Origin of the sequence: Thermopolyspora sp. NPDC052614 (genome assembly GCF_040678635.1) — a bacterium.
GTDB lineage: Bacteria > Actinomycetota > Actinomycetes > Streptosporangiales > Streptosporangiaceae > Thermopolyspora.
The window spans coordinates 1-57,671 of sequence record NZ_JBFATZ010000022.1 but is presented as its reverse complement, the minus strand read 5'-3'; the positions used below and the strand labels follow the sequence as shown (position 1 = coordinate 57,671).

Annotated in this window: 48 protein-coding genes and 1 pseudogene (1 of these 49 running past the window's edge); 10 read left to right on the top strand and 39 right to left on the bottom strand. The window is 71.2% G+C overall.

Features of this window, described 5'->3' with window-relative positions; all coding sequences use genetic code 11:
* The 12 genes from AB0K60_RS32085 to AB0K60_RS32030 all read right to left on the bottom strand — a co-directional run.
* Window positions 1-5, bottom strand: partial view of an RNA methyltransferase gene (locus AB0K60_RS32085; protein ID WP_364063709.1) — the 5' portion only. 865 nt of this gene lie to the left of the window's left edge; 5 of the gene's 870 nt are visible here — the first part of the coding sequence; the start codon lies at window positions 3-5; the stop codon falls past the left edge of the window.
* A gap of 722 nt (window positions 6-727) precedes the next feature.
* Window positions 728-1,111 (bottom strand): 50S ribosomal protein L20, encoded by a 384-nt coding sequence (gene rplT / locus AB0K60_RS32080; RefSeq protein ID WP_364063706.1) that lies wholly within the window; start codon window positions 1,109-1,111, stop codon window positions 728-730.
* A 24-nt stretch (window positions 1,112-1,135) separates the two neighbouring features.
* Window positions 1,136-1,330, bottom strand: coding sequence for a 50S ribosomal protein L35 (rpmI, locus tag AB0K60_RS32075; RefSeq protein WP_364063703.1), 195 nt, complete (start codon window positions 1,328-1,330; stop codon window positions 1,136-1,138).
* A 178-nt stretch (window positions 1,331-1,508) separates the two neighbouring features.
* Window positions 1,509-2,105: a translation initiation factor IF-3 gene (gene infC, locus AB0K60_RS32070; protein ID WP_364063828.1), complete on the bottom strand. Its 597-nt coding sequence runs from the start codon at window positions 2,103-2,105 to the stop codon at window positions 1,509-1,511.
* A gap of 599 nt (window positions 2,106-2,704) precedes the next feature.
* Window positions 2,705-3,535, bottom strand: a complete 831-nt coding sequence (locus AB0K60_RS32065; protein ID WP_364063701.1) for a shikimate dehydrogenase — start codon at window positions 3,533-3,535, stop codon at window positions 2,705-2,707.
* On the bottom strand, window positions 3,532-4,698 hold the full coding sequence (gene mltG, locus AB0K60_RS32060) for an endolytic transglycosylase MltG (RefSeq protein ID WP_364063699.1): 1,167 nt from the start codon (window positions 4,696-4,698) through the stop codon (window positions 3,532-3,534). Before mltG ends, AB0K60_RS32065 begins: the two co-directional genes overlap by 4 nt.
* Before the next feature lie 339 nt (window positions 4,699-5,037).
* Entirely contained in the window at window positions 5,038-5,508 is a 471-nt protein-coding gene (gene ruvX / locus AB0K60_RS32055) for a Holliday junction resolvase RuvX (RefSeq protein ID WP_364063825.1), read from the bottom strand.
* An 18-nt stretch (window positions 5,509-5,526) separates the two neighbouring features.
* Entirely contained in the window at window positions 5,527-8,199 is a 2,673-nt protein-coding gene (alaS, locus tag AB0K60_RS32050) for an alanine--tRNA ligase (RefSeq protein WP_364063696.1), read from the bottom strand.
* A 1-nt stretch (window position 8,200) separates the two neighbouring features.
* A complete protein-coding gene (locus AB0K60_RS32045; RefSeq protein ID WP_364063693.1) occupies window positions 8,201-8,569 on the bottom strand; it encodes a hypothetical protein in 369 nt (122 codons plus the stop codon).
* The gene (locus AB0K60_RS32040) at window positions 8,566-9,090 is read right to left on the bottom strand and encodes a DUF948 domain-containing protein (RefSeq protein ID WP_364063690.1); all 525 of its coding nucleotides are present in this window, start codon (window positions 9,088-9,090) and stop codon (window positions 8,566-8,568) included. The genes AB0K60_RS32045 and AB0K60_RS32040 overlap by 4 nt, the downstream gene beginning before the upstream one ends.
* 4 nt (window positions 9,091-9,094) lie before the next feature.
* Window positions 9,095-10,429 (bottom strand): replication-associated recombination protein A, encoded by a 1,335-nt coding sequence (locus AB0K60_RS32035; protein ID WP_364063687.1) that lies wholly within the window; start codon window positions 10,427-10,429, stop codon window positions 9,095-9,097.
* Window positions 10,430-10,544: 115 nt separating this feature from the next.
* A complete protein-coding gene (locus AB0K60_RS32030; RefSeq protein WP_364063685.1) occupies window positions 10,545-11,072 on the bottom strand; it encodes a DUF2231 domain-containing protein in 528 nt (175 codons plus the stop codon).
* A 353-nt stretch (window positions 11,073-11,425) separates the two neighbouring features.
* Here AB0K60_RS32030 and AB0K60_RS32025 point away from each other — a divergent pair, with 353 nt between their 5' ends.
* Complete coding sequence (locus AB0K60_RS32025; RefSeq protein ID WP_364063682.1) at window positions 11,426-12,343, top strand: peptidylprolyl isomerase; 918 nt, start codon at window positions 11,426-11,428, stop codon at window positions 12,341-12,343.
* A gap of 132 nt (window positions 12,344-12,475) precedes the next feature.
* Here the strand turns inward: AB0K60_RS32025 and aspS are convergent, their stop codons facing one another.
* Genes aspS through AB0K60_RS32010 form a run of 3 tightly spaced genes read right to left on the bottom strand, consistent with a single transcriptional unit; the run spans window position 12,476 to window position 16,193 of the window.
* A complete protein-coding gene (gene aspS, locus AB0K60_RS32020; protein ID WP_364063679.1) occupies window positions 12,476-14,233 on the bottom strand; it encodes an aspartate--tRNA ligase in 1,758 nt (585 codons plus the stop codon).
* Complete coding sequence (gene hisS, locus AB0K60_RS32015) at window positions 14,230-15,489, bottom strand: histidine--tRNA ligase (RefSeq protein ID WP_364063677.1); 1,260 nt, start codon at window positions 15,487-15,489, stop codon at window positions 14,230-14,232. Before hisS ends, aspS begins: the two co-directional genes overlap by 4 nt.
* The gene (locus AB0K60_RS32010; protein ID WP_364063674.1) at window positions 15,489-16,193 is read right to left on the bottom strand and encodes an MBL fold metallo-hydrolase; all 705 of its coding nucleotides are present in this window, start codon (window positions 16,191-16,193) and stop codon (window positions 15,489-15,491) included. Before AB0K60_RS32010 ends, hisS begins: the two co-directional genes overlap by 1 nt.
* A gap of 156 nt (window positions 16,194-16,349) precedes the next feature.
* Between AB0K60_RS32010 and AB0K60_RS32005 the strand changes: the two genes are divergently transcribed.
* Both AB0K60_RS32005 and AB0K60_RS32000 read left to right on the top strand, forming a co-directional pair.
* Window positions 16,350-17,189, top strand: coding sequence for a peptidylprolyl isomerase (locus tag AB0K60_RS32005; protein WP_364063671.1), 840 nt, complete (start codon window positions 16,350-16,352; stop codon window positions 17,187-17,189).
* Between the two features lie 60 nt (window positions 17,190-17,249).
* Entirely contained in the window at window positions 17,250-18,479 is a 1,230-nt protein-coding gene (locus tag AB0K60_RS32000; RefSeq protein WP_364063669.1) for a DUF349 domain-containing protein, read from the top strand.
* Window positions 18,480-18,614: 135 nt separating this feature from the next.
* Here AB0K60_RS32000 and AB0K60_RS31995 read toward each other — a convergent pair whose 3' ends face one another.
* The 16 genes from AB0K60_RS31995 to pgsA all read right to left on the bottom strand — a co-directional run bounded on the left by AB0K60_RS31995 (window position 18,615) and on the right by pgsA (window position 35,117).
* Window positions 18,615-20,858, bottom strand: a complete 2,244-nt coding sequence (locus AB0K60_RS31995) for a bifunctional (p)ppGpp synthetase/guanosine-3',5'-bis(diphosphate) 3'-pyrophosphohydrolase (RefSeq protein ID WP_364063822.1) — start codon at window positions 20,856-20,858, stop codon at window positions 18,615-18,617.
* 198 nt (window positions 20,859-21,056) lie between these two features.
* Complete coding sequence (locus AB0K60_RS31990; protein WP_364063665.1) at window positions 21,057-21,581, bottom strand: adenine phosphoribosyltransferase; 525 nt, start codon at window positions 21,579-21,581, stop codon at window positions 21,057-21,059.
* Between the two features lie 103 nt (window positions 21,582-21,684).
* The gene (secF, locus tag AB0K60_RS31985) at window positions 21,685-22,764 is read right to left on the bottom strand and encodes a protein translocase subunit SecF (RefSeq protein ID WP_364063663.1); all 1,080 of its coding nucleotides are present in this window, start codon (window positions 22,762-22,764) and stop codon (window positions 21,685-21,687) included.
* Complete coding sequence (gene secD / locus AB0K60_RS31980; RefSeq protein ID WP_364063660.1) at window positions 22,764-24,560, bottom strand: protein translocase subunit SecD; 1,797 nt, start codon at window positions 24,558-24,560, stop codon at window positions 22,764-22,766. The genes secF and secD overlap by 1 nt, the downstream gene beginning before the upstream one ends.
* A 115-nt stretch (window positions 24,561-24,675) precedes the next feature.
* A complete protein-coding gene (gene yajC, locus AB0K60_RS31975) occupies window positions 24,676-25,068 on the bottom strand; it encodes a preprotein translocase subunit YajC (RefSeq protein WP_364063657.1) in 393 nt (130 codons plus the stop codon).
* A gap of 338 nt (window positions 25,069-25,406) precedes the next feature.
* Entirely contained in the window at window positions 25,407-26,468 is a 1,062-nt protein-coding gene (gene ruvB / locus AB0K60_RS31970) for a Holliday junction branch migration DNA helicase RuvB (protein WP_364063654.1), read from the bottom strand.
* 75 nt (window positions 26,469-26,543) lie between these two features.
* Window positions 26,544-27,167 (bottom strand): Holliday junction branch migration protein RuvA, encoded by a 624-nt coding sequence (ruvA, locus tag AB0K60_RS31965; protein WP_364063651.1) that lies wholly within the window; start codon window positions 27,165-27,167, stop codon window positions 26,544-26,546.
* Window positions 27,164-27,760 carry a crossover junction endodeoxyribonuclease RuvC gene (gene ruvC, locus AB0K60_RS31960; protein WP_364063649.1) on the bottom strand — a complete coding sequence of 199 codons (597 nt, stop codon included), beginning with the start codon at window positions 27,758-27,760 and terminating at the stop codon, window positions 27,164-27,166. The genes ruvA and ruvC overlap by 4 nt, the downstream gene beginning before the upstream one ends.
* A 118-nt stretch (window positions 27,761-27,878) precedes the next feature.
* The gene (locus tag AB0K60_RS31955) at window positions 27,879-28,634 is read right to left on the bottom strand and encodes a YebC/PmpR family DNA-binding transcriptional regulator (protein WP_364063647.1); all 756 of its coding nucleotides are present in this window, start codon (window positions 28,632-28,634) and stop codon (window positions 27,879-27,881) included.
* A gap of 3 nt (window positions 28,635-28,637) precedes the next feature.
* A complete protein-coding gene (pdxT, locus tag AB0K60_RS31950) occupies window positions 28,638-29,342 on the bottom strand; it encodes a pyridoxal 5'-phosphate synthase glutaminase subunit PdxT (protein ID WP_364063645.1) in 705 nt (234 codons plus the stop codon).
* Window positions 29,343-29,538: 196 nt separating this feature from the next.
* Window positions 29,539-30,468: a pyridoxal 5'-phosphate synthase lyase subunit PdxS gene (pdxS, locus tag AB0K60_RS31945; RefSeq protein ID WP_364063642.1), complete on the bottom strand. Its 930-nt coding sequence runs from the start codon at window positions 30,466-30,468 to the stop codon at window positions 29,539-29,541.
* Window positions 30,469-30,630: 162 nt separating this feature from the next.
* Complete coding sequence (locus AB0K60_RS31940) at window positions 30,631-31,641, bottom strand: DUF3048 domain-containing protein (protein ID WP_364063639.1); 1,011 nt, start codon at window positions 31,639-31,641, stop codon at window positions 30,631-30,633.
* A 52-nt stretch (window positions 31,642-31,693) separates the two neighbouring features.
* Complete coding sequence (locus AB0K60_RS31935) at window positions 31,694-32,236, bottom strand: hypothetical protein (protein WP_364063636.1); 543 nt, start codon at window positions 32,234-32,236, stop codon at window positions 31,694-31,696.
* Between the two features lie 130 nt (window positions 32,237-32,366).
* Entirely contained in the window at window positions 32,367-33,512 is a 1,146-nt protein-coding gene (locus AB0K60_RS31930; RefSeq protein WP_364063633.1) for a glycosyltransferase family 4 protein, read from the bottom strand.
* Between the two features lie 10 nt (window positions 33,513-33,522).
* A complete protein-coding gene (locus AB0K60_RS31925; RefSeq protein WP_364063819.1) occupies window positions 33,523-34,437 on the bottom strand; it encodes a phosphatidylinositol mannoside acyltransferase in 915 nt (304 codons plus the stop codon).
* A gap of 77 nt (window positions 34,438-34,514) precedes the next feature.
* Window positions 34,515-35,117 carry a phosphatidylinositol phosphate synthase gene (gene pgsA, locus AB0K60_RS31920; RefSeq protein WP_364063630.1) on the bottom strand — a complete coding sequence of 201 codons (603 nt, stop codon included), beginning with the start codon at window positions 35,115-35,117 and terminating at the stop codon, window positions 34,515-34,517.
* A gap of 341 nt (window positions 35,118-35,458) precedes the next feature.
* Between pgsA and AB0K60_RS31915 the strand changes: the two genes are divergently transcribed.
* The 3 genes from AB0K60_RS31915 (at window position 35,459) to AB0K60_RS31905 (ending at window position 42,423) form a co-directional block, all read left to right on the top strand.
* Window positions 35,459-37,621, top strand: a complete 2,163-nt coding sequence (locus tag AB0K60_RS31915; RefSeq protein WP_364063628.1) for an elongation factor G-like protein EF-G2 — start codon at window positions 35,459-35,461, stop codon at window positions 37,619-37,621.
* A gap of 157 nt (window positions 37,622-37,778) precedes the next feature.
* On the top strand, window positions 37,779-39,371 hold the full coding sequence (locus AB0K60_RS31910) for a family 10 glycosylhydrolase (RefSeq protein WP_364063625.1): 1,593 nt from the start codon (window positions 37,779-37,781) through the stop codon (window positions 39,369-39,371).
* Between the two features lie 649 nt (window positions 39,372-40,020).
* The gene (locus AB0K60_RS31905) at window positions 40,021-42,423 is read left to right on the top strand and encodes a hypothetical protein (RefSeq protein WP_364063622.1); all 2,403 of its coding nucleotides are present in this window, start codon (window positions 40,021-40,023) and stop codon (window positions 42,421-42,423) included.
* Window positions 42,424-42,969: 546 nt separating this feature from the next.
* Here AB0K60_RS31905 and AB0K60_RS31900 read toward each other — a convergent pair.
* The 3 genes from AB0K60_RS31900 to AB0K60_RS31890 all read right to left on the bottom strand — a co-directional run bounded on the left by AB0K60_RS31900 (window position 42,970) and on the right by AB0K60_RS31890 (window position 44,971).
* Entirely contained in the window at window positions 42,970-43,524 is a 555-nt protein-coding gene (locus AB0K60_RS31900) for an HIT domain-containing protein (RefSeq protein WP_364063619.1), read from the bottom strand.
* A 418-nt stretch (window positions 43,525-43,942) separates the two neighbouring features.
* The gene (locus AB0K60_RS31895; protein ID WP_364063616.1) at window positions 43,943-44,095 is read right to left on the bottom strand and encodes a hypothetical protein; all 153 of its coding nucleotides are present in this window, start codon (window positions 44,093-44,095) and stop codon (window positions 43,943-43,945) included.
* A gap of 360 nt (window positions 44,096-44,455) precedes the next feature.
* A complete protein-coding gene (locus tag AB0K60_RS31890) occupies window positions 44,456-44,971 on the bottom strand; it encodes a hypothetical protein (protein WP_364063614.1) in 516 nt (171 codons plus the stop codon).
* A 70-nt stretch (window positions 44,972-45,041) separates the two neighbouring features.
* On the opposite strand from AB0K60_RS31890, the gene AB0K60_RS31885 reads away from it, so the two are divergent.
* The gene (locus AB0K60_RS31885) at window positions 45,042-45,404 is read left to right on the top strand and encodes an Asp23/Gls24 family envelope stress response protein (protein WP_364063611.1); all 363 of its coding nucleotides are present in this window, start codon (window positions 45,042-45,044) and stop codon (window positions 45,402-45,404) included.
* Between the two features lie 840 nt (window positions 45,405-46,244).
* Here the strand turns inward: AB0K60_RS31885 and thrS are convergent.
* From thrS to AB0K60_RS31870, 3 genes are all read right to left on the bottom strand, one after another.
* Entirely contained in the window at window positions 46,245-48,212 is a 1,968-nt protein-coding gene (gene thrS, locus AB0K60_RS31880) for a threonine--tRNA ligase (protein WP_364063608.1), read from the bottom strand.
* 523 nt (window positions 48,213-48,735) lie between these two features.
* Window positions 48,736-49,434 (bottom strand): glycoside hydrolase family 25 protein, encoded by a 699-nt coding sequence (locus tag AB0K60_RS31875; protein WP_364063605.1) that lies wholly within the window; start codon window positions 49,432-49,434, stop codon window positions 48,736-48,738.
* A 269-nt stretch (window positions 49,435-49,703) separates the two neighbouring features.
* Complete coding sequence (locus AB0K60_RS31870) at window positions 49,704-51,041, bottom strand: glycosyltransferase family 4 protein (protein ID WP_364063602.1); 1,338 nt, start codon at window positions 51,039-51,041, stop codon at window positions 49,704-49,706.
* 124 nt (window positions 51,042-51,165) lie between these two features.
* Here AB0K60_RS31870 and AB0K60_RS31865 point away from each other — a divergent pair, with 124 nt between their 5' ends.
* A complete protein-coding gene (locus AB0K60_RS31865; protein WP_364063599.1) occupies window positions 51,166-52,659 on the top strand; it encodes an MFS transporter in 1,494 nt (497 codons plus the stop codon).
* Entirely contained in the window at window positions 52,656-53,162 is a 507-nt protein-coding gene (locus AB0K60_RS31860) for a MarR family transcriptional regulator (protein WP_364063596.1), read from the top strand. Before AB0K60_RS31865 ends, AB0K60_RS31860 begins: the two co-directional genes overlap by 4 nt.
* 120 nt (window positions 53,163-53,282) lie before the next feature.
* Here AB0K60_RS31860 and AB0K60_RS31855 read toward each other — a convergent pair whose 3' ends face one another.
* Both AB0K60_RS31855 and AB0K60_RS31850 read right to left on the bottom strand, forming a co-directional pair.
* Window positions 53,283-53,693, bottom strand: a complete 411-nt coding sequence (locus AB0K60_RS31855) for a DUF742 domain-containing protein (protein ID WP_364063593.1) — start codon at window positions 53,691-53,693, stop codon at window positions 53,283-53,285.
* A gap of 57 nt (window positions 53,694-53,750) precedes the next feature.
* Complete coding sequence (locus AB0K60_RS31850) at window positions 53,751-56,762, bottom strand: sensor histidine kinase (protein ID WP_364063590.1); 3,012 nt, start codon at window positions 56,760-56,762, stop codon at window positions 53,751-53,753.
* 711 nt (window positions 56,763-57,473) lie between these two features.
* On the opposite strand from AB0K60_RS31850, the pseudogene AB0K60_RS31845 reads away from it, so the two are divergent.
* A pseudogene (locus AB0K60_RS31845) lies at window positions 57,474-57,671 on the top strand (glycine/betaine ABC transporter substrate-binding protein); the annotation flags it as partial.

The window sequence follows — 57,671 nt, the reverse complement described above, 5'->3', positions numbered from 1 at the left end:
GCCATTCGACCCCCCCGTCACGTTCATACCGAAAAGTACCGGGTCGGCATCCCGTCCGTGGCACCAAACGCGCGAATCGCCTTTGCATCGCCCCCGAATGACGCCGAACCGCGGTCGGGTGGCGGCCGAGTGCTGGGTACGCCGCCGCCGGAGGGCCGCCCGCCGGTGAAGCGCCCGGCTCCCGCGCTGAAAATCTCATGCCGCGGGCACACGGATCGGCGCGTGTGACCACCCCTCGTCCTTCGCCCCGGAACCGGCTCCCCTGGGGGATCGGGCATCCGGGCCGAACGCAAACCGTCCACCTCGATGCGGGCGGGCCGCCAAGGTGGACGGTCGGACGCGTGACTCCTCCGCTTCCCGGGGGAAACGGGTTCTCGCCTTCCTCCGCTGAGGGAGGCGACGGACAAGCCCTGCCCGTTCGGAACACAAGACCTGGTGACTCCCTCCCCACGCCCGAAGGCGGGGGACTCCCGTGGCCGATCTGCGGCCGGCGCGACCGTGACGGCTGGTTGGCGCTTCGCGGACCGCCGCCCATCGGGGAGGTCTCCACGCCCTGTCACCGCAAGCCCTGCGGGTGTCTTAGGTCTGATGACCGGAAGTTTGGAGGGATGGGCTGACCCCACGGCCAAAGCCGGGGGTCTGCGCCCAAGAATCTAGATCGGGTAGGCGATTCCCCGCGGGGCGGACCCGCGGTCCCTCGCCGGGGCCGATGGGCCCGTGGGACCGGTCAGCCGGCCACCGGGGCGTTCACGTCGGCGGGCAGCGCCTTGCGCGCGGCCTCGACCAGTACGGCGAAGGCCGGGGCGTCCGTCACCGCCAGGTCGGCGAGGATCTTGCGGTCGACCTCGATGCCCGCGAGCCGCAGACCCTGGATGAAACGGTTGTAGGTGATGCCGTTCTGCCTGGCCGCGGCGTTGATTCGCTGGATCCACAGACGCCGGAAGGCGCCCTTCTTGTCCTTGCGGTCGCGGTAGGCGTACGTCATCGAGTGGAGCATCTGCTCCTTGGCCTTGCGGTAGAGCCGTGACCGCTGGCCCCGGTAGCCCTTCGCCCGCTCGAGAACGACCCTGCGCTTCTTCTTGGCGTTGAGCGCCCTCTTCACGCGTGCCATGTCTATCAGTCTCCCCGGGGTTGGTTACTTCGCGAGCAGCTTCTTGACGCGCTTGACGTCGGCGTCGGCGATCACGACTTCGGACTTGAGACGACGCGTCACCGTCGACGACTTGTGCTCGTTGTAGTGGGCGCGGTTGGCGCGGCGGCGCACGATCTTGCCGGAACCGGTCAGCCGGAACCTCTTCTTCGTGCCGCTGTGCGTCTTCATCTTCGGCATTAGCCGTCTCTCCCTCGTTCGTCGTGCCGATGACCGGGCAGATGCCACCCGGTCGAAGGCGGCACACATCCATCGCCCGCGCCCGCGAAGGGGCGGGGCCTCTGCCCGGTCCCGGCTCTGTCCTATCGGGCCGCCCGGCGGACGCTCCGCTCAGGCGGCCCGCTCCACCTCGGCGCGGCTACTCGTGCGGCGCCGGCTCCGGCTCCGCCACGTTGTCGCCGCGTCGCGCGCGTGCCGCCGCCCGCTCGGCCTTGGCCTCGGCCTTCTTCTTGTGCGGCCCGATCACCATGATCATGTTACGCCCGTCCTGCTTCGGCTGGGACTCCACGAAGCCCAGATCCGTGACGTCCTCGGCGAGCCGCTGCAGGAGCCGGAATCCCAGCTCCGGACGGGACTGCTCGCGCCCGCGGAACATGATGGTGACCTTGACCTTATCCCCCGCCTTCAGGAAGCGCACGACGTGACCCTTTTTGGTCTCGTAGTCGTGCGGGTCGATCTTCGGTCGGAGTTTGATCTCCTTGATGATCGTATGTGCCTGGTTTCGACGCGCCTCGCGTGCCTTCATGGCCGACTCGTACTTGTACTTGCCGTAGTCCATGAGCTTGCATACGGGCGGCCGGGCGGTGGCCGCGACCTCCACGAGGTCGAGGTCGGCCTCCTGGGCCAGCTTCAACGCATCGCCGATGGAGACGATGCCGACCTGCTCGCCGTTGGGGCCGACGAGGCGTACCTCCGGCACACGGATGCGGTCGTTGATGCGGAGCTCGGCGCTGATGGGACCTCCTAGGTTGCGCTTGTCGGCCGCCCCCTCGGACGGCCGCCACCTGCATGATCGTGCCGGGAACCTCCCGCGGAAGCGAAAAGCCCCGCACGTCGCGCATGCGGGGCCACCGAGCTCACGGACCGGAGCTCTCCCGATCGGCCTTGCCCTCGTCGCCTTCGGGCCGGCCGGTTCGGTGTGATCCTTGACCCGCCCGCCTTTCAGCGGGCCAGGTGGGAGGAGGACCTCCGCTTGCGCATCCGGCAGGCATGCCGGACCGATCAAGCAGTCACACTACCACAACAACGCGCGACCGCCGAATCATCCGTGTTCGCGCACCGGTCACGATTCGGGCTCGCGACCAGGGCACTCGCCCGGGGCCTCGGCGGGCCCCCGACGCAACCCCTCGCAGGTCTCAGGCGACCTGTGCGAGGTCCTCGCGAACCTCGGTGATCGTGCCTCCTCCGCTTCCCGAGGGAAGCGGCGTCTCTCCTGCCGTCCGCCGATGCGGGCTGCGGACGAATCATACCGTTTCGACCGAAAAGGCCATATCAGGAAAGCGATTCCCCCGCAGGGTGAACCCGGCAATTTCCCACAGATTCAGTGGGACTCGCTCAGTGGGACTCGGCGCGGCGGGCGAGCTCGGCCTCCCCGGCGGCGCGCATCGCCTCCACCGGCACGTCCGCGCGGCCGGTCATGAGCTCGACCTGCCGGACGGCCTGGTGCAGGAGCATCGCCAGGCCGCCGACGACCACGCCCCCGCCCTCGGCCACCCTACGGCCCAGCACCGTCGGCCAGGGCGCGTAGACGACGTCGAGCAGGGCCGGGACCCCGGCCAGCCTGGGCGCGAGCGGATCGGCCGCGCCCGAGGGCAGCGTGCAGATCACCAGGTCGGCGTCCGGGACGTACCGGTCGAGCGTCCGCACCGCCAGCCCCACGCCGAACCGCCGCGCGGCCTCCCGCACGTCGCCGGCCCGCGCCGGGTCGCGTACCACCAGATCCGCCTTGTCCAGGCCCAGCTCGGGCAGCGCGGCGACGGCCGAGGCCGCGGTGGCGCCGCCGCCGATGATCGCCGCCGAGGCCGGCGTGCGCACCCCGGCCTCGCGCAGCGCCGCCACGATGCCGTACACGTCGGTGTTGTCGCCGTGCCGCGCGCCGTCCCGCAGCACGACCGTGTTCGCCCCGCCGACCCGGGCGGCGAGCGGGGAGACGGTGTCGAGCAGCGGCAGGACGGCCTTCTTCAGCGGCATCGTGAGCGAGAGCCCGGCCCAGTCGGCGTCGAGGCCGTCCAGGAAGGCGGCCAGCCCGCCCTCATCGACCTCGTACCGGTCGTAGCGCCAGTCCGTCAGGCCGAGCGCGGCGTACGCGGCCCGGTGCAGCACCGGCGAGAGCGAGTGGGCGACCGGAGAGCCGAGCACGGCCGCCCGCCGCGTGCGCCCGCTCATCCGCCCGCCCGGTTGCGGTTGTACTCGGCGACGTTGCGGTCGTGCTCGGCCTGCGTCTCGGCGAACTTGGTGATCTTGTTCTTCGGGTCGGTGGTGACGAAGAACAGCCAGTTCCCCTTCGCCGGGTTGAGCGCGGCCTCGATCGCGTCGTCGCCCGGGTTGCAGATCGGGCCCGGGGGCAGGCCCAGCCGCCGGTAGGTGTTGTACGGCGAGTCGCTGGCGCGGTCGGCCGCGCTGGCGTGCAGGCCGAACTTGCCCACGCCGTACAGCACCGCGCTGTCCATCTGCAGCATCATCGGTGGGGTGCGGTTGAGGCGGTTGTAGAGGACGCGGGCGATCTTGGCCATGTCGCTCTTCTTCCCGGACTCGGCCTGCACGATGCTCGCCAGCGTGATGACCTGATTCGGCGTCAGGCCGCGCTCCTTGGCCCCTTCGACCAGGTCGGCCTTCTCGGCGGCGACCTCGAAGCGTCCCACCATGTCGGTGAGGATGTCCTTGGGGGTCTTGTTCGGGGGGATCTCGTAGGTGGCCGGGAAGGCGTACCCCTCCAGGGCCTTGGCGTAGGAGGGCAGGCCGATGTCCTTGCGGCGCTTGGCGGCCCGCTCGAACTCCTCCACGGGTCGGCCGGTCGCGGTGGCCAGCCGCTCGAGCACCTGGGACAGGCGCAGGCCCTCGGGGATCGTGATCGTCGTGCGCAGGCGGTGCTTCGGGTCGAGCGCCTCGACGGCGTACTCCGCGGCCATCTGCTTGCGCAGCTTGTACACGCCGGGCTGCAGCGATCCGATCTTGCCCGCGGCGCTCGCCGCGTCGGTGAAGGCGCGGGCGCTCTTGACCACGTCCTCCTCCACCAGGGTCTGGGCGATCTCGGTGGCGCTCTGGCCCTCCTTGATCTCGATGGTCACCTCCCCGCTGCCCCGGCCGGTGTAGTCGTCGGGGACGAGGACGTCGTTGAGCCACCGGTAGCCGTAGTAGCCGCCTCCGCCCAGGATGCCGAGGACGATGACGATGGCGAACACGGAGGCCGCGAATCCCTTGCGCCGGTTGCGGCGTCGACGACGGCGGCTGCGGCTTCTGGCGCTTCTTGACGGTCCGCTGGCGCGGCGCCGGTACGACCCGTCGTCGTCCTCGGAGCCGAGCAGGGCGTCCATATCGAGATCGTTCATAGGTGCGCTGGCCAATCTCCCCGCATTACCCGTCCGGCGTCAAGCGGAAGTGCCGAACTCGTCGGGGTTGCGACGGCGGAGGGTGAACCGCCCTTGAAAACCGGACGTTGCTCCATATATGCGTTATCGCCCGCGCGGGAACGTCGATGATTCCCCTGGTCATCTGGCCGACCTGGGGCACCTGTACGTCTGTTCCCGAAATCCCACGAACTCACTCGCTTCATTAGGGAATTCCACGAGTGTACGCCCTGGAGCCTCGGCGTCGCCGGTGTTTGCCCAGATAGGCGGCCCGACTCAGCCAAGACCGGCCAATTCCCGCACGCTTCCCTCGCACTTCCCTCACGCGGGCCGGGAGCCGGGAGGCGTGACCAGCAGGCCCGGCGGGCGGCCCGAGGCGCGTTCGGCGTCCAGGGCGGCCTGCAACAGGACGACCGCGGCCATCTGGTCGACCACCTCGCGCTGCCTCCTCCCGCGTACGCCGCCCGCGGACAGCCGCTGCTGGGCCGTGACGGTGGTGAGCCGCTCGTCGTACAGCCGCACCGGCAGCGGGGCCAGCCGGGCCGCCAGCCGGGCGGCGAACTCGCGGGCGGCCGACGCGGCGGCGCCCTCCCGGCCCGACAGGGAGGTGGGCAGGCCGACCACGATCTCGGCCGCCTCGTGTTCGGCCGCGACCGCCGCGATGCGGGCCAGGTCGCCCTTGCCGCGCCGTACGGTCTCGACCGGCGTGGCGAGCAGCCCCGCGGGGTCGCTGCGCGCCACGCCGACGCGGACCGTGCCGACGTCGATGCCGAGCCGTACGCCGGATCTCATCACGTACCCGGAGGGGGCTCAGCCGAGGATCTCGCGCGCCGCGGCCTCGACCGCGCCGAGCGCCTCGCCGATCGCCTCGGGGCGGGAGCCGCCGCCCTGGGCGACGTCGTCCTTGCCGCCACCGCCGCCGCCGAGCGCCTTGGCGGCCACGCCGACGAGCCGACCGGCCTTCAGGCCGCGCTCGACCCCGGCGGGGTTCACCGCGGCGACGACCACCGGCCGGTCCGCCGGGACGCCGGCGATCACCACGACCGCCGCCCGGTCGGCGGGGAACCTGCCGCGCACGTCGAGCGCGAGCCTGCGCAGGTCGTCGGCGGTGGTGCCGTCGGGCGCGCGGTGCGCGACGAGCGAGACCCCGCCGAGGTCGCGGGCGTTCGCCGCGAGCTCGCCCGCCGCCGCGAGGACCTGGGCCGAGCGCAGCCGCTCCAGCTCCTTCTCCGCCGCGCGCAGCCGGCTCACGATGCCCTCGACGCGCTCGGGCAGCTCCTCGGGGCGGGCCTTGAGCTGGTCGGAGAGCTGGGAGACGAGCACACTCTCGCGGGCCAGGAAGCGGAAGGCGTCCAGGCCGACCAGCGCCTCGACGCGGCGCACGCCGGCGCCGATCGAGGACTCGGTGAGGACCTTGATCAGGCCGAGCTGGCCCGAGCTCGCCACGTGGGTGCCGCCGCACAGCTCGCGCGAGTAGTCGCCGACCTCGACGATGCGCACCTCGTCGCCGTACTTCTCGCCGAACAGGGCCAGCGCGCCCATCGCCCGCGCCTCCTCCAGCGAGGTGTGGAAGGCGTTGACCGTCAGGTCCTGGATGAGCACCGAGTTGACCTGGTCCTCGACCTCGCGCAGCACGCTGGGCGACACCGCGCCGGAGGCGGTGAAGTCGAAGCGGAAGCGGCCCGGGGAGTTCTCCGAGCCGGCCTGCGCCGCGCTCTCGCCGAGGAAGTTGCGGAAGCCGCGGTGCACCAGGTGGGTCGCGGTGTGGCTGCGGGAGATCGCGCGCCGCCGCTCGATGTCGATCTCGGCGTGCGCCTGGTCGCCGACGAGCACCTCGCCCGCGCGCACGGTGCCCCGGTGCACGATGACGCCGGGCACCGGCTGCTGCACGTCGTGGACCTCCACCTCCGCGCCCGCGGTGCGGATCACGCCCTGGTCGGCGAGCTGGCCGCCGCCCTCGGCGTAGAACGGGGTGCGGTCGAGCACGACCTCGATCGCGGCGCCCGTGCCCGCCGCCGGGACCGACACGCCGCCGACGAGCAGGCCGACGACGCTCGCCTCTGCGGTGGTCTGGTCGTAGCCGAGGAAGTCGACCTTGCCGGCCTTCTCCAGGATCTCGCCGAACACCGAGATGTCGGCGTTGCCGGTCTTCTTCGCCGCCGCGTCCGCCTTGGCGCGCTCCCGCTGCTCCTTCATCAGGCGGCGGAAGCCCTCCTCGTCGACCTGCAGGCCCTGCTCGGCCGCCATCTCCAGGGTGAGGTCGATCGGGAAGCCGTAGGTGTCGTGCAGCTGGAACGCCTGCTCGCCGGAGAGCGTGCCCTGCTTGCGGCGCTTGGTCTCCTCCACCGCCGCGTCGAAGATCGCGGTGCCGGTGCGCAGCGTGCCGAGGAACGACTCCTCCTCGGCGTCGATCACCGTGTGGATGTGCGCCGCGTCCGCCTTCAGCTCGGCGTACTGGTCCGACATCACGCCGATGGTGACGTCGGTCAGCTCGTGCATGTAGCGCTCCTCGCCCGAGCCGAGCAGCCGCAGGTTGCGGATCGTGCGGCGCAGGATGCGGCGCAGCACGTAGCCCCGGCCCTCGTTGGACGGGATCACGCCGTCGGCGACGAGCATCACGCCCGCGCGCATGTGGTCGGCGATCACCCGCAGCGACACGTCGGCGCGCGGGTCGCGGCCGTAGCGGGAGCGGGTCAGCTCCGCCGCCCGGTCGAGAATCTTGTACGTGGTGTCGATCTCGTAGATGTTGTCGACGCCCTGCAGGATCGCCGCCATGCGCTCCAGGCCCATGCCGGTGTCCACGCTCTTGGCCGGCAGCTCGCCGAGGATCGGGTAGCCCTCCTTGATGCCGCCCTCACCGCGCTCGAACTGCATGAACACGTTGTTCCACACTTCGAGGTAGCGGTTCTCGTCGGCGATCGGGCCGCCCTCGGCGCCGTACTCGGGACCCCGGTCGTAGTAGATCTCGGTGCACGGGCCGCACGGGCCGGGCACGCCCATCGACCAGAAGTTGTCGGCCATGCCGCGCCGCTGGATGCGCTCCATCGGGATGCCGACGGTCTTGTGCCAGATCTCCACCGACTCGTCGTCGTCGAGGTAGACCGTGACCCACATGCGCTCCTCGGGGAAGCCGAAGCCGCCCTCGGACTCGGGCATGGTGAGCAGTTCCCAGGCGTACGGGATCGCCTTCTCCTTGAAGTAGTCGCCGAAGGAGAAGTTGCCGAGCATCTGGAAGAAGCTGGCGTGCCGCGTGGTCTTGCCGACCTCGTCGATGTCGTTGGTGCGCACCACCTTCTGCGCGCTCGCCGCGCGCGGGTACGGCGGCTTGCGCTGGCCGAGGAAGTAGGGCTTGAAGGGCACCATGCCCGCGTTGACCAGCAGCAGCGTCGGGTCCTCGGCGATCAGGCTGGCCGAGGGCACGACGGTGTGCCCGCGCTGCTCGAAGTAGCGCAGGAAGCGGCGGGCGATCTCTGCCGACTCCATTTCAGCGGCCGTCCTTTTCGTCGTGGGTCTCGATGTGGGTTTCGCTGTGGGTCTCGATGTGGTTGGTGGTGCCGTGGCGTGGTACGCCGGATTCCAGGGCCCGGGTACGGCGAAGCGGCACCGGGCGCCGGTCCTCCAGCATGGGCCTGTCCTCCACGGTGTCGAGCCCGTACCGGGCCCGCAACTCGATTTCCCTGCTCGCGGTGAGGCGACGCACGTCGGCGGCGAACTCGCGCAGCGCCACGCCGGTGCCCGCGGCCGCGGTGACGGCCCGCCGGGCGACGTGGTCGGGGTGCAGCGCGCGGATCCTGCGCATCGCCCAGACGGCGGTGAGGAAGCCCAGCCAGAAGTAGAACAGCCGCCGGATCACGAGCGCCGCCGCCCCTCGAGGGCGCGGCGCACGCCGTACCGGAAGGCCGACGCCTTCACGAAGGAGCCCGTCACCAGGCCGGAGGCGACCCGCGAGACCTTGGCCGCGTGGTCACTCACCTCTTTTACGTTACCGGCGATGGCCTCCACGGTGACCAGTTGCCGGTTGGTCTCGCCGATGGTCACGGTGACGTCGTCGAGGAGCGGCACGACCCGGTCGCTCAGCTCGGAGACCATCTTGGTGGTCTCGACCAGCAGCCGCGCCAGCTTCACCAGCACCATGGCAAGAAAGCAGACCAGGATCGCCCAGAACATCGCGACGATCAGGCCCGCGACCTCTCCCGCGGTAAGCATGTGCGGTTCCGTCCCCTCGTAGGTGGCCCTCGTGGCTGGCCCTCGTAGGTGGCCCTCGTAGGTGGCCTTGGCGGTGACCCGGCCGCAGGTGCCGGATGCGTCCGCCCTCGCCTCGCACCCGCCGGGCCGTCCGGCGGCGGCGCGGCCCGGATCAGGTGAGAATGGCACGACCTTACCGTGCCTCGGGCCGTCGTCCGCGCAGGAAGTCACGGATCTTCGCCCAGCGGTCGGCGAGCGGGGCCTCGGCGCCGTGCCGGGTGGGCTCGTAGTAGCGCCGGTCGCGCACCTCCTGCGGGGCGTACTCCTGGCGGACCAGGCCGTGCTCGAAGTCGTGCGGGTAGCGGTAGCGCTCGCCGTGGCCGAGCTTGGCGGCCCCCGGGTAGTGCGCGTCGCGCAGGTGGGCGGGGACCTGGCCGATCAGGCCCCGCCGTACGTCGGCCTGTGCGGCCCCGATCGCCTTGACGACGGCGTTGGACTTGGGCGCGAGGGCGCAGTGGATGACGGCGTGGGCGAGGTTGATGGCCCCCTCGGGCAGGCCGATGAAGTCCACCGCCTGGGCCGCGGCGACCGCCGTCTGCAGGCAGGTCGGGTCGGCCATGCCGACGTCCTCGGAGGCGAAGATGACGATGCGGCGGGCGATGAACCGGGGGTCCTCCCCCGCCTCGACCATGCGGGCCAGGTAGTGCAGCGCGGCGTCGGCGTCCGAGCCGCGCATGCTCTTGATGAACGCGCTCACCACGTCGTAGTGCTGGTCGCCCTGCCGGTCGTAGCGCACGGCGGCCTTGTCGGCGGCCTTCTCCACCACCTCGACGGTGATCTCGGCGCCCTCGCCGCCGACCAGCAGCGCCGCGGCCTCCAGGTAGGTGAGCGAGCGCCGGGCGTCGCCGCCGGCGAGGCGGATCAGGTGCTCGGCGGCCTCGGGGGCGAGCCGTACCCGGCCGCCGAGGCCGCGCTCGTCGCGCAGGGCGCGCTCCAGGACCGCGCGGACGTCGGCGTCGGACAGCGGCTCCAGGGTGAGCAGCAGCGAGCGCGACAGCAGCGGGGAGATGACCGAGAAGTACGGGTTTTCGGTGGTGGCGCCGATGAAGGTGACCCACCGGTTCTCCACGGCCGGCAGCAGCGCGTCCTGCTGCGCCTTGTTGAACCGGTGCACCTCGTCGACGAAGAGCACGGTCTGGCGGCCGGAGAGGCCGAGCTCGCGCCGCGCGGCCTCGATCGCGGCCCGTACGTCCTTGACCCCGGCGGAGACCGCGGAGATCTCCACGAAGCGCCGCCGGGTGACGTTGGAGACCACGTAGGCGAGCGTGGTCTTGCCGGTGCCGGGAGGCCCCCACAGGAACAGCGACATGGGGGCCTCGCTCTCCACCAGCCGCCGCAGCGGCGTGCCGGGGCCGAGCAGGTGCCGCTGGCCGATCACCTCGTCGAGGGTGCGCGGGCGCATCCGCACCGCGAGCGGCTCCTGCGCCTTATGCGCCTCCTCGGCGGCCGAATCGAACAGGCTCTCCACACCGCCGACATTACCGCCCGGCGGCGGGCCCGCCCGTCCCCGTCACTTACCCACGCGTCACTTACCCACGCGTCACTTACCCACGCGTCACTTGCCCCTCGTCACTTCCTCACCGTCACTTGCCCCATACGGCCGTGGCGCCGGAGTGGCCGGTGCGGACCACGAAGTAGAGCGCGGCGAGGGCGAGCACGATCGTCACCACCGACAGCACCATGGTCACCGTGGTGTTGCCCGCGCTGGTCTTGACGGCCGTGGCCCGCTGCCCGGCCCCGCCGGCGGGCTCCTGGGCCGCGGAGCCGGCCCGCCTGGCGAAGTAGACCAGCAGCAGCGCCACCACGCCGAGGGCGACCGCGACGATCGTCAGGGGCGTGGCGAGGCCGGCGTGCTCCTCCACCCGCTGCCCGAGGACGCCTTCGGGGTACTCGCCGCCGAAGAGCTCGTCCACCAGCGCCAGGCCGCTGGCCCGCGCGGCGATCGCGGAGAGCGGCCCGGCGATGCCGAGCGCGACGACGGCCCAGCCGAGCCGGGCACGCCAGCCCGGCAGGACGGCGTAGCCGACCGACACGATCGCCAGCAGCGGGATGAACACGACGGCGGCGTGAATGATCAGCGGGTGGGCCGGCAGACCCAGGATCTCGAACATGATCGACTCTCCGTGAGGACGTTGGTCGTGTCTGGGACGCACTGACTGCCGTGGAGGGTCTCAGAAGCATCTGAGAGAGACCTGAAGGATCTGAGAAAGTTCTGAGGACCCCGGCCGGGCCGGTTCCCGCCCCTTCAGCAGCACAGACCTCAACAGTGACAGGTACGCCAAGGGGGGCGTCTTATGCCGACATGACACGCAGCACAGCATGATGACCGCTAGATTTGGCGAGCAGACGGGACGGGCGGACGCGACCCCCACGGCACGCGGCCCGGTGCGCGCCGGAGCGCTGTGAGCAGCACGCGCCATCGAAACGGGATCGCGCCCACCCAGCACAACGGAAGGACTAAGCGGTGACCGACACGGACCGCCGGGAGCAGTTGGCACGGGAGCACGCCGAACGTCAGGCCAGGCGTGCCGAGCAGGAGGCCAGGGCGAAGCGGAACGTCGCCGTCGGCATCGGCGTCGGCGCGGTCGTGGTCATCGGCGGCATCATCGCGGCGACCGCCCTGCTCGGCGGTGGCGGCGACGGCGACGCCACCGCCGCCGCCGACCCCTCCGCCTCGGCCTCCGCGTCCGCGCCGGCGACGGTTTCCGCGTCGCCCTCGTCGAGCGGGCCGGCCAAGGCCGGCCCGATCACCTGCAAGTACCGCGACGACGACAGCGGCGCCCCCGCCAAGAACGTCGGACGGCCCCCCGCGCGGGTCGGCAAGGCGGTGCTCGCCCTCAAGACCATGACGATCAAGACCAACCTCGGCGACATCGTGATCGACCTGTTCACCGACAAGGCGCCGTGCACGGTCAACTCGTTCAACTTCCTGGCCAAGAAGCACTTCTTCGACAACACCGTGTGCCACCGGCTGGCCACCCCCGACACCGCCGGCCTGGGACTGCTGCAGTGCGGCGACCCGCAGGCCAAGGGCGACGGGAAGAACCCGACCGACGGCACGGGCGGGCCGGGCTACCTGTTCGACGATGAGAACCCGGGCGGCAGCGACTACCGGCGCGGCGTGGTGTTCATGGCGCAGGGCATGGAGGACAAGAACGCCAACGGCAGCCAGTTCGCCATCTCCTACCACAACGACAACACGCAGCTCGCGGCGCTGGGCGGCACGTACACGGCGTTCGGCATGATCTCCAAGGGCATGGACATCATCGACAAGGTGTCCAAGGGCGGCGTGCTCATCAACGAGGGCGACATCACCAGCACCGAGGGCGGCGCCACCGCGCCGAAGATGAGGGTCGAGGTCAAGACGGTCGTGCTGCGGTGACCGGGCGCGGGCCGCGGCCGCGCACGCGAGATCCCGAGGGCCGTCCGGCGACCGCCGGGCGGCCCTCACGTCGCATCTGAACCCTTTTACACCGATACCCCCGGCAAGAGGTATCGGCGCCTCACAGAGCCGTCAGGCGGACTCGCCGGTACGGGCCGCGGCGGCGGCCGGACGGGCGTCCACGCCGGCCTCCTTGCGCTGGGCGGCCGTGATCGGCGTGGGCGCGCCGGTGAGCGGGTCGAAGCCGGAGGCGGTCTTGGGGAAGGCGATCACGTCCCGGATCGACTCGCCGCCCGCGAGCAGCATGCAGATGCGGTCCCAGCCGTAGGCGATGCCGCCGTGCGGGGGCGGGCCGTACTTGAACGCCTCCAGCAGGAAGCCGAACTTGGCCTCGGCCTCCTCCTTGGAGATGCCGAGCACGTCGAAGACCCGCTGCTGCATCTCGGCCCGGTGGATACGGATCGAGCCGCCGCCGATCTCCATGCCGTTGCAGACCATGTCGTACGCGTACGCCAGGGCCTCGCCGGGGTTGTCCTGGAAGGTGTCGGCCCATTCCGGCTTGGGGCCGGTGAACGGGTGGTGGACGGGCGTCCAGCCGCCCTCGCCGTCCTCCTCGAACATGGGGGCGTCCACGACCCACAGGAACGACCAGGCGGACTCGTCGATGAGGCCGCAGCGGCGGCCGATCTCCAGCCGGGCCGCGCCGAGCAGGTCGCGGGAGGCCGCAGGGGCGCCGGCCGCGAAGAAGATCGCGTCGCCCGGCTTCGCGCCCGTGGCCTCGGCGAGGCCCGCCTTCTCGGCATCCGAGAGGTTCTTGGCGACCGGGCCGCCGAGCTCGCCGTCCTCCTGGACGAGCACGTACGCCAGGCCCCGGGCCCCGCGGGACTTGGCCCAGTCCTGCCACCCGTCGAGCTGCTTGCGGGTCTGGGAGGCCCCGCCGGGCATGACGACGGCCCCCACGTAGTCGGCCTGGAACACCCGGAACGGCGTGTTCGCGAAGTACTCGGTGAGCTCGACGAGCTCGCAGCCGAAGCGCAGGTCGGGCTTGTCGGAGCCGTAGCGGGCCATCGCCTCGGCGTAGCTCATGCGCGGCAGCGGCGTCGGCAGCTCGTAGCCGACGGTCTCCTTCCAGAGGCGGCCGATCAAAGCCTCGCCGACGGCGATGACGTCGTCCTGGTCGACGAACGACATCTCAAGGTCGATCTGGGTGAACTCCGGCTGCCGGTCGGCGCGCAGGTCCTCGTCGCGGAAGCAGCGGGCGAGCTGGTAGTAGCGCTCCAGGCCGGACACCATGAGCAGCTGTTTGAACAGCTGCGGCGACTGGGGCAGGGCGTACCAGTTGCCCGGCTGCAGCCGCACCGGCACGAGGAAGTCCCGCGCCCCCTCGGGGGTGGAGCGGGTGAGGTTGGGGGTCTCGACGTAGACGAAGCCGTGCTCGCGCAGCACCTCGTGCGCCAGGTAGGTGGCCTGCGAGCGGATCCGCATCGCCCGCGCCACCTCCTGGCGGCGGATGTCGAGGTAGCGGTACTTGAGCCGGACCTCCTCGGAGACGTCGGCGGCGCCCTCGATGGGGAACGGCAGCGGCGCCGACTCGCTGAGGATCTCCACCTCGGAGGCGACCACCTCGATGTCGCCGGTGGGCAGTTCGGGGTTCTCGTTCCCGGCGGGGCGGGTGCGCACCTCGCCGACGACCTTGACGCAGTACTCCGAGCGCAGGTCGTGGGCGTGGTCCTCCTCCCGGAACACCACCTGGGCGACGCCCGAGGCGTCCCGCAGGTCGATGAAGACCACGCCGCCGTGGTCCCGGCGGCGGGCCACCCAGCCGGCGAGCGTGACGCGCTGCCCGGCGTGTTCCCGGCGTAGCGATCCGGCTTCGTGCGTGCGGATCATGAGGTTGGCTTCTCCTTCAGGGTCTTGACGATCTCGGCCAGCGGTACGGCGATCTGTTCGCCGGTCCCCAGATTCTTCACCTGGGCGGATCCGGCGGCGATATCTCGCTCGCCGAGGATCACGGCGTGGCTCGCCCCGGAGCGGTCGGCGCCCTTCATCGCGCCCTTGAGGCCCTTGGCGCCGAACGCCATGTCGGCGGAGACGCCGGCCGCGCGCAGCTCGCCGATCAGCTTGAACATGGTGCGTGCCGCCTCCTCGCCGATGGGCACGCCGTACACCGCCACCCGGGGCGGCGCCTGCACCGCCAGGCCCTCGGCCTCGACGGCGAGGACGATGCGGTCCAGGCCGACGGCGAAGCCGATGCCGGGCAGCGGCGGGCCGCCGATGTCCTCCGACAGGCCGTCGTAGCGGCCGCCGCCGCCGATGCCGGACTGGGCGCCGAGGAGCGGGTGGTCGAACTCGTAAGTGGTGCGGGTGTAGTAGTCCAGGCCGCGTACGAGGCGGGGGGCGTCCTCCCACGGGATCCCGAGGTCCTTCAGCAGGGTGCGGACGTGGTCGTGGTGGGCCCGGCAGGAGTCGCACAGGTGGTCGGTGATGAGCGGGGCGTTCTCCACCTGGGCGCGCACCTCGGGGCGCTTGTCGTCGAGCACCCGCAGCGGGTTGATCTCGACGCGTTCGCGGGTCGCCTCGTCCAGGTCCAGGCCGCGCAGGAACTCCTGGAGCGCGGCCCGGTACCGCGGGCGGCACTCCTTGCAGCCCAGCGAGTTCAGCATCAGCCGTACGCGGGTGAGGCCGAGGGCCCGGTAGCCGTCCCACGCGATCGCGATCGTCTCGGCGTCGACCGCCGGGTCCTCTGTGCCGATCGCCTCCAGGTCGAACTGCTGGAGCTGGCGGTAGCGGCCGGCCTGCGGCTGCTCGTAGCGGAACGCGGGCCCCGCCGTCCACAGCTTGACCGGGAGCTGCCCCTGGTGCAGGTTGTGCTCCAGCGTGGAGCGCATGACGCCGGCGGTGAACTCCGGGCGGAGGGTGACCGATCGGCCGCCGCGGTCGGCGAAGGTGTACATCTCCTTGGTCACCACGTCGGTGGACTCGCCGACGCCGCGGGCGAACAGCGCGGTGTCCTCGAAGACGGGCACCTCGATGTAGGAGTAGCCGGCGCGGGCGGCGGTGGCCGCGAACGCCTCGCGGGCCGCCTGGAAGATCGCCGAGCGCGGCGGGTAATACTCGGGTACGCCCTTGGGCGCTTGGAAGGTCATCACAATCCCCTGGTGGGGCCGCTCGGCGGCGTCAGGTCCCGCAGGAAGGGGTTGCTCGCACGCTCGCGGCCGATGGTCGTGTCCGGTCCGTGCCCGGGCAGCACCACCGTCTCGTCCGGCAGCGTCAGGCACACCGAGGCCAGGCTGCGCAGGATCGTCGGGTAGTCGCCGCCCGGAAGGTCGCTGCGTCCGATGGAGCCGGCGAAGAGCAGGTCCCCGGAGAACAGCGCGCCCCCCTCTCCGAAGGGGTGCTCCCCCGGCGGCGCCAGGTACGTCACCGACCCCCGGGTATGGCCGGGGGCGTGGTCGACGCGCAGCTCCAGGCCGGCGAGCTTGAGGATCTCGCCGTCGGCGAGCTCGCGCACGTCGTCGGGCTCGGTGAACTCCAGGCCGCCGAACAACTGCTGCCGGGCCGCGAGCCCCAGGCCCTTGCCCGGGTCGGACAGCAGCTCGCGATCCTCCGGATGGATCCAGGCGGGGATGTCACGCGCCCCGCATACCGGGACCACCGACCACATATGGTCGATGTGACCGTGGGTGAGCAGCACCGCGACCGGCTTGAGCCGGTGCTCGCGAAGCAGGTCGTCGAGGCCGGGCACGGCGTCCTGCCCGGGATCGACGATCACACACTCCTCGCCCGCTGCGGGCGCGATGACGTAACAATTGGCCTGGAACGACCCTGCGGGAAACCCGGCGATGAGCACGGAAGCGGTCCTCGTGTGATGGATCTCGTCAAGGAAAGCGGATGGGAATGTAACCGAAGGGTACCGGTGAGCGTCGGCAGGCTGCGAACCATTACCCCGGGGCCGATACGATTTCGCCCACCTCATTAGTGATTACCGACACTCGGGAGGAGTACGGTGGCCACCGGCAAAGAGCGCCAGAGGCAGTTGGCCCGCCAGCATTACGAGCGGCAGATGGCCCGCAGGGCCGAGCGGATGGCCAAGGCCCGGCGGCGCCGGATCATCGGCTCCACCGTGGCCGCGGCGGTCGTGGCGGGCGGCGTCGCCGCCACCGCCCTGGTCGTGGTGAACGGCACCGGAGGAGAGACCAGCGCCTCGGCCTCCCCCTCGGCGGCGGCCGAGCCGAAGGCGTTCGATCCGGCGACCGGGACCTGCGGTTACGCCAAGGACACCGAGGGTCAGGTGAAGGACGCGGGGCTGCCGCCGGCGCAGGCCGACAACAAGACGCCGAAGACGATGACGCTCGACACCAACCGCGGCGCGATAGAGATCGACCTCGACGTGGCCAAGGCGCCCTGCACGGCGAACTCCTTCGCGCATCTGGCGGCCAAGGACTTCTTCGACGGCAGCAAGTGCCACCGGCTGGTCACCGGCGGGCTGCACGTGCTGCAATGCGGCGACCCGCTCGCCAAGGCCGACGGCAAGAACCCCACCGACGGCGCGGGCGGGCCCGGGTATCGCGTCCCCGACGAGAACCTGGGGGGCATGCCGTACAAGCGGGGGGTGGTGGCGATGGCGAACAGCGGGCGCGCGGACACCGGTGGCAGCCAGTTCTTCATCATCTATGGTGACGACACCAAGAACCTGCAGCCCAGCTACACCCCGTTCGGGACGGTCACCAAGGGTATGGACATCGTCGACAAGGTCGCGAAAGCGGGCGTCCAGGGAGGAGGCAGCGATGGACCTCCCAAACTGGCGGTTGAGCTCAAAGACGTGACAATCTCTGGCAAGAGCTGACGTAATACAACCAGGGGTGGGTAATCCCCGAAAGGTCTGATTTCAGTGCGGGAGGACACGGTGAGCACCGACCCGTGGGGCCGGGTAGACGACGACGGCACCGTCTACGTTCGAACGGCCGAGGGCGAACGGGCCGTCGGGTCCTGGCAGGCCGGCGAGCCCGCGGAGGCCCTGGCGTACTTCCACCGCAAGTTCGAGGAACTGGCCACCCAGGTGGAACTGCTCGAGCAGCGGGTGCGCGGCACCGACCTGCACCCCGCCCAGGCCGAGGCGAGCATCGTCAAGCTGCGCGAGGCCGTCGCCACCGCCAACGCGGTCGGCGACCTGGACTCCCTGCTGGAGCGGCTGGCCGCCCTGACGGACCTGGTGGCCAAGCGCCGTGAGGAGGTGAAGGCCGCCCGCGAGCACGCCCGCGCCGCCGCGCGCGAGGTCAAGGAGCGCATCGTCGCCGAGGCCGAGCGCATCGCCGAGCACACCACCCACTGGAAGACCGGCGGGGAGCGGCTGCGCCAGCTCGTGGACGAGTGGAAGGCGGCCGAGCGCATCGACCGCGCCACCGAGGCCGCCCTGTGGAAGCGGCTGTCGGCCGCCCGCACCGCCTTCGCCAAGCGCCGCAAGGTGTACTTCGCCGGGCTCGACGAGCAGCGCGAGGGCATCAAGGCGGAGAAGGAGCGCATCGTCGCCGAGGCCGAGGCGCTGGCCTCCTCCACCGACTGGGGCAACACCGCCGCCGCCTACCGCGAGCTGATGCGGCGCTGGAAGGCCGCGGGGCGGGCCACCCGGGAGGCCGAGGACGAGCTGTGGGCCCGGTTCAAGGCCGCGCAGGACCAGTTCTTCCAGGCCCGCTCGGCCGTCTTCGCCGAGCGGGACGCCTCGCTGCGGGAGAACGCCGAGGCCAAGGAGCAGCTTCTCGCCGAGGCCGAGAAGATCCTGCCGGTGAGCGACGCCCGCGCCGCCCGCGCCCAGCTTCGCGGCATCCTGGAGCGGTGGGAGGCCATCGGGCCGGTGCCGCGGGACGCCCGCGATCGGCTGGAGGGCGGCCTGCGGCGCGTCGACGAGGCCGTGCGCAAGGCCGAGGAGGCCGAGTGGCAGCGCAGCAACCCCGAGGCCCGCGCCCGCGCCCAGACCACCGTCAACCAGTTGCGCAAGTCGATCGAGCAGCTGGAGCAGCGGCTCGCCAAGGCGCGGGCGGCCGGCCGCGCCAAGGACGTCGCCGACGCCGAGGAGGCCCTCGCCGCGCGGCGCTCCTGGCTCGCCGAGGCCGAGCGCACTCTCGCCGAGTTCTCCTGAACCGATCCTCTTGGACCGGTTCTGTGACCGGTCGTCCCCGGCCCGGTTCGTCCGGGCCGGGGTGGGCGCAGGGGTGTTCGCGTGGAGCCGAACGCGGCGGAGCGGGTCGCAGGAGGCGTGAGGGTCGTGTGGCGGTCAGGAGCCCGCGCCGCTGACGCGATAGACGTCGTAGACGCCGTGGACGCCGCGTACGGCCTTCAGGACGTGGCCCAGGTGCTTGGGGTCGCCCATCTCGAACGTGAACTTGCTGATGGCCACACGGTCGCGTGAGGTGGTCACCGAGGCCGACAGGATGTTGACGTGCTGGTCGGAGAGGGTACGGGTGACGTCCGACAGCAGCCGGGGGCGGTCGAGCGCCTCCACCTGGATCGCCACCAGGAAGACCGAGTCGTCGCCCGGGGACCAGGAGACCTCGACCAGGCGGTCGGACTGCTCCTTCAGCTGGACGATGTTGGGACAGGTGTCGCGGTGCACCGAGACGCCGTGGCCCCGGGTGACGAAGCCGATGATCTCGTCGCCGGGGACCGGGGTGCAGCAGCGCGACAGCCGTACCCACACGTCGGGGTCGCCCGCGACGATCACGCCGGCGTTGTGCGTGCCGCCGCTGCGGGACCGGCCCCGGCCCGCCATCCGGGTGGGGACGGACGCCTCGGCGATGTCCTCCTCGGCCCCCTCGACGCCGCCGAGGGACTGCACGAGCTTCTGCACGACCGACTGGGCGCTGACGTGGCTCTCCCCCACCGCCGCGTACAGCGCCGAGACGTCGGGGTAGCGCAGGTCGCGGGCGAGGGCGAGCAGGGCCTCGCCGGACATCATGCGCTGCAGCGGCAGGCCCTGCTTGCGCATCGCCCGGCCGATCGCCTCCTTGCCCGCCTCGATCGCGGTCTCGCGGCGCTCCTTGGAGAACCACTGCCGGATCTTGTTGCGGGCCCGGCCGCTCTTGACGAACTTCAGCCAGTCCCGGGACGGCCCGGCGTCCGGCGACTTGGAGGTGAAGATCTCCACGGTGTCGCCGTTGCCGAGGCGGGACTCCAGGGGCACCAGGCGGCCGTTGACACGCGCCCCGATGCAGCGGTGGCCGACCTCGGTGTGCACGGCGTAGGCGAAGTCGACCGGGGTGGCGCCCTCGGGCAGGGCGATCACCTGGCCGCGCGGGGTGAAGACATAGACCTCCGAGACCGACAGGTCGAAGCGCAGCGACTCCAGGAACTCGCCCGGGTCGGAGGTCTCCTTCTGCCAGTCGAGCAGCTGGCGCAGCCAGGCCATGTCGCTGACCGGCTTGATCTTCCCGCCGCCGGAGTTCATCTCCTCCTTGTACTTCCAGTGCGCGGCGACGCCGTACTCGGCCCTGTGGTGCATGGCGCGGGTGCGGATCTGCAGCTCCACCGGCTTGCCCCCGGGGCCGATCACCGTGGTGTGCAGCGACTGGTACATGTTGAACTTGGGCATCGCGATGTAGTCCTTGAACCGGCCGGGGACCGGGTTCCATCGCGCGTGGATCGTTCCGAGGGCCGCATAGCAGTCCCGCACGGTGTCGACGAGGACCCGGATGCCCACCAGGTCGTAGATGTCGTCGAAGGCGACGTCGCGGGCGATCATCTTCTGGTAGATCGAGTAGTAGTGCTTGGGCCGGCCCTTCACGGTCGCCCTGATCTTCGCCTCGCGCAGGTCGGCGGAGACCTCCTCGATCACCTCCTGCAGGAACAGGTCCCTGCGGGGGGCGCGCTCGGAGACCATGCGGGAGATCTCGGCGTAGCGCTTGGGGTAGAGCATGACGAACGCCAGGTCCTCAAGCTCCCACTTGATGGTGTTCATGCCCAGCCGGTGGGCGAGCGGGGCGAAGATCTCCAGCGTTTCGCGCGACTTCTGCTCCCGCTTGTGCGGCGGCAGGTAGCGCATCGTGCGCATGTTGTGCAGCCGGTCGGCCAGCTTGATCACCAGCACCCGGATGTCGCGGGACATCGCCACGACCATCTTGCGCACGGTCTCGGCCTGCGCGGCGTCGCCGAACTTGACCTTGTCGAGCTTGGTGACGCCGTCGACGAGCAGCGCGATGTTGGGGCCGAAGTCCGCCCTGAGCTCCTCCAGGCTGTAGGCGGTGTCCTCGACGGTGTCGTGCAGCAGCGCGGCGCACAGCGTCTCGTCGTCCGTGCCCAGCTCGGCGAGGATGGTGGCGACCGCCAGGGGATGGGTGATGTACGGGTCGCCGCTCTTGCGCTTCTGGTCGCGGTGGTAGTACGCGGCGACCTCGTAGGCGCGTTCGATCAGGCGCAGGTCCGCCTTGGGGTGGGTGGCGCGGACCGTCTTGAAGAGAGGTTCGAGTACGGGATTCACGTTGCCGCCCCACTGCCCCGCGAAACGGCCCTTCCTTCTGCGCACGGAGGCCGGCCGCTCCTCGGCGCTCGCCGGCACGGCGGGCGGCGGCTCCGGCGCGGCGGGACTCCCGCTTCCGGCCTCGGGGGTCACGCCGGGTACAACGACATCACGGGGCACACAGACTCCTTGCCTCGAGTCCTGATTCTCCAGTGTATCCGCGTTGGAGAACTCGCCTCGCAGGCCCTGGCCCCGCGGCGACGCTCAGACGACCACGAGGGACCGCAGGTTGACGCCGCTCAGCCGGCTCCGGCCCTTGAGGAAGACCAGTTCCAGAAGCACCGATACGCCGACGACCTCGGCGCCGGCGCCTCTGATCAGCTCCACCGCCGCCTGCGCGGTGCCTCCCGTGGCGAGCACGTCGTCGACGATGAGGACCCGGTCGCCGGGGACGAACGCGTCGCGATGCACCTCGATGACGGCGGAGCCGTACTCCAGATCGTAGGCCGCCGAGAGCGTCTCTGCGGGCAGTTTGCCCTTTTTGCGAATCGGCACGAAGCCGGAGCCGCAGCGGTAGGCCACCGGGGCGGCGAGGATGAAGCCCCGCGCCTCGATCCCGACCACCTTGTCCACCTCAAGGCCGTCCGCCAGCTCGTCCACCACGACGGAGAACGCGTCATGGTCGGCGAGCAGCGGGGTGATGTCCTTGAACAGCACGCCCGGCTGGGGGTAGTCCTGCACGTCGCGGATCCGGCTCAGGATCAGCGAGGAGACGTCTGCGGAACCCATGGGGGAATGGCACCTGCCTTCGCACGCGGGGCCCCGGCGTGCCGGGGCACGGGACGCCGCCCGCGCGCCCCGGTCGAGGGATCGGGGCGCGGGGCGGTGCCGGTCATCTCTTCTTGCGCTGCTTCTGGGCGGAGGACGGCCCGCCGGCCCCCACGGTCGCCTTCTCGCCGCCGGAGTCCTTCCCCTTGCCGGTCCGGCCGCCGGCCTCGGCCTTCGCCAGCGCCTGGTTGCGCTGGGCGACCCGCTTGGCCAGGGCGATGTACTGCGGCTCGCGTTCCTTCAGGGTGACCAGCAGCGGGGTGGCGACGCACAGCGAGGAGTACGTGCCGACCAGCATGCCGACGAACAGCGCGAGCGACAGGTCCTTCAGCGTGCCCGCGCCGAGCAGCGTGGTGCCGATGAACAGGATCGAGGCCACCGGCAGGATGGCCACCAGGGTGGTGTTGAGCGAGCGGATCAGCGTGGAGTTCAGCGCGCCGTTCGCGGCCTCGGTGTAGGTCTGCTTGCCGGTGGTGACGAGCTTGGCCGTGACCTCCTTGATCATGTCGAAGACGACGACCGCGTCGTACAGCGAGTATCCGAGGATCGTGAGGAAGCCCAGCAGGGTCGCCGGCGTCACCTCGAAGCCGGACCAGGCGTACACGCCCGCGGTGATGATCAGGTCGTGGATCAGGGCGACCACCGCGGCGAGCGCCATGCGCCACTCGAACGCCATCGACAGGTACGCGATGATCGCCACCATGAAGACGATCAGACCGATGATCGCCTGCTGGGAGACCTGGCCGCCCCACGAGGCGCCGATCACCTGGATGCTGACGTCGTTCTGCGCGATGTCGAATTCCTCGGCGAGGTGCCGCTGCACGCGGGTGATCTCGCCTTCGGGCATCGTCTCGGTGGTCGCGCGCCAGCCGTTCTCGCCGGCCTGCTGCACGATCACCTGCTCGTGCCCGGTCTCGTGGATCGCATCGCGGATCTGCTCGATCGTCGCGGTGGACGACTTGAAGGAGAAGACCGAGCCGCCGGTGAACTCCACGCCGAAGTTGAGGCCGCGGACGAACAGGCCGACGAGCGACAGCACGAGCAGTGTGATCGACAGCCCGTACCACAGCTTCTGACGGCCGACGAAGTCGACGTTGGACTCGCCCCGGTACAGCCGGCCCATCAGGTTGGTCGCGGCGGACATCATGCCTCCTGCGGGGTGGGGCGGACGGCGGGTTCGGTACGGCCGATGCGCCCGGCGTCGAGCCCGGAGAGTTTATGCCCCTTGGCGAAGAACTTTAGCCGGGCCAGCAGGCTGACCATCGGCTTGGTGAACAGGAACACCACCGCGACGTCGATCAGCGTGGTCAGGCCCATCGCGAACGCGAAGCCGGCCACGCCGCCCACGGCCAGGAAGTACAGGACGACGGCGGCGATGAAGGTGACGGCGTCGGCGACGAGGATGGTGCGCTTGGCGCGGCGCCAGGCGACCTCGACGGCGAGCCGCAGCGTGCGCCCGGCCCGCAGCTCGTCGCGGATGCGCTCGAAGTAGATGATGAACGAGTCGGCGGTGATGCCGATCGAGACGATCAGGCCGACGATGTGCGGCAGCGACAGCCGGAACTCGGCGTTCTCGCTCAGCAGCGCCACGCTGAGGTAGGTCAGGATCGTGGCGACGACGAGGCTGGACACCGCCACCAGGCCGAGGCCCCGGTAGTAGATCAGCGAGTAGATCAGCACCACGATGAGGCCGAGGCCGCCGGCGAGCAGGCCGCCGCGGAGCTGGTCGGCGCCGAGCGTCGAGGAGACCTCCTCCACCGAGCTGCGCTCGAACTTCAGCGGGAGCGCGCCGTACTTGAGCTGGTCGGCGAGCTCGGTCGCGGTCTGCTGGTTGAAGCTGCCGGAGATCCGGGCCTTGCCGCCGGGGATGGCCTCCTCGATGACCGGCGCGGAGATGACCAGGCCGTCCAGGACCATGGCGAGCTGGTTGCGCGGCTCGGGCAGCGTGGTGATCTGGCCGGTGATGCGGGAGAACTGGGTGGCGCCCTGGCTCTTGAAGTCGACCGAGACGATCCACTCGCCGGTGGTCTGGTCCACGCCGGCGGTGGCGCCGGCGACCTCGGTGCCCTTCACGGCCGCCTTGTCCAGAATGTACCGGACGTTGCCGTCCTGGCTGCAGGCGACGAGCTGCTTGTTCGGGTCGTCCTGCACGCCCTGGCCGCGGTTGCTCTTGGTGCAGTCGATGGCGCGGAACTGGTCGAGCAGGGCGGCGTCGATGCCGGTGGTGTCCACTCCGGCGAGCGGGTCGTTGGCCGCGGGCTCTGTCGACGGGGTGGCGGACGGCTTGGCGGAGGGCTTGGCGGACGGGCTCGTCGACGGCTTGGCGTCAGCGCCGCGGCGGGCCTTGCCGCCCGCCGTACTCTTGTCGGCGGCCGCCTTGTTGGTGGCCTGCTTGTTGGTGGCCTGCCGCTGGGACTGCTGCCCGTTCTGCCGCCGTTCGCCGTCGCCGCGTCCCGCCGTGGCGGTCGCGCTCGGCTTGGGGTTGACGAGGGCCTGCGACAGGGCGCGGCCGGCGGGCGAGGCGCTGGGGCTCGCCGAGGCGGTCCCCTGCGGCTTGGCCGAGGGGGAGGCGGAGGGGGCGGGAGTGCCCGACGGGGTCGGCGCCTCGGTGGGCACCACCGGCTCCATCTTCGCCGGGGCCACCGCGAGCACCTGGCGGAACCGCAGTTCGGCGGTGGTACCGACGAGCTTGAGGACCTCCTCCTGGCCCTTGCCCGGCACGGAGATGACGATGTTGTCCCCCGACCGCACCGTCTCGGCGTCGGAGATCCCGGTGCCGTTGACGCGGTCGCGGATGATGTTCACGGCCAGGTCGAGGCTCTCCTGGGAGGGAGAGGTCCCGTTGGGCGTGATCGGCGACAACGTCACCGTCGTGCCACCCGCGAGGTCGAGGCCGTACTGGGGGATGAACGCCTTTTGCAGAGCGGTCACCCCCGCCATGGCAAGGATGATCGCCAGAAGTATGAGGAGCGTGCGCCCCGGCTTGTTCCGGCTTCTGGTTGGTGAGGCCACTGGTCGTCGGTTCTTTCCGGATAAGGGGACTGTGGTGGTGTGATCAGGACTTTTTGGAGGACGAGTCGCCGTCGTCGGCGGTCGCGTCCCGCAGGCCGTCCTCACCGCCGTCCACGGGCTCGTCGTCCACGGGCTCGGCATCCACGGGCTCGGCGTCCACCGGCGCGTCGCCCGGAACGACCACCCGGCCGACGGCCGCCTTCAGCCAGCGGGTCTCGACGCCCGGGGCCACCTCCAGCACCATCTCATCGTCCTCGACCGCCACGACGGTGCCGAACAGGCCCGTGGTGGTCATCACCCGCGTGCCCGGGGTGAGGCTCGACTGCATGCGTAGCTGTTCCTGCTGCCGCTTGCGCTGCGGGCGGATGAGCAGGAAGTAGAAGACCACGACCAACAGGATCAGTGGCAGAAATGTCCCAATCGGATTGCCCTGCACGGGGCCGTCCTTCCACTACGAGGGTGCCCGGCCTTCGCGCCGGAGGTCTGTACGCGAGAACGCTTGGCCGGGCCGCCGCGCTCGTCAGCCTCCACGGCCAGCCAAGGCAGGGAGTGTAGGCGAGCCGGTCAAGGCCCGGCAACGAACCCACGATCCAGCACGCGGGAAAGTTCCCGCTTCGAGACCTAGTGACCGTTCTGTGATCACAACTGTACCGCGTCTCTGACGCTGGGTCGGCCAGCCGCGTCACTCGCAGCGGGCAAAGCCACGGTCACGATTCGGAAAGCGGCGCCCGCGGATCGGTGTCCATCGTCTCAGATCGGCGTCACGGGCCGGCCTCATGCATCGGTTGCCGAACCGTCGGAGAGGGTCGGGGCCGGGGGCGCGCCGAACGCGTCGGGCGGCGGGGGCAGGCCCAGGTGGAGCCAGGCGGCGGCGGTGGCGACCCGTCCCCTGGGGGTGCGGGCGAGTAAACCCTGGCGGACGAGGAAGGGCTCGGCGACCACCTCGACGGTCTCCGGCTCCTCGCCGATGGCCACGGCGAGCGTGGACAGGCCGACCGGGCCGCCGCCGAAGCGGTGCAGCAGCGCGTGCAGCACCGCCCGGTCGAGCCGGTCGAGCCCTTCGGCGTCCACCTCGTACAACTCCAGCGCGGCGGAGGCGACCTCGCGGGTGATCACGCCGCCGGTGCGCACCTCGGCGAAGTCGCGGACGCGGCGCAGCAGGCGGTTGGCGATGCGCGGGGTGCCGCGCGAGCGGCGGGCGATCTCGTGCGCGCCCTCCTCGGGCAGCTCGACCGCGAGCAGGCGCGCCGACCGGTGCAGCACCCGCTCCAGCTCGGCGACGTCGTAGAAGTCCATGTGCGCCACGAAGCCGAACCGGTCGCGCAGCGGCGCCGGCAGCAGACCGGCCCGCGTGGTGGCGCCGACCAGCGTGAACGGGGCGATGTCGAGCGGGATCGCGGTCGCGCCCGGCCCCTTGCCCACGACGATGTCGACGCGGAAGTCCTCCATCGCCATGTACAGCATCTCCTCGGCGGGCCGGGCGGTGCGGTGGATCTCGTCGATGAACAGCACCTCCCCCTCCGAGAGCGTGGACAGGATCGCCGCCAGGTCGCCCGCGCGCTCCAGCGCGGGCCCGGAGGTGACCCGCAGCGGCACGCCCAGCTCGGCCGCGATGATCATGGCGAGGGTGGTCTTCCCGAGCCCCGGCGAGCCGCTCATCAGGATGTGGTCCGGCGGGCGGCCCCGGCCCAGCGCGCTCTGCAGCACCAGCGACAGCTGCTCGCGCACCCGCGCCTGGCCGATGAACTCCTCCAGGCGTTTGGGCCGCAGCGCCGCCTCGATCGCGCGCTCGTCCCCTTCGGCGTCGGGGGACACGAGGTCACGCTCAGCACCCATGCGGGCCTCCGTTCCACGGGTCGGGGGGCCGCCGGGTTCCGTGCGCGTGGCCGCCGGGGGTGGTCATCGGCGGGCCTACCGGACGCTGAGGGCGCGGAGGGCGGCCTTGAGCAGGGCGGCGATGTCGGGGGTACGGCCCGCGGCGATGTCGGCGTCGGCCTGGGGGGCGACGGCGGCCACGGCCTCGTCGGCGTCGCGGGCGGAGTAGCCGAGGCCGACCAGGCCGGAGTGCACCTGGTCGCGCCACGGCGAGACCACGGGACGCTCGCCGCTGAGGGCGGCGTTGACGGCCTCCTCGGGGGTGCCGAGCCTGTTCTTCAGCTCGACGATGATGCGCTGGGCGCCCTTCTGGCCGATGCCGGGCACCTGGGTCAGCGCCTTGACGTCGGCGCTCGCCACCGCGACGCGCAGCGCGTTCGGGGTGTGCACGGCGAGCATCGCCAGCGCGAGCCGGGGGCCGACGCCGCCGGCGGTCTGCAGCAGCTCGAAGACGGCGCGCTCGTCGTCGTCGGCGAAGCCGTACAGGGTGAGGGACTCCTCGCGCACGACCAGGGAGGTGGCGAGCCGGGCCCGCTCCCCCACCCGCAGCGTCGCGAGGGTGCCGGGCGTGCAGTGCACCAGGACGCCGACGCCGCCCACCTCGATGACGGCCCCGTCGGGGGCCAGCCGGGCGACGGTGCCCTCGACAGAGGCGATCATTCCTCGACCTTCCTGGGTGGCGCGGCCCGGCGGACGCCGAGCACGGGACGGGCGGCGGCGCGGGCGGCACCGCGGGCGCCGCTTCTGGCGCGGGCGACGGCGGCGGAGATGCGGTCCTGCGCCCCGCCGCGCCAGACGTTGCAGATGGCCAGGGCCAGGGCGTCGGCGGCGTCGGCGGGTTTGGGCGGCGCGTCCAGGCGCAGCAGCCGGGTGACCATGGCGCCGATCTGCCGCTTGTCCGCGTTGCCGTACCCGGTGATCGCGGCCTTGACCTCGCTCGGCGTGTGCAGCGCGACGGGGAGCCCGCGCCGCGCGGCGCACGCGATGACCACGCCGGACGCCTGCGCGACCCCCATCACCGTGCGGATGTTCACCTGCGCGAACAGGCGCTCCACGGCGACCACGTCGGGGCGGACCTCGTCGAGCCACGCCTCGATGCCCGCCTCGATGGCGATGAGGCGCGCCCCGATCTCGTCGTCGGACGGCGTGCGCACCACGCCTACCTTGATCAAGGCGAGCGGGCTGCCGGGCCGCCCCTCGACGGCCCCGAGCCCGCACCGGGTCAGCCCCGGATCGACGCCCAGCACCCGCACATGCCCTCCCTGCCCACCGAACACGCGTTCGCGTGTCCGACCTTACAACGCGCCGGGCCTCTGGAAGCGGCAGGACGGCGGGATTTCGCGGATGTCGCAGGATGTCGCGGCGGCGGCGTCAGGCGTTGATCTTCTCCATGATCTCGTCGCTGACGTCGAAGTTGGCGTACACGTTCTGGACGTCGTCGCTGTCCTCGAGCGCGTCGATGAGGCGGAAGACCTTCTTGGCGCCCTCCTCGTCGAGGGGGACGCTGATGGAGGGCAGGAACGACGCCTCGGCCGACTCGTAGTCGATGCCCGCGTCCTGCAGGGCCTTGCGGACCGGGATCAGGTCGCTCGCCTCGGAGACCACCTCGAAGGACTCGCCGAGGTCGTTGACCTCCTCGGCGCCGGCGTCCAGGACGGCGGTGAGCACGTCGTCCTCGGTCAGGCCGTCCGTCTTGGGGACGATGACGACGCCCTTGCGGTTGAACATGTACGCCACCGAGCCGGGGTCGGCCATCGAGCCGCCGTTGCGGGTCATCGCGACGCGCACCTCGGAGGCCGCGCGGTTGCGGTTGTCGGTGAGGCACTCGATCAGCAGGGCGACGCCCCCGGGCCCGTAGCCCTCGTAGGTGATCGTCTGGTACTCGGCTCCGCCGGCCTCCAGGCCACCGCCACGCTTGCGCGCCCGCTCGATGTTGTCGATCGGCACCGAGTTCTTGCGCGCCTTCTGGATCGCGTCGAAGAGCGTGGGGTTGCCGTCGGGATCCGGACCGCCGGTCCGCGCCGCGACCTCGACGTTCTTGATGAGCTTGGCGAACAGCTTGCCCCGCTTGGCGTCGAGCGCGGCTTTCTTGTGCTTCGTCGTCGCCCATTTGGAGTGGCCGGACATCGCCTAGAGCTCCCTTACCATCTCGACAAAGTACGAATGCACCCGCCAGTCCCCGGTGAGTTCGGGGTGGAACGACGTGGCGAGCAGCGGTCCCTGCCGGACCGCGACGATCCTATCGTCACCGGCGGGGTCGGCGACCGCTCCCGGACGAGCCGCGGGGGTCCGTGCGCCCGCCTCGTCGCCGTCGCCGCGGGATGCGTCCCGGGGAGCGGAGGCGTCGGATCGCCCGGCGCCGCCGGGGACGCGGCCGAGGACCTCGACGCCCGGGCCGACCGACTCGACCCATGGCGCCCGGATGAAGACGGCGCGGATCGTGCCGCGATCGGCGAAGTCAATGTCGGCCTCGAACGAATCGACCTGCCGGCCGAACGCGTTGCGGCGGACCGACATGTCGATGCCGCCGATCGTCTGCTGGCCCTCGACGCCGCCCTCGATGCGGTCGGCGAGCATGATCATCCCGGCGCAGGACCCGTAGGCGGGCATGCCCTCCTTGATCCGCAGTCGCAGCGGTTCCAGCAGTTCGAACGCCTCGGCCAGCTTCCACATGGTCGTGGACTCGCCGCCGGGGATCACCAGGGCGTCCACGGCCGCCAGCTCGGCGGGCCGGCGCACGGCCACGGCGCGCACGCCGGAGGAGGCGAGTGCGCGCATGTGCTCGCGCACGTCGCCCTGGAGCGCGAGCACTCCGATGGCAGGCACAGTCGCCACAAGCGGTCCTTTCGGAGTCATTTCAGGTTCGTCCCGGTCGGCCGGGTCGCCCAGGTCAGCCGGGTCGTCCAGGTCGTCCAGGTCGGCCCGGTCGGCAGGTTCGGCCGACCCGGCCGGATCGGTCGAGTCGGCCGGATCGATGCGTCGGCACGGCACGCCGGGCCGGACGCCCGGTCGCCGCCGTGCCGACGCCCGATCACCAGCCGCGGGTGGCGAGGCGCTCGCTGTCGGCGAGCGTGGAGACGTTGATGCCGACCATCGGCTCGCCGAGCCCGCGCGACACCTTCGCGATCACGTCGGGGTCGTCGTGGAACGTGGTGGCCTTCACAATCGCCGCCGCCCGCTTGGCCGGGTCGCCGGACTTGAAGATGCCCGAGCCGACGAACACGCCCTCCGCCCCGAGCTGCATCATCATCGCCGCGTCGGCGGGGGTGGCGATGCCTCCGGCGGTGAACAGCACCACCGGCAGCTTGCCGGTCTTCGCCACCTCGGCCACCAGCTCGTACGGCGCGCGCAGCTCCTTGGCCGCGGCGTACAGCTCGGTGTCGTCGAGCACGGTGAGCCGCCGCAGGTCGGCGCGGATCTGGCGCATGTGCCGGGTCGCCTCGACCACGTTGCCGGTGCCCGCCTCGCCCTTGGAGCGGATCATGGCCGCGCCCTCGGCGATGCGGCGCAGCGCCTCGCCCAGGTTGGTGGCGCCGCACACGAAGGGCACGGTGAAGGCCCACTTGTCGATGTGGTTGGCCTCGTCGGCGGGGGTGAGCACCTCGGACTCGTCGATGTAGTCGACGCCGAGCGCCTGCAGCACCTGCGCCTCGACGAAGTGGCCGATCCTGGCCTTGGCCATCACCGGGATGGAGACGGCGTTGATGATGCCCTCGATCATGTCGGGGTCGCTCATCCGGGCCACTCCGCCCTGGGCGCGGATGTCGGCGGGGACGCGCTCCAGGGCCATGACGGCGACGGCCCCCGCGTCCTCGGCGATCTTGGCCTGCTCGGGGGTGACGACGTCCATGATGACGCCGCCCTTGAGCATTTCGGCCATGCCGCGCTTCACCCGCGCGGTGCCCACCTCGGGCGTGGTTCCGGTGACGGTGCTGTCGGTGGTCTCGGGGCTGCTGGACACGGTCCTACCTCACGATGGGGACTTTCGGCGTTCAGGCTTAGGATACGTGCTGTCCGATCTGCCCACGGACGTGCCACCGCGTCCATGTCGTCCCTGGATCCTGTACGACCCGGCCAATCGCGCGTCAGGTTAGGGGCAGGCTGGGGGCAGGTTAGGTGCAGGCTAGGGCTGCACGGGTTTGGGCGCGGCGAGCACCACCCAGACCTGGCCCTTGGCGAACGGCATCGGCTGCCCGTCGGGCGTGGTGAAGGTGGTCCCCTCCTCCTCGCTCGACCGCGACCAGCGCGCCTGGTAGGCCTTGCCGTCGCGCAGCACGACCGCCCGGCCCTTGCCCACGGTCTGCACCAGCGGCGTGTAGCTGCCGTTGACGTCGTGGAACTGCGATCGGGTGGTCTTGACGTACTGCACCACGACGGTGGGGGCGCCGAGCTGGCCGCCCTCTGCCGCCATGTCGCGCTTACCGTCCTGCCAGATCAGCCACCGTTTCTGCTGCTGCGACCAGCCGAAGGTGAAACGCGCCGCCGGGTAGCGCACGCTGAAGGTCCTGCGCTCGGTGCCGCCCTCCGGGGCGTCGCCGAAGGTGAAGCCGATGTCCTTGGCCTTGGACGCCTCCGGCGCCTTGGCGAGCAGTTTGCGCGGCGAGGCGACCAGGTTGTACGGCGCGAACCGGCCGGGCTCGCGCTGGTAGGCCCCGGGGGCGGCGCTGTCGGAGACGTCGTACAGGGAGGCCTTCTGCACGAAGGGGATCATCTTGGTCTGCACGCCCGAGTACGCCAGGGCGGGCTTGCCGAACATCGGAAGGATGTGCAGGTCGGAGATGCGGGCGCTGCGGACCGGGCCGACCTTGGCCGGCATCCGGGAGGAGAAGATGGCCATCAGGCGGGTGAGGCCGCCCTCGACCTGCTCGATGTAGACGATGTCGGCGCTCTTCAGGCCCATCTGCGGTTTGCCCGCGGCGGTGTTCTCGACCTTCACGGCGAGCACCGGGTTGCGCCGGGCGGTGGCCGCGCCGGTGAACGGATGGGAGGGCGGCGGCTGGGAGGCGGCCGGCGACTCCGACTGCGACGCACCCTGGGGCGGCTTGGCCGCGGCCTCGTCCGACGAGGAACACGCCGCGGGGGCCAGGAGCGCCCCACCTGCCAGGACGACACAGGCCATCCGAGTCAAGCGCACCGAAGACTCCTCCCATTTTCCACCAAATCGGGAGAAGCTTACCGATGATCCCTTACTTCTCGGTTGTAAACGCCTTCGGAGGATCGTCGTCCATCTCAAAGAACTGCGGCGTCTCGGTACGGCCCGCGAGCCGGAGCGTACGGACCAGCCAGCGGCGGTGGGCGGCGCGGGTGACGGCGACCGCGTTGTTGTAGAAGCGGCGGGAGTACACCACCTTCGCCACGGCGGCGTCGAGCTCGGCCATCAGCTCCGGGCCGCCGGGCGCCTCGGCCATGCGGTCGCGGAAACGTTCCTGGTCGACGACCGCGCGCAGGGTCTTGGACAGGTCGCTCTCGGCGGGCTCGCGGTCCTCCGGGCCGGCGGTGCGGGCGTGGTGGGCCGCCGAGGCGAGCACGAGACTGGTCGCCGGGTCGAGCAGGCGGGAGGCGGCCAGTTCGAGGGCGACGGCGGCGCGCCGTACCAGGGCGGCGTCGATGGCCTCGCGGGCGGTCTCCAGCCGGATGTGCAGCCGGTCCAGCCGCCCCGCCCGCCAGGAGATGTAGACGGCGGTGAGCACCACGATCGCGCCTACCACCATGATCAATGTAGCGTTCATCGCCGTACCCCGACGCGTCCCCTTCGCATCGCGTGCCCCAGCCCCTCACGACCGGGCCCCTCACCTCCGGGCCCCGCACGACCGGCGGGTGCCACGGGCCCGGCGATCGAGGGCGGCCTGGACGGCGGCGTCACCGGTCCTCGTCCTCGGTGACGCCGGTCTGGGTGCCGGTCTGGGTGGCGGTCACCGTCTCGTACACGCGCACCACGTCGCGCGCCACCGTCGACCAGTCGTACCGGCGCACCGCCACCCGGGCCTCGTCCGACAGCTTGGCCCGCCGCTCCGGGTCGTCGAGCAGCCGGGCGGCCTCGTCGGCGAGCGACTCGGCGTTGCCGGTCTCGAACAGCGCCCCGGCCTGCCCCTCCCCCAGCACCCGGCGGAACGCGGGAATGTCGCTGGCCAGGATCGGCGCCCCGGCCGACATCGCCTCGGTGAGCACGATGCCGAAGCTCTCGCCGCCGAGGTTGGGGGCGCAGAACACGTCCACCGTGTGGTAGACGCGCACCTTGTCGGCCTCGCTCACCATGCCGAGCATGACCACCCGGTCCCGGTACGGCTCGGGCACCCGCTGGCGCACCTCGTCGCCGTCGCCGGGCCCGGCGATCAGCAACCGCAGGTCGGCGCGCCGGGGGGCGAGCCGCGCGAAGGCGTCCAGCAGCACCGGCAGCCCCTTGCGCGGCTCGTCGATGCGCCCGAGGAAGCCGATGACCTGCCCCTTCCCCTCCCAGCCCGGCAGCGGCTCGCCGGTGGCGTACCGATCGACGGTCACCCCGTTGGGGATGATCACCGCGTCGCCGCCGATGTGCTCGACCAGCGTCTTGCGCGCGGCCTCGGAGACCACGATGCGGCCGGTGATCTTCTCAAGCGCGCTTTGCAGCATCGGGGCGGACACCGCGAGCACCCGCGACCGGGACACCGACGAGTGCCAGGTGGCCACGATCGGCCCGCGCGCCACCCAGCAGGCGAGCAGCCCCACCGAGGGCACCTGCGGCTCGTGCACGTGCAGCACGTCGAAGCGCCCCTCGCGCACCCATTTGCGCACCCGGTTGGCCGACAGGAACCCGAACGCCAGCCGCGCCACCGCCCCGTTGTACGGCACCGGCACCGACCGCCCCGCCGGGACCACGTACGGCGGCAGCGGCGCGTCCTCGGCGGACGGCGCGATCACCGAGACGTGGTGCCCGTCCTTCAGCAGCGCCTCGGCCAGGTCCCGCACGTGCGCCTGCACGCCGCCCGGCACGTCGAAGTCGTACGGACAGACCAGTCCGATTCTCACGGCCCGGTCCTCACGAGCCGCTCGCCGGCCGCGCGGGACGCGGCTCCAGGTCCTCGAGCCACAGGCGCTGCATCATGTGCCAGTCCTCCAGGTGCTCGCGGATGCCCTCCTCGAACGCCGCCGCCATCGCCTGGGTCATGACCTGCACCTTCTCCTGCCGGGTACCCTCCTGCGGGACCGGGATCTCGTCGTGGACGCGCAGCCCCCACCCGTCGCCCTCGAACCACATGGTGGCCGGCAGCAGCGCCGCACCGGTCTGCAGCGCGAGCAGCGCCGGGCCGGGCGCCATCCGGGTCCTGGCCCCGAAGAAATCGACCTCCACGCCGCTGTCGGTGAGGTCCCGCTCGGCCGGCAGGCAGACCGGGCGGCCGGCGCGCAGCCGCTGGGCCAGGGTGCCGAACGCGCGGGCGCTGCCGCCCTCCCGGCGGGTCAGCGGCAACACCTCCATGCCGAGGCTCTCCCGGTAGGCCACGAAGCGCTCGTACAGCGACTCGGGCTTGAGCCGCTCCTGCACGGTGGTGAACGGGTAGCCCTTGTGCACCAGCCAGGCGCCCGCGTGGTCCCAGTTGCCCATGTGCGGCAGGGCCATGACCGCGCCGCGCCCGCTCTCCAGGTGCTTGAACATCACCTCGTCGCCGGTGCTGCGCATCCCGCCCAGGATGACCTCCTTGCTCATCGCGGGCAGCCGCAGCGCCTCCATCCAGTAGCGGAAGTAGGAGCGCACGCCCGCCCTGCCCAGCCGCCGCACCCGCGGGTCGGCGGGGGCGAGCCCGAGCACGCGCGCGTAGTTGGACTGGAGCCGGAGCACCGACTTGCCCTGACGCCACCACATCACATCGGCGATCGTCCGGAAGATCCAGGCGGCCACGGGCCGGGGCAGGCGCGGAACCAGGACCCACCCCGCGTGAAGTGCTGCGGCGACAATGCGATCAATCAGCGCTTCTCACCCCTACCGGTGTCGGCCCGCCCGTTCAGCCCTTGATCATGACAAAGGCGTTGACCTCATTCTGGCACCGCCTGACGCCGCACGTGCAGCAGGCGCTGGACGACCGTGAAGGCGCTGGCGGCGGCGAGCACCCACAGGCCCGCGGCCGTCAGGTACGGCACGCCGAGGTGGCCGAACCCGGCCGACGTCAGCACGATGATCAGCCGTTCGGTGCGCTCGGCCAGGCCCACGTCGCAGGTCATGCCGAGCCCCTCCGCGCGGGCCTTGACGTACGACACGAGCATCCCGGCGATCAGGCAGAACAGCGCGACCCCGGCGAGCACCCGCTGCCCGCTGTCGAAGAAGTAGAAGATCAGCCCGGCGAAGATCGCGGCGTCGGCGATGCGGTCCAGGCTGGAGTCGAGGAAGGCGCCCCACGTGCTGCCCCCGCCGCCCCGCGCCCGGGCGACGACCCCGTCCAGCATGTCGGCCAGCACGAAGAAGGTGACCGCCAGCGACCCCCACCACAGCTCGCCGCGGGGGAAAAAGTACAGCGCGCAGGCGACCGTGCCGAGCGTGCCGGTCGCGGTCACCATGTCGGGGCTGACCCCGCGGTCGGCGAGCGCGCGGCCCAGGGGGGTCAGCACGCGGCTCACGGCGGGACGAAGGACGTTCAGCATTGCCGTCCGATCGTAGGGCACCCGGGCCCCGGCGCGATATTCGTGTCTGGTTCCGCACTTTTACCCGAGGACTCTTGTGATAGACGCCGCATGGGTAAAGGGTGAGACACACGAGCGAGACCCCACTGCACGCGTCCTGCTGGGGGCGCCGGGCGCGGCAGCGACACAACGTGGTCGCGTCTGGTGAGCGAAGCCGAGCCGGGCACGGCGGAAGGAGGGCGCGTCCCGAACAGCGTAGCGGTGACACCGGAATGCGAGCCGGCGAACACCCCAACGTCCGGGAAACGTACGGCGAGGCGAATCTGACCGGACACGACCCTCCGAATCACCAGGAGGCGATTGTGGCGGAGAAGTCAGGCGGAGCGGCAACGGGAGCCGCCGGCAGGGCACCTGAGGCCGACCGGCCGGACATGGTGCGCAATGTGGTGCTGGTCGGCCACTCGGGCTCAGGGAAGACGACGCTGGTCGAGGCGCTGCTCGCGGCGACCGGCACGATCACGCGCACGGGACGGGTCGAGGAGGGGACCACCGTCAGCGACTTCGACGAGGTCGAGGTCCGCCAGCAGCGGTCGGTGAACCTGTCGGTCACGCCCGTCGTGCACAACGGCATCAAGATCAACCTCCTCGACGCGCCCGGCTACGCCGACTTCGTCGGCGACCTGCGCGCCGGGCTGCGGGCCGCCGACGCGGCGATGTTCGTGATCTCGGCGGCGGAGGGCGTCGACGGCCTCACCCGCATGTTGTGGGAGGAGTGCGCGGCGGTGGGCATGCCGCGCGCCGTGGTGATCACCAAGATCGACCACCAGCGCGCCGACTTCGACGAGGTGCTCGCCGCCTGCCAGAGGGCCTTCGGCGACGGGGTGTCCCCGCTCTACCTCCCGGTGGTGACCAACGGCCACGTCAACGGGCTGATCGGGCTGCTGACCCAGACGTTCTACAACTACGCCACCGGCAAGCGCACCGAGCACGAGCCGGGCGCGGAGTACGCCGAGCAGATCGAGACCTACCGCGGTGAGCTCATCGAGGGCATCATCCAGGAGAGCGAGGACGAGTCCCTGATGGACCGCTACCTCTCCGGCGAGGACATCGACCCCAAGGTGCTCACCCAGGACCTGGAGAAGGCGGTCGCCCGCGGCAGCTTCTACCCTGTCGTACCGGTCTGCGCGGCCCCGGGCTCGGGCCCGGTGGTCGGGATGGTGGAGATCCTCGACGGCATCACCCAGGGCTTCCCCTCGCCGCTCGAGCACCCGCTGCCGGAGATCACCACGCTCGACGGCAAGACGGTGTCCGACATCACCTGCGACCCCGACGGCCCGCTGGTGGCGGAGGTCGTCAAGACCACGAGCGACCCGTACGTCGGCCGCATCAGCCTGGTGCGGGTGTTCTCCGGCACGCTGCGCCCGGACATGACCGTGCACGTCTCCGGGCACGGCCTGGCCGAGCGCGGCCACGAGGACCACGACGTGGACGAGCGCATCGGCGCGCTGTCGAGCCCGCTGGGCAAGACCCAGCGCACCATCGGCAAGGCGATCGCGGGCGACGTGGTGGCCGTGGCGAAGCTGTCGCGGGCCGAGACCGGCGACACGCTGTCGGACAAGGACCGGCCGCTGCTGATGACCTCCTGGACGATGCCCGAGCCGCTGCTGCCGGTGGCGATCCGGGCGAAGTCGAAGGCCGACGAGGACAAGCTGTCGCAGGCGCTGGGCCGGCTCGTGGCCGAGGACCCGACGCTGCGGCTGGAGAACAACCCCGAGACCCGCCAGCTCGTGCTGTGGTGCATGGGCGAGGCGCACGCCGACGTGCTGCTCGACCGGCTCGCCAAGCGGCACGGCGTGGAGGTCGAGAAGATCGAGCTGCGGGTGCCGCTGCGGGAGACCTTCGGCGGCACGTGCGAGGCGATGGGCCGCAACGTCAAGCAGACCGGCGGGCACGGGCAGTACGCGATCTGCCATCTGAAGGTGGAGCCGCTGCCCTCCGGCGGCGGGTTCGAGTTCGTCGACAAGATCGTCGGCGGGGTGGTCCCGCGGCAGTTCATCCCGTCGGTGGAGAAGGGCGTGCGGGCCCAGATGGAGCGCGGCGTGCTCGCCGGGTACCCGGTGGTGGACATCCGCGTGACGCTCTTCGACGGGAAGGCGCACTCGGTCGACTCCTCGGACATGGCCTTCCAGATCGCGGGGCAGCTCGCGCTCAAGGAGGCGGCGACCAAGGTGCCGACGCTGCTGCTCGAGCCGGTGGACGAGGTGTCGGTGCTCGTCGCGGACGAGTACGTCGGCGCCGTGATGTCCGACCTGTCCTCGCGGCGCGGGCGGGTGCTCGGCACCGAGCCGGTGGGCAGCACCGGGCGCACCCTGGTGCGGGCCGAGGTGCCCGAACTGGAGATCACCCGCTACGCGATCGACCTGCGGTCGATGTCGCACGGCACCGGGACGTTCACCCGGTCGTTCCTGCGCTACGAGCCGCTGCCGTCCCACCTCGCGGACAAGGTGAAAGCCTCCGCCGGGTGAGTTCCGTCCGGGGTCCGGAGACGGTAAACCGGGGCGTCCTACCGTAAAGCAGGACGCCCCGGGCCCCACAAAAACGGACAATAATCACTTTACGCACAGAAATCCATTTGGGTTTTCGGACCGAACCATGACGGGGGCGGTGCCAGACTTGGGGACCATGCACCTGCGTCCTCTGTTTGTCGCAACCGTCGTCGCCGTCGCCACCACCGGCGTCGCCTACCTGTTCGGGCCGGACGCGAAGGCGGACCCGCAGAAGAGGAAGGACTCCCCGGCCGCCGCCCGCGCCGTGTCCGCCACGACCGCGACGACCTCGCCCAGGTGCCCGGCGGACGCCGACTTCCCCAAGCGCCAGTTGCGCGGCGTGTGGATCGCGACCGTGCGCAACATCGACTGGCCGTCGAAGACCGGCCTGTCCCCCGACCGGCAGCGCGCCGAGTACGTCCGCATCCTCGACCAGGCCGTCAGCCGCCGGCTCAACGCCGTCTTCGTCCAGGTACGGCCCGCCGGCGACGCCTTCTACAAGTCCGATCTGGAGCCCTGGTCGGAGTTCCTGACCGGCAAGCCGGACGGCGACCCCGGATGGGACCCGCTGCCCTTCCTCATCTCCGAGGCGCACAAGCGCGGCCTGGAGTTCCACGCCTGGTTCAACCCCTACCGCGCCGCGAACGACGCGAACACCTCCCGGCTCCCGGCGAACCACCCGGCCAGGCAGCACCCGGAGTGGGTCGTCAAATACGAGGGCCGCATCTACTACAACCCTGGCCTGCCCGAGGTCCGCGACCACGTCACCAAGGTCATCAAGGACGTCGTGCAGCGCTACGACGTGGACGGCATCCACTTCGACGACTACTTCTACCCGTACCCGAGCGGCGGGGCGAAGTTCAACGACGCCGCCGCGTACAAGAAGTACGGCAAGGGCAAGTCGCTGGCCGACTGGCGCCGCGACAACGTCAACACGCTCGTCGCGCAGGTCGACAAGACCGTGCACGAGACCAAGAACCAGGTGAAGTTCGGCATCAGCCCGTTCGGCATCTGGCGCAACAAGGCCCAGGACCCGACCGGCTCGGACACCAACGGCATGTCCGCCTACGACGCCATCTACGCCGACGCGCGGGCCTGGATCAAGACGGGCACGGTCGACTACATCCTGCCGCAGCTCTACTGGTCGAGCAGTCACCGCACGGCCAGCTACTCGACCCTGCTGCCCTGGTGGGCGCGGGAGGTCCGCGGCACCGGCGTGCAGCTGTACATCGGACAGGCCCTCTACCGAGTCGGGACCAAGGACGAGCCCGCCTGGACCAAGCCCGGCGAACTGCCCGCCCACCTCGCGCTGAACCGCAAGTATCCCGAGGTGAAGGGCGACGTGTACTTCAGCGCCAAGCAGCTGTCCACCAACCCGCTGAAGGTCCTTGACCGCATCGTCGCCGACTACTACCGCCGTCCCGCCCTGCTGCCGCTGATGAAGGAACGCGGCGGCAAGGCCCCCGCCCCGGTCACGGGCCTGCAGGCCGCGAACTCCACCCTGCGCTGGCGCTCCTCCCCCGGTGCCGCCGCCTACGCGGTCTACCGTGTGGCGGGCAAGGGCGACGACTGCGCCACCGCCACCGCACGCAACCTACTCGCCGTCGTCCCGGCCACCGGCGCCGCGGAGCAGTCCTACGCGTTGCGGGGCAACGGCACCTACTACGTGACATCCCTGGACCGGCTCCAGCATGAAAGCGCCCCGGCCCACGTCACCGTCGGCGGCTGACCCACGCCGTAATCACGCCGTCCCCTCCGGCGGGCCGCCGTGTGCCACATCCTCGCCCACGCGGCGGCCGCCCGGACTGCTGCCCACAGCCGACGGCGAACGCCGCCGATCCGGTGACCGACCGTGCTAGGCGACGCCTTCCGTTGACCGGCACCGTGATCACCGCCGTCCCCTCCGACCGGCGCACCGTGTACCACGTCCTCGCCCACGCGGCGGCCGCCCGGACCGTTGCCCACAGCCGACGGCGAACGCCACCGATCCGATGACCGACCGTGCTAGGCGACGCCTTCCGTGCCGGCTCGGGGCTCCCGCAAGGGGCTGACCGGCGCTTTTCCTCGCCGTCCGCTCCTCCGCGTGCACGTGGTGTGACGTCCCGGCCCCGTCACGCGGGCGCTGTCCGAATCGTTGTCCACAGCTGACGGAAAACGTGGCTGAGCCGGTGATCGGCTATGCCAGGGTGTGTCAGTGTGTCCCAGGCCGGGGGCACCCGGGCGCTGCGTGGTGTCCGAGCGCGCGGCCGATGACGGCCGTGGACGGCCGAATTCGGCTGAGGGCTCGGGCGGCGGCGCACGGGTGCCGATCGGGGCGAGGCGGGACGGATGATGGTCGGGTGACCGGGTGGCGGTCACACGGGCAGGAAGGGCGAGCGGTGAGGCGCATACTGGCGGCGGTGGCCGTGATCGCGTTGGGGCTCCTGGCCTGGCCGGCCCCGGCGCTCGGCACGACGGCGACTTCGCCGGGCCTGGTGGCCGGAGCGGCGGCCAGGACGGACGCCGAGCACGCGTCGGCACACGTGGCCCCGGCGCTGCACACCACCCTGAGCACGACCACGTCCTCACCACACCTGACGGCCGGAGCGGCGGCCCGGACGGGCACCGAACGCGCGTCGGGGCGGGTGGCCCTGATCGGCGTGCCAGGGCTGCACTGGAACGACATTGATCCGGTCCGTACGCCCAATTTGTGGCGGCTCGCGGGGCAGAGCGGCCTCGGCACCCTGTCGCCGCGGGCGGTCGCCACGACCTCGTGCCCCTACGACGCCTGGCTGACCGTGTCGGCGGGCATCCGCTCGGCGGTCGGCGGGCCCTGCGGCGCGGCACCGCCTCCCGAGGCGGAGGGGGCGGGGGCCGTCATTCCGTACTTCGGCTGGCTGTGGACCGAGCGTGCGCAGTACGGCGCGGGCACGTTGGGCGCCGCCGCTCGGGCGGCCGGGCGGTGCACCACCGCCGTAGGGCCGGGCGGCGCGCTCGCCCTGGCCGACAAGGACGGCCGGGTGGACGTCTACGCCGCCACCCCGGCGGCGCTCCCGGCGGCCGAGTGGTCGCGTTGTCCCCTGCTCGCCGTGGACGTCGACGACCTCATCCGCCCGTATCTCGTGAACGACGTCCTCACCAAGGAGCCCGACCTGCTCGCCCCGGCCGCGCGCGTCGCGGCGGTCGCCGCCGCCGACGCCAAGGTCGGCGAGGTGCTCGGCCACCTGCCGCCGGACACGTCCGTCCTGCTGGCGGGGCTCTCCGACCACGGCGGCGTCCCGCACCTGCGGGTGGCGATGTGGCGCACCCCGGGCGGCCCCGGCCATCTGGTGGGCGCGACCTCCACCCACCGCGACCACATCGTGCTGCTCCCCGACATCACCGCCACCATGCTCACCCTGGCGGGCGTCGAGGTGCCCGCCTCGGTCATCGGCGTCCCCTGGACGCTCACCACCCAAGCGTCGCTGGAAGAGGCGACGCGCATCCTGCGCACGGCGGACCTGGCCGGGCAGACGGTGCGCAACACCACCGGGTACTTCTTCACCGGGGTGGCGATCCTCCAGGTGCTGTTCTACGCGATCGGCTTCGTGCTGCTGCGCCGCCGTCGAGGGCTCACCGGGGTCCGCGTCGCCGCGCTGTTCCTGGCCTCGATCCCCGTTTCCACGTCGCTGATCAACCTGCTGCCCTGGTACCGCGCGGGGGCTCCCACGCCCGTGCTGGTCGGCGGCGTGGCGGCCTGCGCCGGCCTGCTCACCCTGATCGCGTTCATCGGGCCGTGGCGGCGCAGCACGCTCGGCGCCGCCTCCGTGGTCGCCGGGGTCACCGCGGCCACCCTCCTCGGCGACCTGCTCACCGGCACCAGCCTGCAAATCAACGGCCTGATGGGCTACACGGCGGTGGTCGGCGGACGCTACTACGGCCTGGGCAACATCTCCTTCGCCCTGCTGGCCACCTCGGTGCTCCTGCTCACCACCGCGATCGCCGAACGACTGGTCGCCTACGGGCGGCGGCGCGCGGCGGTCGCCCTCGTCGCCGGTCTCGGCGCGTTCGCCATGCTGCTGGACGGCTGGCCCGGCGTCGGCAGCGACTTCGGCGGCGTGATCGCCTTCGTGCCGGGCATCGCGGTGACGGCGCTCATGGTCGCCGGGAAGCGTGTCTCGGTCATCAAACTGGGGGCCTTCTGCGTGACCGGAGGAGTCCTGGTGATGGCCATCGCCTACCTCGACTACCTCCGTCCTCCATCCGACCAGACCCACCTCGGCCGCTTCGTCGGCCAGATCTTCGACGGCACGTTCCTGCCCGTCATCATCCGCAAGCTCGAGGCCATGCTGCGCACGATGCTGAGCCCGAACCTCATGCCCATCGTCGTCACCGCCCTGGCCTTCTTGATCTTCGCCTTGCTCCGCCCGGGAACCGCCAGCGCGGGCGTCGTCCCCCTGGTCCTCGAACGCTCCCCCATGCTCAAGGCGGGCCTCATCGGAGCCCTCGTCTCCGGCGTCATCGGCACCCTCGTCAACGACTCGGGCGTAGCCGTCCTCTCCATGGTCCTGGCCCTGACCGTCCCCCTGGTCCTCGCGGTCGGCATCAGCACCCTGCAGCAGATGGCATCCCAACCGTCGGCCGAGTCCCCCGCCCAGTCCTCCGCCGACCCGCCGCCCGACTCCTTGGAAGGTCCCTCCGGCGACCCTGACACCCCGCCCGGCAATCCTCCGGGCAATCCCCCCGACGCCCCTCCCGACGGCCCCACCGGGGGCCCTTCAGGCGGCCCCGGCGTCGCCGAGAAGGTCCCGGGCTTCGCCTGAGCGGACAACAAGATGTCGCGACAGCGCCACAGCAGGCTGACGCGAGCGGAATGCCTCCACCCGGCACCACTGGCCCGGGCATGCCGTCCCGCGTCCACATCGACCACATCGTCCGCCCCGAGCATCCGGACGACGCCGAGCCCGGATGTGGGCCCTGACCACATCCACTCGCCTTCGGCCCGCCAGGACCGGGCCCGGCCGGACACGACCTTGCCGCACGCGGCCTCGCAGCCCGCGGCCTCGCAGCCCGCGGCTTTGCCGGGGACGGCCTGGCCGCACAGAACCTCGGCGCACACGGCCCTGCCGAACACGACCTCGCCGCACGGTGCCCCCCAGCCCGCGGCTTTGCCGGGCACGGTCTGGCCGCACAGGGCCTCGCAACTCACGGCTTCGCCGGGCACGGCCTGGCCGCACAGAACCTCGGCGCACACGGCCCTGCCGAACACGACCTCGCCGCACGGTGCCCCCCAGCCCGCGGCCTCGCTGGGCGTGGGGCCCGCCTGCCGGGCCGACGGCTTGCGTCGCGTGGCTTGCGGATGGGGGCGGTCAGGTGGGCCAGGCGTTGGCGAGCAGTTCGCGGGTCTCGCGGAGGAGTTGGGGGAGGACGCGGGTGTGGCCGACGATCGGCATGAAGTTGGTGTCGCCGCCCCAGCGGGGGACTACGTGCTGGTGCAGGTGGGCGGCGATGCCCGCGCCAGCGACGTGGCCCAGGTTGAGGCCCACGTTGAAGCCTTGGGCGCCGCTGGCCTTGCGCAGGGCCTCGATGGCCCGCTTGGTGAACTCGGCGAGCTCGGCCGTCTCGGCGTCGTTCAGTTCCACGTAGTCGGCGATGTGCCGGTACGGGCAGATCATCAAGTGGCCGGAGTTGTACGGATACAGGTTGAGCACGGCGAAGACGGCGGTGCCACGCGCGATGATCAGGCCGTCCGCGTCGCTCAGCTTGGGGATCTCACAGAACGGGCAGCCGTCTCCCGCTCCGGAGCCGCTCGGCTTGTTCTCTCCCTTGATGTAGGCCATTCGGTGCGGTGTCCACAACCGCTGGAAGTTGTCCGGTACCCCCGCACCCGCCTGCTCGATCGGCTCCTGCATGTCATGCAGCATAGGACCACCTTCGGCGGCTCCGAGCGCCGGTGTCCCCTGAGAAACGACCGCAATGCGGCTTTCGCCGCCCGGCGCACCCCGTCCGTGCTCCACCCGGTCGCCCGAGGGGCGGTGACTGCCATATGCAGGGACAAGGGCGAGAACTTTCCGGCAAAATCCCAATCGCTGCGCAAACGCACCCGAAGGAGCGTTAAATGACCGAAGTCATCGCCGCTGAGGACCCGGCTGAGAGCACGCCCCCCACGGCCGACGACGCGGCCAACGAGCGCACCTACCCGCCCTCCCCGCTCTCGTCCTCCTCCGCCTCATCGGCTCTGTCGTCGCCGACGCTCTCCGCGTCGGCGCTCGCCGCCGAGCTCTCCTCCCTGGACTTCTCGTCCCCGGAGCCCTCCTCCTCGGCGTTGTCCGGGCTCTCGTCCTATGGGCTGTCGTCGTACGGACGCTCGTACTCGGACTTCTCCTCATCGGACTTCTCCTCATCGGACTTCTCCTCATCGGAGTCCTCCTCGCCGGAGATCACCAGCCCGGCGGTCTCCGCTTCATCGGGACTCTCCTCCGCGAGTTTCTCCACGCCGGAATCCTCGCCGTCCGAACGCTCGTCGTCGGAGTTCTCCTCATCGGAGACGGCATGGTCCGCGTTCTCGTCATCGGATCACTCATCGACGGACTCGGACTCATCCGATATTTCCGCCTCGGAGCGGTCACCCGAGACGACGGCAACATCCGGCCTATCCGCATCTGACTACACATCCGACTACACATCCACCGACACCGCCTCGCACGCCCTCCCAACCCCGGAACCATCACCGGAGCCGACACGCTCCGGACTCGCCACATCCGACTACACCTCCACCGACACCGCCTCAGCCGGGCTTCCGGCACCGGAGCGGTCGCCCGAGGCATCGACGGCGTCCGACGTATTCGCATCCGACTACTCATCCACCGAAACCGCCTCAGCCGGGGTCCCGACCTCCGAGCAGGCACGCGAGACGGCAGCGGCGTCCGGCCGGTCCACATCCGACTCCACATCCACTGAAACCGCCCTCGAAACCGCCCTCGAAACCGCCCTCGAAACCGCCCTCGAAACCGCCTCCGAAACCGCCTCGCACGCCCTCCCAACCCCGGAACCATCACCAAAGCCGACGCCCTCCGAACTCACCGCACCTGAGCGCATGTCCTCGGAGGCCGCCTCGGCGGGATTCTCGTCATTGATGACGCCATCGGAGGCGTCACAGGTGGAGCATTCGGCCAACGGGTTCTCCGCGAACGGGCTCGCATCGTCGGAGTCGCTATCCATGTTGTCCTCGCCCGCGTTGTCCTCGCCTGCGCTGTCCACGCCCGTGTACCCCACGCGGTTGTCCAACGCGTCGGAGCCGGACACGTCGTCCTCGCCCGCCTCGACGCCGACGGCGCACGGCCGGAGCGCGGCTGCGTCGAAACAGTCCACCGCTGAACGGCCCACCACGGAACAGTCCACCGCCGATCGACCCGCCGCGCAGCGGCCCACGGCGGCCGTGGTGAAGGGTCGGATCAAGGTGGCCGACGAGGTGGTGGAGAAGGTCGTGGCGCTGGCCACGATGGAGGTGCCCGGCGTCGTCGCCATGGGCGGCGAACCGGAGCGCGCCGTGGAGTCGGTGCGCGACCGCGCCAGGTTCGGCGGCAGGCGAGCCGGTCAGGGCGTGCATGTGGAGATTGAGGATCGCCAGGTCGCGATCGACATCTCCATCGTGGTCGAATACGGCCGCGTCATCCTGGATGTCGCCAACGAGGTCAAGGCGAATGTCGCCCGCGCGGTCAGTCTCATGGCGGGTCTGCGGGTGGTGGAGGTCAACGTCACTGTCGACGACGTACGCATGCCCGAAGCCGCCCAGCCCGAATAATCCGACATCGCCGGCCGGTCCCGCGACCACCTCTCGACCGGTAGCGGCGGTGAGGCCGGGAACGAGCATGGACGGCCGTCGGCGGACACCGTACGGCGAACGGCCGTCCATGGGATTCGCACGGCAGACGGCCGTCCGTGCAACTGCGCGCCGAGAAGACGCCCGACCGCACGATGAACGGCCGTCGATGGCATCCACACAGCAGACGGCCGTCCACGAAACTCGCACGGCAGACGGGCGTTCGTGCAACTGCGCGCCGGGAATACGCCCGACCGCACGATGAACGGCCACGGGACCGCGCGGCAGATGGGCGTTCGTGGAACTGCGCGCGAGAATACGCCCGACCGCGCGATGAACGGCCGTCGATGGCATCCACACAGCAGACGGCCGTCCACGAAACTCGCACGGCAGAGGGGCGTCCGTGCAACTGCGCGCCGGGAATACGCCCGACCGCACGATGAACGGCTACGGGACCGCGCGGCAGATGGGCGTTCGTGGAACTGCGCGCGAGAATACGCCCGATCGCACGATGAACGGCCGTCCGCAGCATCCACACGGCAGACGGCCGTCCGTGCAACCGCGCGCCGAGAAGACGCCCCACCGCACGATGAACGGCCACGGGACCGCGCGGCAGATGGGCGTTCGTGGAACTGCGCGACGAGAATGCGGCTGACCGCAAGGTGGACGGTCGTCTGCGGGATCCGCTGGCTGAGGGTGCGTCCAAGGGCCCGTCCGGGTGGTGCGGGCCCTTGGTGCTCAGGGCGGTGTTGGAGGTCGCTCCGCCTGACGTCTCGGGGAGGCGTCAGGGCTTGGGGGCGGCGGTTGGCCGGATCGTTGTCGTCAGACCTGGATGTGGCGGTCCACCGCGTCGACGATTTCGGCGATGGCCTCGTCGATGGGGACGCCGTTCTTCTGCTCGCCGGAGCGGTAGCGGAAGGACACCGCGCCCTTGGAGACGTCGTCGTCGCCCGCGAGCAGCATGTACGGGATCTTCTGCTTCTGGGCGTTGCGGATCTTCTTTTGCATGCGGTCGGAGGAGGTGTCCACCTCGACGCGGATGCCCTTGTCGCGCAGCTTCGCCGCTACCTGCTCCAGGTGCGGCACGTGTTCGTCGGCGATCGGGATGCCGACGACCTGCACCGGGGCGAGCCACGGCGGCAGTGCGCCCGCGTAGTGCTCGAGCAGGATCGCGAAGAAGCGCTCCACGGAGCCGAACAGCGCCCGGTGGATCATGTACGGGCGGCGGCGGGTGCCGTCGGACGCCTGGAATTCCAGGTCGAAGCGCTGTGGCATCTGCAGGTCCACCTGGAGGGTGGAGAGTTGCCAGCGGCGGCCGATCGCGTCCCGGATGTGCACGTCGATCTTGGGTGCGTAGAACGCGCCCTCGCCCTCGGCGACCACGTACGGCAGGCCGGACTTCTCCAGGGCGTGCCGCAGCGCCTCGGTGGCCTGCTCCCACTCCCACAGCTCGCCGACGTACTTCTCCTCCGGCCGGGTGGCCAGCTCGGCCTCGAACTCGGTGAGCCCGTAGTCGCGCAGCAGGTCGATCACGAACTGCAGCAGCGAGGCGAGCTCGTCGGCGAGTTGCTCGGGGGCGCAGAAGATGTGCGAGTCGTCCTGGGTGAAGCCGCGGGCCCGGGTCAGGCCGTGCAGCACGCCGGACTTCTCGAACCGGTAGACCGTGCCGAGCTCGAACATGCGCAGCGGCAGCTCGCGGTAGGAACGCCCCCTCGCCTTGTAGATCATGATGTGGAAGGGGCAGTTCATCGGCTTGGGATAGTAGGTCGCCCCCTCCATCTCCATGGGGGGGTACATGCCCTCGGCGTACCAGTCGAGGTGCCCCGACGTCTCGAACAGGGTCGACTTGGTGAGATGCGGGGTGACGACGAACTCGTAGCCGCCGCGCTCGTGCCGCTGGCGGGAGTACTCCTCCATGACCCGCCGGGTGACGCCGCCCTTGGGGTGCCACACGGCCAGCCCGCCGCCGATCTCCGACGGGAAGGAGAACAGGTCCAGCTCGGCGCCGAGCTTGCGGTGGTCGCGCTTCTCGGCCTCCTCCAGCATGTGCAGGTACTCGTCCTGCCGCTCCTTGGACTCCCACGCGGTGCCGTAGATGCGCTGCAGCTGCGGGTTCTTCTCGCTGCCGCGCCAGTAGGCGCCGCCGCTGCGCATCAGCTTGAACACGGGGATGACCCGGGTGGAGGGCACGTGCGGCCCCCGGCACAGGTCCTTCCAGCGCAGGTCGCCGGACTTGGGGTCGATGTTGTCGTAGATGGTCAGCTCACCGCCGCCGACCTCCACGCTCTCCTCGTCGGAGGCGCCGCCCTTGAGCCCGATCAGCTCCAGCTTGTACGGCTCGCCGGCCAACTCCTGGCGCGCGTCCTGGTCGGAGACCGGGCGGCGGCGGAACTCCTGCCCCTGCTTGACGATCTCCCGCATGCGCTTCTCGATGCGCTTGAGATCCTCCGGGGTGAACGGCTGCGCCACGTCGAAGTCGTAGTAGAACCCGTTCTCCACCGGCGGGCCGATGCCGAGCTTGGCCTCCGGGAACAGGTCCTGTACGGCCTGGGCCATGACGTGCGCGGTCGAGTGCCGCATGATCGCCCGGCCTTCTTCCGAGTCGATCGTGACGGACTCGACCACGTCGCCCTCGGCGAGCGGGTGCGCGAGGTCGCGCGCCTGGCCGTTCACCCGGGCGGCGATCACGCTGCGGCCGTCGGCGTCCAGCGCCTCCCCCGCCGTGGTGCCCGCCGCCACCACACGCTCGTCTCCGTCGAGGGTGATGCGGAACTCAGACACGGTGGACACACGGACTCCCTGATCGGACGATGGGGCGGATTCGCTGGGCATTGATGGTACCGAGTCGTGGTCATCACCGGATACAACCGGCGCCATTGCTCGCTCCTCTCTCCTTGGGCTGGGGAGAGCGGGCCCAGGAAAGGCAAAACCCCGGGACCGCTCCCGGGGCATCGGCTCGCGCCGCTTCCGTCAGCGCACGCGACCACACCGCCGGGCCTGGCCCGGCGTGGTCGTTAGAAACGCGGCTGCTGGCATGGGTCCAATCATAGCCCTCGTGCCGACCGCCGCGTACGCGTTATCACCGCCTCCCCCCGCCCGATCACCGCCTCTGCCCGCCCGTCCGGCGGCGCGGGTCGCGGCGGGGCAGGCCGGGGACGGGCGGATGCGGGGGCGGCGTGGCCTGCGTCGTCGCAGGTCGAGCCGAGGTCCGCCGATTCCATGCGGGCCGGGTGGCCGGTCCGTGCAGGCCGGGTGGACGGGCCGCGGAAGGAGTCCTTTTTCCGTCCGCGTACTCGTCCATGTATGGAAAGGGTCACCTGTCGTTTCTGCGGTCGCGACCGCGGCCGGAGCGCTCGCCGTCCCTGCCTCGGTAGCGCCCGCGTCCCCGGCGTCTGCGGCGCTTGCCGTAGCGGGTGAGCTCGCCGCGGGTGCCGTCGAAGACGTTCTTGTCGACGGGGCTGTTGGCGTACTGGTGGATCGTCCACGTCTCCCAGGGGTCGGGGACCAAGGGGTCGCCTTTGGGGCGGCCGGGGGCGGCGATCCAGAGCGGGAGTACGCCGAGCCCTTCGCAGTGGCCGTCGTAGGCGAAGGCGTAGTGCGTGTAGATGAAGGGCCGCACTCCGGTGAGCTGGATCACCGCGGCGCACCAGCGGCGGGCGAAACGCGCGACCTCGTGCGGTTTGCGCCTGTCGTTGGTCTCCAGGTCGAGGGCGAGCAGGTCGCCGTGTCGCAGGCCGAACCCGGACCGTCCCGCGGCCGCGGCTGCGCGGCGCAGGGCCCGCAGGAAGTGCACCGCCTGTTCCTCGGGGTTCTTGCCGCCGGGCCGGGCGAAGTGGTACGCGCCGCGCACGATCCAGTGCTCGCGCATGCCCTCCCAGTTGCGCTCGAACCACGGGTCGAGGAACTCGTCGCCCTCGGTGGCCTTGGCGAAGGCGAAGGCGACGCCGCGATCGGCGTGCGCCCGCCAGTCGACGCGGCGCTGCCAGTTCGAGACGTCGATGCCCTTCAGCAAGCGCGGCCCCCGCCCAGAGAATCCCAACTAAGATCAATTAGTCCGATTTTAGCTGGCAAGACCCACAAAATCCGGCAGGACACACGCTCCGAGAGTGTCGCATCACCGTACGAAGCCATCGGCCGGGGGTGAAAGCACGTACGGGTGAGCCCGGCTTCACGCGTGGGGGCGGTCCCCGGCGGGCCGCGCGGCGAGCTCGGTGAACAGCCCGTGCCACCGGGGCATGACGGCCGCCGGGGAGTAGTCCGCGACCGTCCGCAGGGCCGCCTTCACGCGCGGGGGCGGTTTCCGGCGGGCCGCGCGGCGAGCTCGGTGAACAGCCCGTGCCACCGGGGCATGACGGCCGCCGGGGAGTAGTCCGCGACCGTCCGCAGGGCCGCCTTGCCCATGCACAGCCGCAGCTCCCTGTCCCGGATCAGCGTGATCATCGCCTCGGCGAGGCCGTCCACGTCCTCGGGCGGCACCAGCAGGCCGTTCTCGCCGTGCACGATGACGTCGGCGGGCCCGGTCGGGCAGTCGAAGCCGACCACCGGCAGCCCGTGCGACATCGCCTCGATCAGCACCATCGGCAGCCCCTCGAACCGCGAGCTCAGCACGAACAGCGACGCCTCGGCGAGCCTCTCGTCGAGCCGGTCGGTGCGGCCCATCAGCCGTACGCCGTCGCCCAGCCGCAGTTCCCGGGCGAGCTCGCCCAGCCGCCGCAGCCTCGGCCCGGTGCCGTAGATCCGCAGCCGCCAGTCGGGGAACTCCCGCAGGACCTTGGCGAAGGCGGGCAGGAGCAGGTCGAATCCCTTCTGGTGGCACAGCCGCCCCGCCGCGACCACCGTCCTCGCGGTCTGCCGGGACACCCGCTGGTTCAGGCCGCGCACCGCGTTGGGGATGCGCACGACCCGCGTCCCGGGCAGCGCCCCCTGGTAGTGCCGCCGGTCGGCGTGGGTGAGCACCACGACGGCGTCGAAACGCGGATACGCGCGGACGATCGCGGCCCGGACGTCCGGGCGATGGGTGGCGAGGTTCATGTGCTCCTGGGCGACCAGGACGGGCGACCCCGGCCCGCCGCGCCGCCTGCGGCGATCGCCGGCGGCGCGGGCGATCAGCAGGTTGACGCCGGGCCGGGTGCCGACCAGGACGCCGTCCTCCAGGCGTGAGACGTACCGCAGCACGGCCCGCTCCACCTCCGCGTCGAACCAGTCGGCGGCGAACTCGCCGCCCGGCACGATCGACCGCCGCAGTCTCGCCAGGGCGCGCCTGCCGGGCCCCCACCCCGCCGGACCCGCCCCGCCCGGCCCCCCGCGCCGGTCCAGCAGGGTGACCAGGCGCACCCCGGGGTCGAGCGGGAGGCAGGGCTCGTCGCGCCGCCGTACCACGCTGACGATCTCGACCCGGTGGCCGAGCCGGGCCATCTCCCCGGCCTGGTTGAAGACCGTGCGGATCGTGCCGCCCATGCCGTAGGCGTGCAGCAGCAGGTAGCGGATGGTCAGCCCGCCGACGGGCCCGGTCGGCGGCTCCGCCGGGGCGTGGCCGGCGCCCTCGGGGGGAGGGAACAGAGGAAGCCGGGGCCAGGCCCTGCCGAGAGCGCCGTGATCCACGCTCAGATCCAAGCTCATGTCGCCTCACGCTATTGAGCCCGCTCGAAAGAAGGCCGGTGCGCCACTTCAGGGCGGTCTCAGCAGCAGGTAAAGCTAGTTATAAGCTCCCAACAGTTGTGTTCCTGTAATGATTGGTGTCACCGTGACCGAGCCGAGCCGCCGCCGGCGCATGGCCGTGCTGCTCATCTGCTGCACGAGCCTGTTCATCGTCGCCCTCGACGGCACGATCGTTAACGTCGCGCTGCCCGCGATCGGCCGGGACCTGCGCGCGCCCATCTCCGGCCTGCAGTGGACGGTGGACGCCTACACCCTGGTGGTCGGCGGCCTGCTGATGCTGTCCGGCTCGACCGCCGACCGGGTCGGCAGGCGACGGGTCTTCCAGATCGGGCTCGCGTTGTTCTCGCTCGGCTCGCTGCTGTGCAGCGTCGCGCCGAGCCTGGGCTGGCTGGTCGCCTTCCGCATGCTCCAGGCGGCCGGCGGCTCGATGCTCAACCCGGTCGCCGTGTCGATCGTCACCAACGTCTTCACCGAGCCGCGCGAGCGCGCCCGCGCCCTGGGCGTCTGGGGCGGCATCGGCGGCATCAGCATGGCGGCGGGGCCGCTCGCGGGCGGTCTGCTCGTGGAGACGCTGGACTGGCGCGCCATCTTCTGGATCAACGCGCCCATCGGCGTGGCGGCGATCGTCCTGACCGCGCTGATCGTGCCGGAGTCGAAGGCCGCCCGTCCGCGCCGCATCGACCCGCTCGGGCAGGCGCTGGTCATGGTGCTGCTCATCGCGCTGTGCTTCGGCATCATCGAGGGGCCCAACGACGGCTGGGGCTCGCCACTGATCCTGGGCTGCTTCGGCGTCGCCGCGCTCGCCGCCGCCGTCCTGGTGTGGTACGAGCCGCGGCGGCACGAGCCGCTGATCGACCTGCGGTTCTTCCGCAGCGTGCCGTTCTCGGGCGCGGCGGCCATCGCGTGGTGCGCGTTCGCCGCGCTCGGCGGTTTCCTGTTCATCAACACCCTGTACCTGCAGAACGTCCGCGACCTGTCGCCGCTGCAGGCCGGGCTCTACACCCTGCCGATGGCCCTGGCCATGCTGGTGTTCTCCGTCGTCTCCGGCCGCACGGTGGCCGCGTACGGCCCGCGTCCCCCGCTGGTGATCGCCGGGAGCATGCTCACGATCGGCGGCCTGCTGCTCACCCTGATCACGCCCGGGACCCCGGTGCCCGCGCTGTTCGCCGCGTACGTGGTGTTCGGCGTCGGCTTCGGCCTGGTCAACGCCCCGATCACCAACACGGCCGTGTCCGGGATGCCGCGCTCCCAGGCCGGTCTCGCCGCCGCCATCTCCTCCACCAGCCGCCAGGTGGGCCAGTCCTTCGGCGTGGCGATCGCCGGGTCGATCGTGGCCTCCTCGGTCGCCGTGCCGCACGGCCCCGCCTTCACCGGCGCGAGCCACGCGGTCTGGTGGATCTCGGTGGGGTACGGCGCGCTCGTGCTGACCCTCGGCGTCCTCACCACCGGCCGGCGGGCCCGCGCCACCGCGGCCCGCGTCGCCGAGCGCCTTTTTCATGACGACGACCGCGATACCGGTCATCCGGGCGAAAGAATGTCCTCCGGATCTCCCCCCAGAGGTGATGTTCGACCGCCATGAGCGACAACGACCATGTTCCGGGCATCCCCGGCGGTCTCGCGGCCGACGCGCGGCGTTTCGAGAGCGCCGCGCGCGTCTGGCAGGGCATGCGCGCCCTCGTCCTCGACCTCCACGACCGGCGGAAGGCTGCCTGCGACGCGCTGGACATGAGCTACATTCGCGTCAAGGCGCTGCTGCATCTCGCCGCCGGGGCGATGACCATGCGCGCCCTCGCCGCCGATCTGATGATCGACGCGCCGTACACGACCGTGGTCGTCGACGACCTCGAACGGCGCGGCCTCGTCGAACGCACCGCGCATCCCACCGACCGCCGTTCCAAGATCGTCGCCGTGACGCCCGCGGGCGCACGGGCCGCGGCGACCGCCGAGCGCGTGCTCGGCGAGCCTCCCGAGCCGCTGCTCGCCCTCGACGCGGCCGATCTGGCCGAGCTGGACCGGATCCTGTCCGGGCTGCTCGGCGGCACGGATGTACGCCCGCCGGAGCGGCGGCCGATCGGCCGGTGACGCCCGCCGGGTGCGGCGGCCTGTCCGTCGGGTGGCGGCGCGCGGGCCGTGGAACGTTCCCGGTCCGCACCGGCCGTCGGCGGGCGCGTCCGGCGATTCCGGACGCGCCCGCCGGCCGGGTCACAGCCTGCGCAGGCCGGTCAGGACCCGTTCGAGCAGATCCCGGTTGGGCTTGCCGCTGGTCTCCAGCTGCGGCTGGTAGACGCGTACCAGGCCCTCGTTGGCCATGTCGGCGACCAGCACGCGCGCCACGCCGAGGGGCATGGACAGCAGCGCCGAGATCTCCGCCACCGAACGCACCTGGAGGCAGAGCTGGCTGATCGCGCGGTATTCGCGCGAGTAGTTGAGGCCGAGCTGGATGGACGTGGCCGAGGAGACCAGCGCCTCCATCGCCAGTTGCATGCGCGGAGCGGTCCGGCCACCGGTGACGGTATACATCCGCACCAGCGAGGACCTCGACTCCTGCGGCTCCTGCCGGTAGGCGCCGCCTCCGTAGGGGCGCTCCGGGGGGTTCCAGGATCCACCTGACACCGCGTTATCTCCTGTCACATCTTGTGCGGGGGTAACAGACTCGCGTTCGCCCTCGGATCAATCGGCGCTCTCCTCGCCTCCCGAGCCGCTTGACCCGTTCGAGCCGCCCGAGCCGCCGCCGTCGGCCGCGGCGCCCGCGCCCTCGCGGCGGATGGCGTCGCGTCCCCGGCGCAGGCCCGACTGGTAGCTCGACAGGCGGCTGCGCATGCGGTCGGGCGACAGGCGGGGCCGCTGCTGCGGAGCCGAGGGAGCGGCGCCCACGCTCGCCGTGCCGGGGACGAGGTTCGCCTTCGGCACGCGTTTGGGCAGCCCGCCCGCCGTCATGCCGCCCTTCGCGGGCTCGGCGACCGACTGCGCCGCCCGCCATCCGACGTCCGCGGGCGAGGACCAGCCCGCCGCGGAGCCGTCGCCCTTACGCGTCCGTGAGCCCGAGGAGCCCGAGGAGCTTGAGGAGCTTGAGGAGCTTGAGGACCCCGAGGATTCGGCGCCCGAGGTGTGCGTGGAGCGCTGGAACCAGTTCGACTCGACCTCGGCGTAAATGGGCAGATACTCGTCGGCCTTCTCCTGGGACTTGTCCTGCGCCTTGTCGCGCAGGCCCTCGGACGACTCCGCACCGGCGCCCCACTCGCCGCTCGCGGAGGTGCCCCAGTCGCCGGACGAGGACGAGCCCCATCCGTTGCCGCCCTGCGGGCCGGTCCCCGGGCGGCCGGGGGCGACCGGCTGGAAGGACGGGCGGTCGGCGAATCCGCCGGAGCCGCCCTGCGCGGGCGGGAGTTCCGGCCATGCCGACGTGCCGTGGCCCACCTCGGACGGCGGGTCCAGCGTCTCGGCGCCCGGCCAGGGCGCGTTGAGATGCGGCGGCTCCTGCGGCGTGAACGGCCGCAGCCGGTCCAGGTTGAAGGAGTCGCCGGTCTGCGGGCCCGCGCCGCTGTGCGCGGCGGCGCCCGGCAGCGCGGACGGGCCGCTCATCGGACCGCCCATCCCGCCGCCCATGCCGCCGCCGACACCGCCGCCCATCCCGCTTGACGCGCCCGCCAGCGGGGCCGGGCCGGGTGGTCCGAACGAGGGGCCGGGGAGCCCCTGCTGGAACGACTGCCCGGGGTGGAGGGTCGGTCCGGCGTGCGTCGCCTGCGGCATGCCGGGGTACGTGCCGGGGATCGGCACGACCAGGCTCTCCGGGATCAGCACCATGGCGGTGAGACCTCCGGCGTCCTGGGTGCGCAGTTGCACCCGGATGCCGTGCCGCAGCGCCAGGCGGCCGACCACGAACAGGCCCATGCGGCGGGAGGCGGCCACGTCCACCACCGGCGGGTCGGCCAGCCGCCAGTTCACCTGGGCCAGCTCCTCCGGGGCCATGCCGATGCCCTGGTCGGTCACCGAGATCATCACTCCGCTGCCGTCGATCCGGTTGCTGGAGATGAAGACCTTGGTGTCGGCCGGGGAGAACCACAGCGCGTTCTCGATCAGCTCGGCGAGCAGGTGCACGACGTCGTTGACGGCCTGCCCGGCGAGCGCGACCTCCGACTGCAGGCGCAGCACGGCGCGCTCGTAGTTCTCGACCTCCGACAGCGAGGCGCGCACCACGTCCATCAGCTCGACCGGCTCGCTGCGCCGGCGCACGGCCTCCTGGCCGGCGAGGACCAGCAGGTTCTCGCTGTTGCGCCGCATGCGGGTCGCGAGGTGGTCGAGGGTGAACAGGTCGGCGAGCCGCCGCTCGTTCTCCTCGCCCTGCTCCAGCCGCTCGATCAGCGACAACTGGCGCTCGACGAGCGTCTGGCTGCGCCGGGAGAGGTTGACGAAGATCGCGTTGATGTTGCTGCGCAGGCGGGCCTCGTCGCCCGCCAGGCGGACCGCCTCGCGGTGGACCTCGTCGAACGCCCGCGCCACTTCGCCGATCTCGTCCTTGGAGAAGATTCCGATCGGGGCGACGTCGGGGGGCGGCGCGTCGGTGGAGCTGTCGCGCAGTTTCTGGACGACCTCGGGCAGGCGCCGGAGGGCGACGTCCAGCGCGTCGCTGCGCAGCCGGCGCAGCGGGCGTACCAGGGACTGGGCGACGCCGGTGGTGACCAGCAGGACGACGACGAGGATGGCGACCACGACGCCGGCGAGGACGAAGGCCGAGCCGCGCTCGCTGGCCTCCAGGTCGGCGCTGCGGGCCAGGATGGCCTGCATCTGCCGTTCCTCGACCTTGCGCATGCCGTCGATGACCTTGGTGACGGCGGTGTACCACTCGCGCGCGTCGTCGGTCTTGCCGCGCGTCAGGTCCAGGCCCTTCAGGCTCGCGCCGGAGGTGGCCCGGATCAGCACGAGCTGACGCAGGAAGTTGGCCCGGTCGGCGACGCTGCCGTTGACGTTCTCGTCGTAGAAGCGCCGGTCGGCCCGGCTCGCCTCGGAGGTGAAGGCGCGGCGCTCGGCCTCCTCGTCCGACAGCGCGCCGAGGAAGTCCTGCATCTGCTTCTGCTCGAACCGCCCGGCTGTGATGACCACGGCGAGCAGGCCGCGCTGCCGGGACAGGGCCTCCTTGGCCTTGGTGAACGATTCAAGCTGGATCGCGCCGCCGAACAGGACGTCGTCGTTGCTGCCCTTGCCCAGCTCGTCGTAGAGGGACAGCAGGTCGTCCATGATCAGCGAGTACTGGCCGAACGCGGCGTCCGGCAGCAGCTGCTTGCCCATGGCCTGCTTGCGCAGCGCCGACAGGTCCCCGACGCGGTTGATCACCGTGGCCACCTCGTCGGCGGTGCGTCCGGTGATGTTGGTCTGCAGCACCGAGGCGGACGACCGCACCGCGGCGGCGGCGCCGTCCACCCTGGCCATCTGCGCGTCCACGTCGGGTTTCTCCGCCTCGGGGTGGCCCCGGGCGATGTGCATCGCGGTCAGGTCGCGCTCCGCCTCCAGTTCGTGGCTGAGCGCCGACACGCGATCGACGAACTCCGCGAGCTGGTTGACCCGCTGGAAGTCGTTGGCGGCTCCCATCGCCGACGCCACCTGGAATCCGCCGATCAGCACCACCGCGACGGTGGGCACCAGGATGAGCGCGATCAGTCGCGTGCGCACTCGCCAGTTGCGCACGCTGAACACTCCCGGTCGCTCACCCGGAGCCTCCGGCGGCGCCCCCTGCCGGGCGGCACGCGGACTCGCCTGCGGGACGCCCGGGGGTGGGGCGTCACCGGGTTTGCCTCCGGTGGAGGGTACGTAACTACTACTCACGCCAGGTCCGACCTCTCGCCGACCTCGGCCCACAGAGGAACGCCCGTCATGGTCATCCAAGCGGCCCCTGAAGAAGCCAGTTAGGGGAGCAATTTGAGCACACCAATACCAGGCGTACCAAGTTGAACGTAGTCACGATAAAAGGGATCTGACACCCTTCATTACCAGAAAGCTGGAGTCCCAACTTTCGACCCGGGGTTGCGGACATCCGGATCCGCCCCAAGATTCGCCCGAGAACATTCCCTACTGTAGTGGGGAATATTACGGGACGGGCACGATGCCTATCTTCGAACGATCACAGCATCCAAATTCCTGGCGTTTTGCCCTACCCTCACGCGGAGTGCTCGTAGGCTCAGACACCTCCACATCGGCGCGACCATGCCGGTCGGGCGGAAGAAACTTTCGCTCCGCCTGTCAGGGCACAGTCGGGAACCTCCGGTGGGAGCGTCGACCACGACAGGCGACTGGACCGTTACCGACGGTTTGTTGCTGGCTTGCACTGGCGGTTTGTACTGGCGGATTGTGACTGGCGGAGCCCCGACGCCGGGCCCACGCCTCTGGAGGACACGACATATGCGACGAATTCGGCTCCTCGCCGGAGCGCTCTTGCTCTCCCTCGCCGCGACCGGGTGCGGCGGCGCCACGGTGAGCGGGGGATCCACGTCCGGAGCGTCCACGGCTCCGTCGGCCGGCGGGTCGGGCGGGGCCTCGTCCGGCGGGACGGTGAAGATCGCGATCAACCCGTGGGTGGGGTACGAGGCGAACGCGGCG

Coding starts and splice junctions, on each gene's coding strand:
- rplT (WP_364063706.1), bottom strand. CDS start 1,111: ATGGCACGCGTGAAGAGGGCGCTCAACGCCAAGAAGAAGCGCAGGGTC.
- rpmI (WP_364063703.1), bottom strand. CDS start 1,330: ATGCCGAAGATGAAGACGCACAGCGGCACGAAGAAGAGGTTCCGGCTG.
- AB0K60_RS32065 (WP_364063701.1), bottom strand. CDS start 3,535: ATGAGCGGGCGCACGCGGCGGGCGGCCGTGCTCGGCTCTCCGGTCGCC.
- mltG (WP_364063699.1), bottom strand. CDS start 4,698: ATGAACGATCTCGATATGGACGCCCTGCTCGGCTCCGAGGACGACGAC.
- ruvX (WP_364063825.1), bottom strand. CDS start 5,508: ATGAGATCCGGCGTACGGCTCGGCATCGACGTCGGCACGGTCCGCGTC.
- alaS (WP_364063696.1), bottom strand. CDS start 8,199: ATGGAGTCGGCAGAGATCGCCCGCCGCTTCCTGCGCTACTTCGAGCAG.
- AB0K60_RS32030 (WP_364063685.1), bottom strand. CDS start 11,072: ATGTTCGAGATCCTGGGTCTGCCGGCCCACCCGCTGATCATTCACGCC.
- aspS (WP_364063679.1), bottom strand. CDS start 14,233: ATGATCCGCACGCACGAAGCCGGATCGCTACGCCGGGAACACGCCGGG.
- hisS (WP_364063677.1), bottom strand. CDS start 15,489: ATGACCTTCCAAGCGCCCAAGGGCGTACCCGAGTATTACCCGCCGCGC.
- AB0K60_RS31990 (WP_364063665.1), bottom strand. CDS start 21,581: ATGGGTTCCGCAGACGTCTCCTCGCTGATCCTGAGCCGGATCCGCGAC.
- secF (WP_364063663.1), bottom strand. CDS start 22,764: ATGTCCGCCGCGACCAACCTGATGGGCCGGCTGTACCGGGGCGAGTCC.
- secD (WP_364063660.1), bottom strand. CDS start 24,560: ATGGCGGGGGTGACCGCTCTGCAAAAGGCGTTCATCCCCCAGTACGGC.
- ruvB (WP_364063654.1), bottom strand. CDS start 26,468: ATGGGTGCTGAGCGTGACCTCGTGTCCCCCGACGCCGAAGGGGACGAG.
- ruvA (WP_364063651.1), bottom strand. CDS start 27,167: ATGATCGCCTCTGTCGAGGGCACCGTCGCCCGGCTGGCCCCCGACGGG.
- AB0K60_RS31955 (WP_364063647.1), bottom strand. CDS start 28,634: ATGTCCGGCCACTCCAAATGGGCGACGACGAAGCACAAGAAAGCCGCG.
- AB0K60_RS31935 (WP_364063636.1), bottom strand. CDS start 32,236: ATGAACGCTACATTGATCATGGTGGTAGGCGCGATCGTGGTGCTCACC.
- pgsA (WP_364063630.1), bottom strand. CDS start 35,117: ATGCTGAACGTCCTTCGTCCCGCCGTGAGCCGCGTGCTGACCCCCCTG.
- AB0K60_RS31910 (WP_364063625.1), top strand. CDS start 37,779: ATGCACCTGCGTCCTCTGTTTGTCGCAACCGTCGTCGCCGTCGCCACC.
- AB0K60_RS31900 (WP_364063619.1), bottom strand. CDS start 43,524: ATGCTGCATGACATGCAGGAGCCGATCGAGCAGGCGGGTGCGGGGGTA.
- AB0K60_RS31870 (WP_364063602.1), bottom strand. CDS start 51,041: ATGAGCTTGGATCTGAGCGTGGATCACGGCGCTCTCGGCAGGGCCTGG.
- AB0K60_RS31860 (WP_364063596.1), top strand. CDS start 52,656: ATGAGCGACAACGACCATGTTCCGGGCATCCCCGGCGGTCTCGCGGCC.